A 57,671-nucleotide genomic window follows, 5' to 3' on the forward strand; every position below is an offset into this window, starting at 1 on the left:
CAAATATTGAACGTATCTTCATCTGAGTCCACAAAAACTGGGGTAGCTTTTGCAAAAGCAATGGTTTCGGCAGAAGCGAAAAAGGTAAAAGTTGGACAAAATACAGCATCCCCTTCTTTTATATCCAATACCATCAACGCAAGTGTCAGTGCATCTGTACCATTAGCACAAGTAATAGCGTGTTTAACACCTACGTAGTCAGCTAGTCGTTCTTCTAACTCTTGTACTTCTGGCCCCATGATGTATTTACCGTGTTCAAGTACGTTCGCTATTCTTGCATCGATTTTCTCTTTAAGAAAATGGTATTGGGATTTCAAATCAATAAATTCCATTTAAGGTGCCTCTTTAATTCATGTTAGTTAACACAAGACCGAATTCTTACATTTTTAAAACCTTTCTAGCAGGGTTACCAAAGTAAGAGCTACCATCAGGAACATTACTTACTACAACAGCACCTAAACCGATAACTGCATTATTACCAACTATTTTTCGTTGTAATATAGATGCATTTGGTGCAATTCTAGTGTTCGAACCAACTTTAACGTATCCGCAAAGAGCTACTGAAGCAGTAATAGTGCAACGTTCTCCTATCATACAATCATGTGCTATGTGATTTAAGGCATCTAGCTTACTACCCTTCCCAATAACAGTATTATTAAAATTCCCTTTAGAAATGTTGCAGCCGGAGCCTATTTCAACACCATCACCAATAATTACTCCACCTAATGATGGAATAGCGTAATATTCATTGTCATAGTAAAAAGAATAACCTTCGCTACCAATTGTAGCATTAGCTCTTATAATGCAGTCTGTGCCTATTTTAGTCCCTCCCCTAATTACAACTCCGCTCTCAACAATAGTCCTTTCGCCTATTATCACTCCATCATCGATAGTGCAGTTTTCTCCGATTAAAGCTGTGGGAGAAAGTAATGATCTGTTCTTTTTAAATTCAAGAGCTTTGATAAGTTTTACTAGGCATTTCTTGCTATTCTCCACTACAATGCAATTGTAACCATCTACTTTTTTTTGAGTTAGCAATACATAACCTTCTTGAGACTCAGGCAAATCACCTTTAGTATACTCACAGAGACTATGCTCTAATGGTTCAGATATATCTGAGATAGATGTAACTTCGAAGTCTTTACCGAAGTGTTCGCATTTATCTAAAAGCTTACAAATGTCACTCACAAGGAGTGGATGAGAGAATGTATTATTCATAACTGAATCCTATTTGCCTTCGAATTCTATAAACTATGCGGTGCTGCCTGCATCAACAGTAATAGTTGAACCCGTAATGCCTGCTGCATTCTCTGACAGTAAATATATTATCATACCAGTTGCATCGGATACATTTGCAAGCCTACCAAGGCAACTCCGTCTTTTGATTTTTTCCAACTTATCTCCCACTAAACCATCGGTCATATTGGTTTCCATATAGCCGGGAGCGAGAGTGTTAACTGTAATCTGCGCCTTACCTAACTCTCGGGCCAAAGATTTAGTAAAACCTCCTAGTGCAGATTTAGTTGCACCATATACGCTCAAACCATTAAAACCTGTAGAGCCGATTATCGAGCCTACATTTACAATTCTGCCCGTTTTGTTTAGCAACATAGAGCGTGATACATATTTTGTTAGAAGTATTGGAGCCTCAACATTGACTTTGATCACTTCTGAAATATCAGATTCGTGCATTGTAGCGAGAACACCATCATGGCCTAAGGCAGCATTATTAATCAAACCGTAGATACGGCCGTGATCTTTTGTAATTTGCTTCACTAGTAACGATATTTTCGCCGTGTTTGCAAAGTCAAACTGGTAGAAATATACACGCTCTGGGTATTCCGATTGGAGGCTGCTATATTCTTCTGTTTCTGTTCGGCTAATACCAATGACGTTGTAACCAGCATCAGCCAACTGTTTTGAGATCTCCAAACCTAATCCTTTAGCAGATCCCGTAACAATCACATTTCTCATTTCTTGTTCCTAATTTTCTTTCCAGTAGTATTTATTCCGATCACATCAACACGTTTCACTACTGCTGGTATTTCAAATAATTCAAGTTTATCTCTGCAGAACGCGATTAGTTCAGCCTTAAGCTCCTTTATTGGGAGCGCCTCACCTCGCTTTGTAACTACAACCTCAGCAGATACAAGAGCTCCCAAGACAGAGTTATTTTTAGCAAATACCTTCGCCATTGAGACAAAAGGGCTCGCCTCCAATGCTGACTCAACTTTTTCTGGCATGACCTTATTGCCACCAACGTTGATTGAGCCACTATCACGCCCGAGAAAAATAACCCGTTCACCTTTGACTTCAACCAAATCACCAGTGTTAATAAAGCCGTCACGATCAAGCTCTAGTTCACCTTTGACAAACTTAGAGCAACCGTGCTGACTTTTTATCCATAGCAAGCCATCTTCCACTTTAAGCTTACATAGTAAACTAGAGTTCTCGGCCAAAAGGTGAGTAGAGAAACCTTCTTGCTTATCTTTAACCGCGAAGCCAACACCAGCTTCTGTCGAAGCATAAATATGAATAATATTCGTATCAGGAAAACTCTTTGATAAAGCTGTTAAGATACTTTGATTACTAATCTCACCACCTAAAGTAATTCGCTTCAAAGGAATACTCCTATGTGAGGGAACCATAAGTGCTTTTCGCCAGAAGGATGGTGTGGCCGAGAGACAGTTAACATGTTTCTTTGCATACAGTTTGACCAATGAATGAATAGACTCATTTTTCGCTGGTATAACTAGAGTCGACCCCGCAACAGCCGCTTGCAAATAGACCTGAAGCCCTGCAAATCTATTAATGTCATATGAGAGTCCCCAAATGAATTCCTGACCACGTTCAATATTTTTTTGAGTCGTCGCTGTGAGCGCGCTTAATGAGTATGAAGCGAGTTTAGGAGTACCTGTTGTTCCAGACGTTGCCAATATATATTCATTAGCAGTTCTATTGGTCGCCCCTTGCAGACTTGTGATTTCTTCAACTGAGGTAACAACTCCATTGCCTAACCTTACAATAAATTCAATGCCAATTGATCTATAAAAATCCGCTTCATTACCATGAATATCATTCGGTTGCAGAAAAATACTACTACAAACACTGTCTATCGCAGGTAGGTATATCGCTAAGGATTCTCTATCTTCGGAAACAACAGTACAGTTTTTGTTTTTTAACTCAGGAAATTTGTTGTAAAACTCAGTACACAACTCCAGAATACGCCCAAATGTATAACATGAATTTTGGAAGTTTAGAAAAACCCTTTCGCTTGGTATCTGCCGTACGTAACTTATGATTTTGTTATGCATTTCGGTTTTCATAGATCGCTACGAACTCACCAAATGTTGTAGGGTATACTGCATCTTCCATTTCTTGAAACGGGTCAAAGTCCAATTCTTCTTCAAGTAAAGCAACCAAAATAGCAAACCCTAAAGAATCTAATCCACTTTCCAATAACACTTGTTCATCATCAATATTTGTATACTGAAGCTCAACACTTGTTTGCTCTAATGCTTCATTTAATTTTTCCACTATGATTTTTTTCATATCAGCTATCTCTTTTTTTCAATTTAAATGCGGGCATAAATACGTAATCAAAATTTATTACTAGCCTGTAAAATAAACCGTACTAGTACATGGTAATATATTATTTTGAGTTTATTTTAGTATTTTTTATCATACGCCTGCACACATTCCTCTACTTGACTAATTTTACTAGCAGGGGGTGATAATTCTCACTGTTTCTAACAGTCGTTTGGTCACGAATCTTCTCAACCGTTTCGATTGCAGCACGGTTTTCTTCTAACCCATAACCATTGCCATTTAATACATTCTGATAGCTTTGCGTGTGCAAGTCTGTAAAGCCGCCTGAGAACTCAAGCTCCTCATCACCAATCAAGATGCTGCGGTAGGTTTTCTTTTCACCTTGTACAGCGTTTTCTGGTAGATGATTGGCATCAATAGATAAGAACCATTTAACATGGGCACGGTCATATTCAAGGTAGCCAGCAACGGTCTGCTCATCTTTGTAGTGAACTTCATTTGTTTTGATATCACCAAAGATAAAGTGCAACATATCGAAAAAATGAACGCCCACATTTGTTGCCACACCGCCAGACTTTTCACCGAGCCCCTTCCAAGACTTTAGGTACCACTTCCCACGTGAAGTCATATAAGTCAATTCAACATCAAAGACTTTATCAGCTGGCGCATTTTGAACTTTTTCACGTAATGCTATAATGGATGGATGAAGTCGGAGTTGTAAGATGCTATTAACCTTTGCACCGTACTTCTCTTCATACACTTTTAGTGTGTTGAGTTCCTGGGAGTTAAGCACTAGTGGCTTTTCACAAATTACGTCGATACCGTTTTTAAGAGCAAACTTCATTTGCGGTGCATGTAGATAGTTAGGTGAACAAATCGAAATGTAATCTAACTTATTGCCTTTTAATGCTTCGTCTTCTACATAGGCAGCAAAATCTTCAAACTCAGTGAAGAACTCAGAATCAGGAAAATGCATATCCATGATCCCAACTGAATCGTTGATATCCATGGCAACTTCTAATGTATTACCAGTATCTTTAATGGCATTCAAATGACGAGGTGCTATGTAACCACCAATACCAATTAACGCAAACTTTTTCATTATTATTATCCTTTAAAGACGAATATCTGAAATACCAGGTTCGAATATGTATTTAACATCGTATACTACATGACTTTCTTTACCAAGCTTCCTTATCGCATCAATACCCATTTTCTTGGTTTCATCGTGGTCTACCGCTAGAATGATGCCCTCATAAGCACCCTCTTCTAGTTCCGTAATAAGCTGAATACCATATTCGTGTTCAACTTCTTGAGGGTCAGCCCAATTATCAAATACGTCTACTTGAACATTGAAGTCTTTTAGCTCTTTGATGATTTCAATGACCTTGGTATTACGTACATCAGGACAATCGCCTTTGAACGTAAAACCCATAATAAGGACTCGAGATTCATCAATGTGAATCTTCTCGCTTGATAGCTTTTTCACCATTTGAGTAGCAACATATTGACCCATACCATCGTTAATACGACGACCAGCCAAGATCACTTCTGGAGAGTAACCTACTTCCTTAGCTTTATGGGTTAAGTAATAAGGGTCGACACTGATGCAGTGTCCGCCAACTAGACCCGGCTTAAATGGTAGGAAGTTCCACTTAGTACCTGCCGCTTTTAATACTTCTTCAGTATCAATATCTAAACGGTTAAAGATTTTAGCGAATTCGTTAATAATGGCGATATTCAAATCACGCTGCGTATTTTCAATCACTTTTGCCGCTTCAGCGACTTTGATGCTTGAGGCTTTATGTGTACCTGCAGTGATGATGCTTTGATATACTTCATCAACAAAATCTGCCACTTCAGGCGTTGAGCCTGCCGTAATCTTCATGATAGTGGTTAACGTGTTAACCTTATCACCCGGATTAATACGCTCTGGTGAGTATCCCGCGAAGAAATCTTCGTTAAATTTCAAACCAGAATTTCTCTCTATGATTGGGATGCACACTTCTTCAGTAGCGCCTGGGTATACTGTTGATTCAAACACAACGATATCACCTTTAGATACCACTTTGGCTAGTGAACCTGACGCCCTTTCAAGAGGAGTTAAATCGGGTACATTTTCATCGGTAATTGGCGTTGGCACAGTAACAATATAAAAATTACAGTCCTTGATAGCAGAAAGTTCACACGTGTAGTTAGCGTATTTCGCTGCTGCCAACTGATCCGGAGAGCACTCTAAGGTCGAATCTTTTCCTTGCCTAAGCTCATCCACTCGCGCTTGATGAATATCAAAGCCAATAGTTGGCTGTTTTTTGCCAAACTCTACAGCCAAAGGAAGGCCAACGTACCCTAAGCCAATGATACCGACACGAGTATTTTCTAACGTTAAATTCATGTTTTTTATACCAATTAATCAAATATTGTTCATTTTCCATTCTCAGTCCAACTGACATTCTGAGACACTTTCATCCATTTTGAGACAGCCTAATTTCGCCCGCCTCTTATAAAGCCTAGATTTTACTTACTTACCTAAAACCGCCCAATAGGTCCATCACAACTATCGTTACTTCGAAGAATACTCATAGTTATAATAACCATACCCATAACTAGAAGACGCTTTCTTCTCTGTCGCATTAAAGATTACGCCTTTCACATCAATACCGGCTTGATCAAAACGGTTTTTTGCTACGTCTATCTCTTTAACGGTATTCTGACCAAAGCGCGTCACCATAAGTGTTGTACCCGCTAATGCGCCTACAATGCTCGGGTCTGTCACCGCTAGCACAGGTGGGGTATCTACAATTACTAGGTCGTAGTTTTCTGAAGCCCAGTCCACTAGCTCTTGCAAGCGTTTGTGCATCAACAATTCAGATGGATTGGGTGGTACTTGCCCGCGGGTAATAATATCTAGGTTTTCTATTTTAGAATCTTTAACTACGGCAGCTATGTCAACTTTGCCGCTTAACAAATCAGACAACCCGTTGTCCCAATTGAGGCCGAAAGTTTGTTGTAAATAGCCCTTACGCATATCAGCATCAATAAGCAATACTTTTTGGCCAGTTTTAGCAGCAACGGCTGCAAAGTTAGTCGATACAAAAGACTTACCCACACCTGGCGCTGGGCCAGAGATCATCAGCACATTATTTTTTGCTTCCATCATGGCAAAGTGCAAGCTTGTTCTTAGGCCGCGCAGTGCTTCAATAGAAAGGTCGGCTGGGTTGCTTTCTGCTAGCAATAGCATTTCGCCCGTAGCGTTATTTTTGCTCTTGTTTTTTGATTTGCGTTTAAAGCGATCAAACAGCTCTAATTGAAAAGCCGATTTAGGGATGCTGGCATACACACTTAGGCCTATTTCTTCAATTTGGTCTGGGTTTTCAACGCCACGGTGGAACGCCGCTTTCACCAACACAAAAGCAACACTTAACATGCCACCAAGTAATGTCGCTAACACCGCTATCAATGGTTTTTTCGGTTTAACGGCTCTTGCGTAGGCTTGTGCATCATCCAAAATGCGCACGTTACCCACAGTGCTGGCTTTAATGATGTTCAGTTCTTGCACTTTATTCAGCAGTTGGATGTAAATTTGTTGGTTTACCTCTACATCACGAGTCATGCGCAGTATTTCACGCTGTGTTTTAGGCAGCTGTTGCACTTGCTTGTTTAGGCGATCTTTTTCACCGAGTAGTGTGTTTCTTTTATCAATTAAAGATAGGTACGCAGGGTGGTCTTTAGTAAAGCGCTGGCTAATGTCGCTTTCTTTGAATGTTAGCTCGTTAAGTTGCGCTTCCAGCTCTACCATTACTTTTAAGGTAGACTGCGCTTCAAGCCCAAGATCTATCGACTCATTATCTTGGCGATATTGGTTTAGCTTATCTTCGGCTGCCATTAAGCTGGTTTTAATGTCTGGCAGGTGGCTGCTTAAAAACTGTAAGCTTTTTTGTGCTTCTTCTGACTGGCGCTCTACATTTTGTAAAAAGTAATTGTGGCTAATGTCGTTAAGTAACTCAGAAATTAGTGTTTTCTGTTCACCCTCTAATGACAGCGAAATAATGCCCGTTTGTTTGCCTCTTTCTGAAATAGACAAGCTTTGGCTTAGCCCTGCAATTGCTTCCAGTTTAGAACGTTTGCCAATGCTAAATACAAAACCATTGCTAGAATCTAGATGAGCAACAAATATCTTGTAGCTATCTTTTTGTGCAAGCTCGCCGGCTTTACCCTCAAGAATTACACGTTCGTCATCACGTACCAGTTGGTAGGTTTGCTTTTCTGCATCCAGCACCACAATTTGATGGCCTAACTCGAGTACATGATCGGGCATTTCGTAACGACTTACATCAATACGGTTAACATCACCCGTTAGCCGTGCCCAGCCTTTCCCTACGATAGGAAAGTAGCTTGGTGACACCAGGGTGGTTAAATTAAACTTGTCTACCGTGTCGCCCAAAATCATGCGAGATTTAATGATCTCGATTTCCGTCGTAGCCGAAGACTCTGAAGAGAACATGTCCCCCATGTCTCCTACCATGGCAGAAATGCCGCCTTTACTTTTTTCTTCAATTTGAATCAGCGCATCGGCTTTGTAAATCGGCGTAGAAAGCAGCGCAAAAGCCACACCGGCTACTGCAAACAAAAATGTAGTGGCAATGATCATCCATTTGGCATCCAGTAGAATGCCAAACAGTTTGCCTAGGTCGATTTCATCAGATGAAGAGTCGACTTGTTTTGAAGGTTGAGTCGTCATGTTTGTAATAATTCTTATGTTGAGGTGAAGTGCGAAGTTCTAAACTCTAAGTCCTAAGTAAGTTAAAGCTTTTTGAACCAGGCGTCTGCGGACTTTTCGATTAAGTCGTAGGCAAAGTCGAAGGCTTCTTTACTTTGTTTGTATGGATCTGGAATGTCTTTTTGGCCAATCCACTGGCCAAATAACATGGTTTTTCCGCGGGCTTCTGGGGCAATCTGTGTCAGGGCTTCCATGTGGCCTTTTTCCATGACTAGAATAAGGTCGTATCGGCTACACAACTCTGAAGTTAACTGTTGAGAGCCGTGCCCTTCTAGGCTTACACCGTGTTCGCTGGCGACTTCTGTTGCCATTGCATCGGCGGGTTTGCCTTCAAGACGGCTTTTTTTAGAAGCTATTCCTGCAGAGGCCACTTCTTTATTCGGTAATAACTTTTGTAAGTAGCGCTCACCAATTGGCGAGCGGCAAATATTGCCTACACAAACGACTAATATCTTATTAAACATTACCAGCCTCTCACTCGGTTGATACCTTCAGTCAGGTTGTTAAAGCCATTAATGGTTGGCATTAGCTGTGCCATTACGCGGTTCCAACGGGCAATTGGTGCTGCTGTAACATAAACGATGTCATAAGGTTTTAAATCAAACTCAGTGCCTACAACCAATGATGATGCTTGTTTAATATTTAGCTGGTAAACATCTGCCGCGGTTTGCTCATCTTGATTTGAGCGAATCACAAATACACCTGTAGCATCAGCAGAAAGCTCGTTAATACCGCCTACGCTGCTTAGCGCTTCGGTTAGGCTCATGCCTGCGCGGTCTATTTTAAGCAGTTGTGGATCTTTTACTTCGCCCATTACGAATACTTTTTGCGCGTCGTTACGTGGCACATGAATAATATCGCCAGACTGCAACAAGCGGTTTTGGGTTAAGTCACCACGTTGCATTAATGCGTGTAGGGAAACGCTTTGCTCTTCACCGTTGCGGGTTAAAGTTACGTTTCGCCAGTCAGCGTCTTTTTCAAGACCACCAGCGCGGTTAATTGCGTCTAATAAGGTCAGCGGAATATTAGTAATGGCATGTTGGCCCGGCTTATCGACCTCACCGGTTACATAGGCTTTTTTAGAACGAAACGCCGCAACGTTTACATCTACTTGTGGGCTTTCAATGTACTTAGCTAAACGCTTAGCCATGTAATCTCGAATTTCTGTAACCGTTTTACCTTCTACGTCCACTTTACCAATGTATGGGTAAAATATGGTGCCGTCGGCATGTACCCAGTTACCTGCTTCAGCAGAACTACGGTAAGAGCCTGCAGGAATGGTGAGTTCTGGATGATCCCAAATGGTGACATTTAGAATATCACCAGGCCCAACGCGGTATTCGTAGCGCAAAATAGCAGCATCTAGCTCAACGTTAGGTTTCGCGTTAATTTCTGGGGTTTTGTATTCGTTAACTCTATCAGCCGTTAGCGGATAAACGTTAAATTGAGGAGGCGTTTGTTCTTCTTGGGAAGTGTGTTCGTTAGCGTTTGCAGCATTCGAAGGGGAAAGATGGGAACCAGGAACTGCACAGCCCGCTAATAAAGTCGGGATCAGTGCTGCTAAAACCAGTTTTTTATTAAAGTCCATATTCTTGTTTAGCTCTTACTTTAGTTAGCCAATGTATGCAGTGGGGAAACCTGGGTAGTAAGTGGTAGCTAACCATAGCCGTTATCACAATGTCTCGCCCTTCCTAGGCTATTTAGACACGCTACCGCCCTTTGGTATACGCCTAACCACACTGCGTTTTTAATTATGTTTTTGCCAGTATTGCAATCAATTGGCAATTTAGTTTGCCACATTATCCATAATGCGGTGTAAATTACAAACGATTAGCGGTTTGATATTAGAGGTCAAACACTACTGACAAAAGCAACAGTTAGGTGATGACCTTTGTACTCGGGTTTTGCTTTACTAACAATTGTTTTAAGGTTTTTTTGGGTTCAACGTCACCATGTATCAGGTGAATTTCACTAACTTGCGAGCCAATCCCTGCTACAAACTTGGCTAAGTCGCTTTGATCGGCATGAGCAGAGTAGCCAGACATAGTATGTACCTGAGCTTTTAATGGAATACGCTCACCATTGATATCAACTGAGTTCATAACGTACTTAGTGGTATTTTGCAGGGTTCTGCCTAACGTCCCGTGTGCTTGGTAGCCTGCAAAAATCACATCGGTTCGTTTATCCGGTAATAGCGCTTTTAAATAATTCACCACCCGCCCACCTTGGCACATGCCAGATGCAGAAATGACAATGGCAGGCTCGCCAGATGTTGCCAGCCTGTTAACTAAACCCATGTGCTGCTTATGATCTTGGATAACAGTACATTGAGAAAACTTTAAAGGCTGTCTCGAATTTGAGACTTTATTCTTAGCTTCTGCATTCCACAGCTTTCGGTATCGGCGGTAAGAGCGGGTTATTTTGCTCGCTAACGGCGAATCCACAATAATAGGTAGGCGGTGTGATAGCTTTTGGTCATGCAGTAACTGTTCTATATCGAAGAGGAGCTCTTGGGTGCGCCCTACACTAAAAGCGGGAATGATAATGGTGCCACCGTTATTTAGTGAGTTTTGGATTATTTTGTTTAGACGGTTTCTTCTGGTAGCGATGTCTTGGTGGGTTTTGTCACCGTAGGTGGATTCTAGGTAGAGGTAGTCTGCTCGTTTTGGTGGTTTAGGGTCGGGTAATAATGGGGTATTGCTTGGGCCTAGGTCGCCGGAGAATACAATGACTTGGCTGTTGGGGAGTTTTATTTCGATGTAGGCAGAGCCTAGGATGTGGCCTGCGGGTTGGAAGCGGAAATAACAAGTACTAAAAGCTAAGTTCGAAGTGCTAGAAAGAGCGAGTCTCTCCCACCTGTTGTATGGGATGGGTTTTATTTGTTTTCTAATCAGTTCTAGTATTCTGGCTCGTTGGCCTTTTTCTAGGCCTAGTTGTAATTTTAGGGTGTCTTCTAGCATTAGGGGGGCTAATTCTGCCGTGGATGAAGTGCAATAGATTGGGGCTTTGAAGCCTGCGGCAAGTAACCAGGGTATGCGGCCTATGTGGTCGATGTGACTGTGGGTTAGGAATAAGGCTTTGATGTGTTTTATTGGGAAGTCTATGTCTAGGGCTTTGTTACCCCGGTTTGTTAAGTCGTTGCCTTGGAAAAGGCCGCAGTCGATGAGTAGGCCACTTTTTCCGAGTTGGAGTTCGTGGCACGAACCGGTTACTGTATTTTTGCCGCCGTGGTGGATTACTTTGTGGTGAATTGTTTTCATGTTTTGCCTCCTTACAAATACAAACTTATTAGCATATCGATTTGTAGGGAGGTGTTTTGCGAGGGGGTTGGAAAAAGGCGGAAGGCTATTAAAGCAAATTATTAAGTCTACTTTATTCCTCCAAATGTTTCTCTAGAGCTTCTAGTTGTTTAATACCCTCTTCTGTTGCTAGCGGCATAACGATGGAGATCATTTGTTGCATGCCTTGCTTGATGACTAACTCGGTCACTTGGGTATGAGTAGACATGACGATTTGGTAGCTTAGCCAATGCGTCGCCACCAAGTGAAGTGTGCTGACTAAAGGTTTCATCGCATCATCAGAGACATCAATCAGGCCGAGTACGCGAATTTCTTGCGTGATGGCGAGCAAGTTTGCTTGAAGCTTCTCTTGAACTTGCAGGTAATCTTGGTGCAAAGAGGGATCTCGGTTCAAAATTTCAGGTAAATTTGAATAGAAGAAACGGTACTTCCACATCTGTGAGAATATCGCTTCCATGTAGTGCTCTAAGAACAAAAGGTTTTCATCTGGACGAGACGATGGGGAAATTTTTTCCAATAACTCTTGAGCGTACAGCTCAAAGATACTACGAATAATCTCTTGTTTATTGCCAAAATGGTAATACAAGTTGCCTGGGCTAATATCGATGTGGGCCGCGATATGGTTAGTCGTGACGTTGCGTTCACCTTGTTCATTAAAAAGGGTTAACGCATTAAAAATGATTTTATCACGAGTTTTCATCTTCCTACCTATTGCTTGTCATTATCAGCCATTCGAACAAGGTGCTATGGTCTCATTATTTACTCTCTTATCGCAAGTTGATATATTTAGTTAGCTATTTGTTAATTAGATCCTATAAATAAAGCCGTTCATCATAAAGCCTATCAATGACTCCGCATTCACATTACTCGTTTACAATATGCTCAAGGTTACACTAGAATGGTAGGTGGAGTGCATTGAACGCACTTCATACATCGATGTATATAGTAAGGAATAAAAATGAAAAATATCGCTCTAGCAATGCTAGTTGCACTAGGTGCAATGGGTACTGCGCATGCAGCAGCAGAAGGTGCCGCGGCAACGACAACTTCGACAACTGCAACCTCTACAGCGGCCGCTGGCGCTGGCGGCACAGCGGCAGCTACTGGTACTGTTGTAGCTGGTACTGTAGGTGCTGTAGTAGGTACTGCTGTTATCGTATCTGTTGCTGACTCAGCAGGCACATCTACATCAGCCTCTGTATCTCAATAATTGTAATTGAGACCAATCGCCCTGATCTTTTTCAGGGCGTTTTTCGTTTGCTGTAGGAAGCACTTATGCGCATTCTTCAATACCTTATTTTTCGTTCGAATCTCATCAAATCTACCACTTTTTGTTTTATTACCCTTACTTTGCTTTCTGGCTGCAGCCAAAAAATGGCCGATGTGAACGCCAGTATAGAAGAGCTTTACACTAGCAGCCAAGATGTCGAGCTCACGCGTGAAGCAATACAAAACGTCCCCTACCCAAGTGCCTACATTAGTTTTAATGATGAAAGGCAAATATTCGTGGTGTTGGCTTTTGCTGATGAAAACCCGGCAACGGGTAATATTCAACTAAAATGGATATCTTCAGACAGTGTTCTCATTATTACTGAAAGTGGCCGCATTGTGAAAACCGTCGGTTTGCCACAAAACAACCTTATTGGTATCAATAGCAAACAGCTTTCGCAGCCAGTATCTGAACTATCTTCATGGCAAGCCAGTTATGATTGGATGCCAGATTATCGCTATCATTTCACCGCGACGGTAACACCAGAAAAGGTAGGCTCAGAAGTGATTGAATCTAGCCAATGGAAGCTCTCGACCCAACATTACCAAGAATTGGTTGAATTTGATGGCTTAGATGCCCAGTTTACTAACCAGTACTGGATTGCTGTCGACGGCCAAGTAATGAAAAGCATCCAGTACACGGGCCCAAGCATGGACAAAATTGAAATGCTTATCCTCAAGCCTTATGCACTACCTAAATCTCAATGATTTTTGTGAAGGATCACTTTAATATGCGTTCTACTTTATCTCGCCGATTTTCTCGAGCCTTCATTCTGTTTGCTGCCACTGCATCCACAGTCGTTTTCCCTTCTGCCGCTCAAGATATTACTCACAGTATTGCCACTGAATCTCACCCATTGACGATCACTCTCGTAAACCAGCACGTTGTATTAAGCTACCCTGCGGCAACGCGCCTAGACGTTATATTGCGAGACAGCCAAAAACAGCTTAGTGGCATCCCCTATTATTTGGGCGCAAAGCTGGTCAGTGCCAGTCAGCAAGCCAAGGTGCAATCAAAATACCAACATGTGATAAAGCAACTAGATGATCTTGCTACCCCACAAGCGAGAATGGTGAAGCAACAACTCGACCAATTTCAATTTGTAGGCCGTGAATTACTAGAGCTGGATTACGACAAAATACGCCTAAAAGAGCCAAAAAACCCACTATTACACGGTCAGTATCAATTGTACTTAACGGGTAAAAGCAACACGTTGCGGCATAAGGTTTGGTTACTAGGTTTAATCACCGAACCAAAACAAGTTGAACTACTGCCAAATCAAGATCTAGATATCTATTTAGATCAAATGAATACCTTTGATGAAGCGGAGACCAAACGCCCCTTTGTTATTCAGCCAGATGGCACAATAAAACAACCTAACATAAGTTATTACCAGCCAGGGCGTGTCTATTTGGCGCCACAAGCCATGGTATTTATTGGTTTTGAATCTCAAACGGCATTAAATCAAGATATTGCAAACCTACTGCGCTACGCCGTAGTTAAACCATCAACACCATCACAAACAGCAGGGGAAAAATAACATGAGCCGACCGTTTATTTTTTCTACCTTTGCTACTTTGGTAACCACAACGTTATCTGCTCAGGCAGTCGCAAACATCACCAGCGATACGCTATTTCAACCTGTCAACTACACACCATCCCAAATGGACTTTGGCGGTACAGGGTTAATAAAAATGCCAACAGGCCGCATTGCGCCTGAAGGTGAATTTAACTTAAGTGCCAACATTAACCATGAATATGAAATGTACAATGCAACTATTTCACTGTTCCCTTGGTTTGAAACCACACTACGTTATGCCATCGTCCCTAACATACCTATGGGATCAGAAAACTTCAGTAACGACAGCCCTTACTTAGACAAAGGCATCGACTTCAAAGTTCGGCTGCTAGAAGAAAGTGACTACTTGCCCGAAGTGGCCATCGGTGTACGCGACTTTGGTGGCACTGGCTTGTTTGATGGTGAATTTGTTGCTGGTTCTAAAAAGATATATACCGACCACTACGGCGTGTTCGACTTCACCCTTGGTATGGGGTGGGGTTATATGGGCATGCATGGCAACGTGACGAATCCATTTTGCAAAGCAAACGTCAAGTTCTGTGATCGCCCTTCTGATTATGGCGGCCAAGGCGGTGAAGTGGATTACCAACGTTGGTTCCGTGGCCCTTCTGCCATTTATGGCGGTATCGAATATCAAACGCCATACCAACCACTGCGCTTTAAAATTGAATACGACACCAATGACTACAGTGAAGATTTCCCTACAAAGTTTAGACCAAATAACTTTTACCAAGTAGACATGACGCAACACACCCCATGGAACGTGGGTATGATCTACCGAGTGCATGAGTATGTGGATTTGCGCTTAAGTTATGAACGTGGTGATACGCTTTCTGCTGGTGTTAGCTTACGCACTAACTATAACGAAGTGACCTCTTCATGGGTGGATGCACCGACACCTCGCCCAACCAAAGATCAACCAGAGAATATTGAACAAGTAGACTGGCAGCAACTTGAACAAGAGTTGGCCTTAGTTGCTGGCTATAAAGAAAGTAGAATTTACCACAATGAAGACACAGTCACAGTGGTGGGAGATCAGCTTAAATACCGAGACCGCGATAAAGCCCACGAGCGTGCAGCAGCAGTATTACACAACCGCTTACCAACCAGTATTCAAACTTATAAATTGGTTGAGACCAACAAACATGTTGCAACTAAGCAAACAGGTGTGTCTGCTCACGCTTTTGAGCAGGTTAGCAACGTAGCCTACATTAACCCTGATATAACCGCTGCTACTCGCAGCCAAGCGTTAACTAAGCCGCAAGGTGAGTTAATGCATGATGATATACAACGCTTTGATTATGGGCTGTCCCCGCACTTACGCCAGTCCGTTGCCGAGCCTGAATCGTTTTACATTTTTAACTTAGGTGTTAATGCTGAAGCAAGCTACTGGTTAACCAACAATGTGCAGGCCACTGGTTCGATCTTCTTTAATATATATGATAACTACCCTGAATTAAATTACATTGTGCCGCCAGATGGCACCAGTGTTCCGCCTCGTGTGCGATCTTTATCTCGTTTGTATTATCACGACAATCCAATTCGTTTGAACAATTTGCAGTTAACATGGTTTGATAGCTTCGGTGGCGATGTTTATCAGCAAACCTATGCAGGCTACTTAGAAACTATGTTCGCCGGTGTGGGTACAGAATGGCTTTATCGCCCGCAAGGAAAAAACTGGGCGGTTGGTTTTGATGTTAACTTAGTAACACAACGAGACCCTGAAAGCTGGTTTGCGACGTTCGATCAAGAGTGGCAATACAGCCCTGAAGACAATAGGCCTTATAAGGTTCTTGATAAAGGAGTGACTGGCTTTGTCACGGGATACTACATGCCTGAATGGCAAATGTTAGATGATACGTTATTTAAGCTAGATATTGGCCAGTTCCTCGGCCAAGACTACGGCTTTAGGGGCGATTTCTCTAAACAATTTGATAGTGGTGTGATTGTTGGCGCTTACGCCAGTATTACGAATCTTTCTGCAGAAGAGTTTGGTGAAGGTAGCTTTACTAAAGGTTTCTACATTTCAATTCCGTTTGATCTGATGACAGTGAAACCGAGTAAAAACCGCGCTAAGTTTGATTGGCAACCACTCACCCGTGATGGTGGCCAGAAACTAAACAAAGAGCATAATTTGTTTGATATAACAGATGCGGTTTCGCCTTGGTATTCTAGGGCGAATAAGAACTAAAGGCTAAAGGCTAAAGGCTAAAGGCGGAGGATGCTCTTCGCTTACTTAAATGAAAAAAAGGGCAAAGGAATGGGTTTCTTTTGCCCTTTATGTATTGTGAGAGGCGAGCTCGCTTCTTGGTTCTGTATGCTTTCTTGCTTGCGACATGTACAATACTTAATATTATTATCGTCATTTCATCTCTATTTAAAGGTATCTCGTGAAAATTCTCATTACTGGTGGTGCAGGTTTTATCGGCTCTGCTGTTGTTCGCCACATTATTGATAACACTCAAGATAGTGTCATTAATCTCGATAAGCTTACCTACGCAGGCAACTTAGAGTCCTTAGAGTCCGTGCAGGGCTCCGCTCGCTACCACTTTGAACAGGTGGATATTTGTAACCGAGCAGAATTAGACCGTGTATTTTCTGAATGTAAGCCTGATGCCGTCATGCACTTAGCGGCGGAATCTCATGTAGACCGTTCAATAGATGGCCCTGCCGATTTCATTGAAACCAACATCGTTGGCACTTATACCTTACTTGAAGCAACACGCAGTTACTGGAATACATTAACTGAATCAGCAAAATCTGATTTTCGTTTCCACCATATTTCTACCGATGAAGTGTATGGCGACTTAGAAGGCACCGATGACTTATTTACCGAAACCACTTCTTATGCGCCTAGCAGCCCTTATTCTGCCTCTAAAGCCTCTAGCGACCACTTAGTTCGCGCGTGGCAACGTACCTACGGGTTGCCAACATTGGTGACAAACTGCTCTAACAACTACGGCCCATTCCATTTCCCTGAAAAACTGATCCCTCTGATGATTCTGAATGCATTAGAAGGGAATCCACTACCGGTTTATGGTAATGGCATGCAAATTCGAGATTGGCTGTTTGTTGAAGATCATGCTCGTGCACTATACAAAGTGGTTACAGAGGGTCTAGTCGGTGAAACATACAACATCGGTGGCCATAACGAAAAAGCTAACATTGACGTAGTGAACACGATTTGTCGCTTGCTTGAAGAATTTGTTCCGAACAAACCAGCAGGCGTTGCAAACTATCAAGATTTGATTACCTATGTAACAGACCGCCCAGGTCACGATGTTCGGTATGCTATCGATGCAAGCAAGATTGCGGATGAGTTAAACTGGAAACCAACCGAAACGTTTGAATCGGGTATACGAAAAACCGTTCAATGGTATTTAGCCAATGAAAAATGGTGGAGCCGCGTGTTAGATGGCTCTTACTCTCGCGAACGCTTAGGTAATCAGGAGTAACTTATGAAAGGCATTGTTTTAGCTGGCGGTAGCGGCACACGCTTATATCCATTAACTCGTGGCGTATCTAAGCAACTGTTACCAATCTATGATAAACCTATGGTTTTCTACCCAATATCGACGCTGATGCTGGCAGGCATTAAAGATATTTTGATTATCACCACTCCTGAAGATAACGCCGGCTTTCAACGCCTGCTTGGGGATGGCAGCGACTTTGGTGTCAATATAGAATACGCCATTCAACCAAGCCCCGACGGTTTGGCCCAAGCATTTATCATCGGTGAAGAGTTCATTGGTGACGATTCTGTCTGCTTGGTGTTAGGCGACAATATCTTCTACGGTCAGTCTTTTAGTCAAACCCTTAAAAATGCAGCGAGTCGCGAAAATGGCGCCACGGTTTTTGGCTATCAAGTGAAAGACCCAGAGCGTTTTGGTGTGGTTGAATTTGATGAAAACATGAAAGCCATGTCCATCGAAGAGAAGCCTCTCGAGCCAAAATCAAATTATGCCGTTACTGGGCTCTACTTTTATGACAATCGAGTCATTGATTTTGCCAAAAACGTAGAACCTTCTGATCGCGGCGAATTGGAAATTACCTCCATTAACCAGATGTACCTTGAAGATGGTTCTCTTAGTGTCGAATTACTTGGGCGTGGTTTTGCATGGCTGGATACTGGTACCCATGAAAGCCTTCATGAAGCCTCTTCTTTTGTGCAAACCATTGAGAATGTGCAAGGCTTGAAAGTCGCTTGTCTTGAAGAAATTTCATGGCGTAATGGCTGGCTTAGTGACGAACAAGTACTTAACTTAGCTAAACCTATGATGAAAAACGATTATGGCCAATATTTGACTCGTTTGATCGCAGAAAAACAAAAAAAGGTGGGCTGTTAAATGTCTGAACCGCTTATGCGCATTTTGATCACAGGTTCACACGGTCAAGTCGGCCACTGTTTAACCCAACAGCTAACGAACAAAGCTGAAATTCTTGCCGTCGATAGGGCAGAATTAGATATCACCAACTCAACCGCGGTTAACCATACCGTGGAGGCGTTTCAGCCCCACATTATTATTAATGCTGCTGCGCACACCGCAGTGGATAAAGCCGAAACAGAAGTAGATTTGTCTTATGCGATAAACCGAGACGGCCCAATGTACTTGGCAAAGGCCGCTCAATCGGCTGGAGCTGCGTTATTACATATTTCCACCGATTACGTATTTGCGGGTGATAAGCAAGGCCTTTATCTTGAAACGGACGCCCCTGACCCACAAGGCATCTACGGTGACAGCAAACTTGCTGGTGAAATTGCGGTTGCCGACAATTGTTCCAAGCACATCATTTTACGTACCGCTTGGGTATTTGGCGAACAAGGGAATAACTTTGTAAAAACCATGCTTCGCTTAGGTAAAGACCGAGATTCACTTGGGGTTGTTAGCGACCAGTTTGGTGGCCCGACTTATGCGGGGGACATCGCTGCGGCACTTATCACCATTGCAGAAAAAATTCACAAAAACGAACAGGTCGATTTTGGTGTCTACCACTATTCTGGTTTCCCGCACGTTAGCTGGCATGAGTTTGCTCAAGAAATTTTCGAACAAGCTCATCAGCAAAGCGTGCTAGATCATAAACCAACGTTAAATGCGATTGGAACGGAAGATTACCCAACCCCCGCGAAGCGACCAGAAAACTCGAAACTTTGCACCGATAAAATAGAACAAAATTTTGCTATTGAAGCGAGTGATTGGCAAGCCGCACTCAAACAATTAAAAGACTACCAATAACGATAAGATATAAGCCAATGAATGTAATCCCAACTAATATTCCTGACGTTAAGATCATTGAACCTGCCGTTTTTGGCGACGACCGTGGTTTTTTTATGGAAACCTGGCAACAAAAGCAATTTGAAGAGCTGGTAACAGGCAAACCAACCCCTTTTGTGCAAGACAATCACTCCAAATCAAGCAAAGGGATCTTACGAGGGTTGCATTTTCAAACGGAAAACACCCAAGGTAAGCTAGTTCGTGTCATTTCAGGTGAAGTATTTGATGTTGCCGTCGACATACGTGAAAGTTCGCCAACATTTGGTCAATGGGTCGGTGTTTATTTATCTGCTGAAAACAAGCGTCAACTTTGGGTTCCTGAAGGTTTTGCCCATGGATTCTACGTGACCAGTGACGAAGCAGAGTTTGTCTACAAATGCACTGATTATTATAACCCCAGTGCTGAAGTGTCGATTGCTTGGAATGATCCCAAGTTAGCCGTTGATTGGCCGATTTCCACAGAACCAAACTTATCAAACAAAGACGAAAATGGTATTAGCTTCCTCGATATTACACCGTTCGAGTAGAGCTCACCAAATACGCTAAGTCTACGTGCAGCAAAGTCCATTCTGTATTCTACTTATGTTCTTTGCTAAACTCGCTACAATATTTTTTATAAGCTAGGTGAATAAAGATGATCATCGTTACTGGTGGTGCTGGCATGATTGGCAGCAATATTGTTAAGGCTCTAAACGAAAAAGGTTTTAACGACATTTTGGTGGTGGATAACCTAAAAAATGGTAAGAAATTTGCGAACCTAGTGGATCTAGACATCACAGATTACATGGATCGTGATGACTTTCTCACGCAAGTAATGGCCGGTGACGACTTCGGCCCTATTGAAGCTATTTTCCACCAAGGTGCTTGCTCTGCAACAACAGAGTGGGACGGCAAATACATGATGCTCAATAACTATGAGTATTCTAAAGAGTTGCTGCACTACTCCATTGAGCGCGAAATTCCATTCCTTTACGCATCTTCTGCTGCGACTTATGGCGGCCGCAATGAGAATTTCATTGAAGAGCAAGAATTTGAAGGCGCGTTAAATGTGTATGGCTATTCTAAACAGCAGTTCGATAACTACGTACGTCGCCTACAAGCAGACGCTGCTGCGCACGGTGAAACCCTGTCTCAAATTACCGGTTTCCGTTACTTCAACGTATACGGCCCTCGCGAGCAACACAAAGGCAGCATGGCTTCGGTAGCCTTCCACCTAAATAATCAAATTTTAGCGGGCGAAGATCCAAAACTATTCGAACGCAGCGATGAATTTAAACGCGACTTTGTTTACGTTGGCGACGTGTGCAAAGTGAATCTGTGGTTTATGGAAAATGGCGTATCTGGCATCTTTAACTGTGGCACTGGCCGAGCAGAACCATTTGCAGAGGTAGCAAAAGCAGTTGTTAAGCACCATGGCAAAGGCGAAGTTCAAACCATTCCTTTTCCAGAACATCTAAAAGGTGCTTACCAAGAATATACGCAAGCCGATTTAACCAAACTTCGCGCCGCGGGTTGCGATGTTGAATTTAAAACTGTTGCACAAGGTGTTGCAGAATACATGGCGATTATTAACTAGCCAAAGCGATAAGTTAGATAACCAAAAGTTATGCTGAGCCATCGGCATAACTTTTTAGTAATATGCTCTGTCTGTTATTTTTAGGTGAATAAGTGAAAATACTGGTAATCGGTCCATCTTGGGTTGGCGATATGGTGATGTCTCAAAGCCTGTATATGGCACTAAAGACGCAGCACCCACAGTGTGAAATCGACGTATTAGCACCAGCTTGGTGTAAGCCAATCTTAGAGCGAATGCCTGAAGTTAATCACTCTATTGAAATGCCAGTTGGCCATGGAGCGCTTGACCTAAAAAAGCGTTGGCAAATCGCACGCTCACTAAAGAAAAACCATTACACTCATGCCATTGTTCTGCCCAATTCAGCTAAATCTGCTCTGATTCCATTTTTTGCAGGGATCAAGCAAAGAACGGGTTGGAAAGGTGAGTTTCGTTATGGCCTGCTAACAGATTTAAGGCCCAACAAGCGTGTTTTCCAATACATGGTTGAACGTTATGTTGCTCTTTCTGCCCCTAAAGAGAAGATGTTAGATCAGGTATCTTTAAGTAACAGCCCTCACCCTAAGCTATCTATCAACAAAACTAGCCAAAATGCGGCAATGCAGCGCTTAAATTTAAATAACCAAAGAAAAGCATTTGGCCTTTGCCCAGGCGCTGAATATGGCCCGGCAAAACGCTGGCCTGATGAACATTATTCAAAAGTAGCACAACAAGTTATTAATGATGGTGGCCAAGTATGGCTTTTTGGCTCTGTAAAAGATAAAGAAGTGACTCAAAAAATAAAGCTGTCACTCCCACGACCATTACAACAACATTGCTTTGATCTTGCTGGTGACACGAGCTTAATTGAAGCCGTAGACTTACTGGCAGCGTGCCACACTGTTATATGTAATGACTCGGGCTTGATGCATGTTTCTGCGGCAGTGAATTGTAATATCGTCGCGATTTATGGCTCAAGTTCTCCCGAGTACACACCGCCACTAACTGCCAAGTTACATATGCTACATACCGATATAGTATGCCGCCCTTGTTTTAAAAAAGAATGCCCGCTAGGTCACCAAAAGTGCTTAACTGAACTAAGCCCTCAATTGATTATCGAGACTATAAAAAAATAATATGAATAAAATTAATCCTCAGTTTTTTAATATATTTCTTGTTGGCTTTTGCTTCTTGACCATCTACACATCAAAAGCGGGGATGAATATCGCGTTAGCTTTGCTGCTTATTGGTCACTTGATTGCTTTGAGAAACTTCAAAGCGTTTAAAGAACAGGTAAATCAACAACCTATTTTTATCATGATGTATGCGGCTTTTACTTTGGCTCTGATAGCAAAATCTATTAGTTTTAGTGATATAAATGAACTGGCCACTACATTTCGAAAAGGCGCATTTCTGCTATTAACACCGTTCATTTCTTTATTATTGCTTAAAAAAAACCACCTCGACTTAGCAAAAAAGGCCCTTATATTGGGGGCTTGCATAGCAATAATAAACAGTTACTATCAATTATATTTAATGGATGACTGGTCTCATTTCAGAGTGCAGAGCTTTTGGGATGTTGGTCGTTGGTCAGAATTACTTGGGTACTTATTTGTAGGTATAATCCCTTTCATTCTGGTAAAGAAAAATCGACCACATTTGTTTATCAGCGTTTTTTTTCTAATCGCCACCCTAGGTAGCTTATTAATTGCCAATAGTAGAGGTGCTATTTTAGTCACCGCCATTGTAACGTTTTTTTATCTACTTTTTCATCATCGAAAACTACTGCTATTCTGCACCACCGCATTGGTTGTTTTGATTGTCGCCTTTAGTCAAACGAAGCCCGTAAGTGAGTTTGTTGATCGTATAGCAAGTGTTGCATCAAGTAGTAATGCATCGAACAATGCTAGAAAGCTAATGTGGGGAAATGGCATATTACTTGCTCAACATCATATTGAAACAGATCCTGTGACTTTTTTGTTTGGTACCAGCACAAAAGAGCTGCCGATTAAAGTTGTAGCAATTATTAACACTATTAGCTCAGTTGAAGAAATGCAAGACAGTATTGGCACCAACATTTCAATACACGATTTTCATAATGCATACATTAACAATATCAATAAAAATGGTTTAGTCTATTTTCTCGCGTATATCACTTTACTGACCATGCTCGCTAAATTTTTCTGGTCATATAGATATATCTCCCCAAGTTACGCTTGGGCAGGCATTAACCTTCTATCTGCATATTTGATGCTTGGTGTTGTATATAGTAATGAAATGGAATTTCAAACAGCTTGCTTATTCTTTATTCTGTCGATCATGATTGCTGGTTGCCTAAAAACAAATAATGAGATAAAGCACAATGCTAGTTAGAGCTATTTATTCATTGTTCTTGTACTTACTTGCTCCTTTCTTTTTGTACGGCTTATACAAAAAAAAAAATGGGAAACCGCACATTGGCATGCGCTGGCTTGAGCACTTTGGAGTAACACCAAAGACATCAACTACCGAGCGGCCACTCTGGATTCATGCTGTCTCTGTTGGTGAAGCCATTGCTTCTATACCAATCATCAAAATGATAAAGGCGCGTCACCCACACGTACCCATTGTAGTAACTACAACAACCACTACTGGTGCGGAGCAAATTGAAAAGCTGGGAAGCATTGTTGAACATCGCTACATGCCACTGGATTTTGGTTTTGCTATTAAAGGATTCCTACAACAGATTAACCCAAAACAGTTACTCATTATTGAAACCGAATTATGGCCCAACACCCTTCATTATGTAAAAAAATCCAACGTTCCGGTAAGTATTGTTAACGCTCGATTATCTGAGCGATCTATGAACCGCTATAAAAAGGTATCCGCCCTATTTTCTATCATTGCTAGCAATGTTGACCAGTTCCTTTGCCAACATGAGGAGGATGCAGAGCGCTTTATTCAACTCGGAGTCCCGACTGCTAAAATATCAGTAACTGGGTCATTGAAATTTGATATTCAAATCTCGGCGACCACCTTAGATGCTGGGGATATATTAAGAAACCGCATTCGAAAATCTCGACCAGTTTGGATAGCCGCAAGCACTCACAAAGGTGAGGATGAGATCGTCATTTCAGCGCACAAACAAATTCTACTGTCACAGCCGAATGCCCTACTAATCTTAGTACCAAGACACCCCGAACGTTTTGATGACGTGTACTCTTACGCAGCTTCAAAAATGACGACAGCCCGACGCACGCACTCTGAAGCCATCAGCTCAGATACTCGAATCTACCTTGGTGATACGATGGGAGAAATGCTCACGCTGATCGCTGCTAGTGATGTGTGTTTTATGGGTGGAAGCTTACTTGGTGACAAAGTGGGGGGGCATAATATCCTAGAACCCGCAGCTCTTGGCGTCCCGACGATTATAGGCCCTAGCTACTTTAACTTTCTAGACATTACCAATACGTTAGTTAAGCAGCAAGGCGCTATCATTTGTGATCAATCTGATTTGGCGAGTGAGCTAACCTCACTATTAACTCAAGAATCAATACGTATCGAAATGGGAGTAAAGGCAAAGCAGTTTGTTTACAGTCAGCAAGGTAGCATTGAACGTACTTTGCATTTGTTAGATATGTAACCTGTTAATTATACGTAACGACCGTTAATATATGTGCTTGACCGACTCTTCGTATAATACTTTACATTAAATCATTTTTATCACTATGGTTCACTATGAAAATTTTATTTATCTGTCCTGACTGGGCAAATCTTGCATCACCTATTGTGCATGAAATGCGCAATCAAGGTCATAATGTCATCCACTTAGATCATAGTGATTTTACTGAGTTCCGTTACTACAACAAGACTCATCGACTTCTTTCAAAAGCTTTTGACCTCATCTCTGGTTCAAAATATAAGCATTTGCGTACCAAAGAACAGATATCTTTCTCATTGAAAGGTTTTTTCAATCACCGTCAGCGCTTTGATATGGTTTTAATGACCGAACCCAATTTTTTCGATGATGAACATTTTGATTTATTTGAAAAAAACACCGACAAACTGGTGCTTTCATTGTGGGATAGCCTAGAGCGTATGCCGAGAAACGGGACTCATTTAGAGCGATTCTCACCCATTTTCAGCTTTGAGCCGACAGACTGTGAAAAGCATGGCTTCATACGCTCTTACAACTACATTAATAAGTTTGATAATCAGCATAACAATCTGAAATATGACTTATTTTCTGTTATGAGTTTCACTAAGCAGCGCTATCAAGACGTTGTCTCTTTCTTAGATGCTAATCCACATATTAATGCTAATGTGAATTTTTACATTGATCACCCAAGAAAACGTAAATATATAACGCACCCTCGAGTCAATATTATTGATAAACTGATGCTGACAGATGAGCTGGAACAAAATATTCGCGAAGCTAAAGCCGTACTAGACATAGGGCAAGGACAACAGCTTCAAGCCGGCCTCTCCTTTAGAGTCTACGAAGCGCTCGGTTTCGAAAAAAAACTGATTACGACTAACTCATCAATTAGTAAATATGACTTCTTTAATAAAAAGAACATTCAAATTTTGGATGCTTCATTAAAAATTGAGGGTTCATTTTTCGCGGCACCTTATGAGAAGCCCGATAACAAAGTTTTGCAAAAATATACCCTCTCATCTTGGGTGAAGAATGTTATTGATTGCGTCAGTAAAGAACCAGAAACCAAGCATTAAACCGAGCATTAAAGAGTTAACTTACCGTCACGTAGTCAGGAGACAGATTTACATTCTGCCTTCTCAATTGCATAATCTTGCCCAGTAACGAACATATACAAGGTCAAAAATGAACTCTCCAACATTCTTCGAAAAACACTTTGGGCTGCTATTTTTTGCAGGGCTGTGTATCGGAACCATTTTTGCCTTCGTATACGGAGAGCATCAAATACTTCGAGGCGACCAAACACAAATGATAGCTAAAGGCTATTTGGGGGCGTATGACAATAACTGGCTAGCCTATGGAAGCTTTGCCAGCACTGTTGGAAACCTACCGGGTTACCTTTCAGCTTTAGTGGTTGGCTTACCTATCATGGTCTGGGATTCACCTTGGGCTCCGATGGCTTTTTTAATTGCCTTGCGCTTATGTGCATTTTTAATGATAGACGCCGTTATTAAACAAGCCTTTGATAAGCCGATCCGCTTAGTCTTTCTTGGGTTATTTTGGCTAAGCCCTTGGGTTCAATATGATAACTTGATGTATAACCCAGCTTATCTATGCTTTTTCGCAGCTCTGCACCTATGGACAGCGTCCAAGATGCGCGAGAAATCGTCGTTTCTATATTCGTTTTTGCACATTTTAGCTATTGGGATGGCTCTGCAGCTGCATTTTTCTTGGCCTATTTTAGCCGTCGTGAGCGTGTTCTTATTCTACAGAACCATGATAAAGGTATCCTGGCTTGGCGTTGCTGCAGGCCTCATCGTCACCACATTATCTCTCATTCCTTATTTTCATGAGCTAATGGTTAACGAAACCATTGTTGAAGAAAGTGATCGCTACATCGGTTACGGCTTAGTCCATGTTTATCCAGTTATTAAATCTGTTGTTTACTGGCTTCGATATGGCTCTTTCTTATTCTCTAACCGTGTCATTGCTAATAGTTCGTTTGATTGGGTCACTAGCATTGAATGGATGCAAATGGTTATCCAGTATTTATGGAAGGCTGTTACATTTGGTTTTGGTATCGCGTCTGTTCTTATTTCAGCTAAGTTTAACTGGCGTACCTGGAAATTTGTGATGCCAATTATTAAGCGAGATAACCCAATCGAGAATACTGAGTCTTGGCTGATTTTGTACTCGTTTGCAACCTTAACGGGCATTGTTATATGTGCTTGCTTGTCTCCGATTACGTTTAGTTACTGGCACCTCATTATCGCCTTTCCGTTTGCCTTGTTCCCTATCCTGCGTGAAATCAGAATTTGGAAAGAAAGTAATAACGCACGCTTTACAAAGATATTTCTTATTTCTCTTGCGTACCTTTTAACACTTAATTTGCTCGCTTCAAATGATAGCCAGAAGTTTTCCTATAAGGTTTCATACCAAGAGCAAGTCGAAAGCTATTTAGTTACTGAAGGGCTGTCTAAGTAATGACGCCTTTATTCAATGAGTCGCCATCAGCACTCTGTATTTTGCGATTATCAGCCATTGGCGATGTCTGCAATACTGTTGCCGCAGTACAAGCAATACAAAGACAGTGGCCAGAAACTAAAATAACGTGGATAACGGGCAAGCTAGAAGCCAAACTTATTGGGTCTCTACCAAACATTGAAGTCATTGTGTTTGATAAGAAGCAGGGACTAAAAGGCTATCAGGTTCTTTGGAAAACGCTAAAGAACCACCGTTTTGATGCCTTACTGCACATGCAATATGCATTTCGCGCTAGCATCGCAACCTTGGGCATTAACGCAAGATATAAGCTTGGATTTGACGCACAGCGCAGCCAAGATTTTCAGCATCTTTTCACTAATGTAAAGGTGCCCTCGCCCAAAGCTCCACATGTATTAGACGGCTTACTGGCTTTTGCAAAAACACTGGGGGTTCGAGACATTACGCTTAAGTGGGCAATTCCTTACTCTGACCAAGAGTCTCATTGGGCATTAGAGAATCTGCAGGCGCAATCAGCTAATTTGGTGATTGTTCCTGCGGCCAGTAAGGGTTATAAGAATTGGACTTGTGAAGGCTATGTTGCTCTGATTGAGCATGCTCAAGATGCTGGCTGGAACGTAATTTTGGCTGGCAGCCCAGCTAAGATTGAACTCGAATTGGCCGAAGCCATTCAATGCAAACTCGCAAAGCCTGTGAACAATTTGGTTGGTAAAAGTAGCTTACTTGAAATGCTCGCGTTACTAGATAAAGCCCATTTGGTTGTCGCTCCAGATACTGGCCCAGCTCACATGGCAAATGCTATGAATACTCCAGTAATCGGCCTTTACGCACACCATAATCCGGAACGAACTGGTCCTTATCAATATCAAAACTACGTGGTTTCTGCTTATGAAGAAGCAATCCAGGCTGCGACTGGCAAACCGTCTAACAAGCTAGCCTGGCGAACAAGAGTGAAAGATAAGTCAGCCATGCACCGTATCAGTGCCGACCGGGTTATTCGTATGTTTGATAAAGCGGTAGCTGATTTTTCTCTATAACCCCGTTACACTAGCTTACCCAACATGAGAGGCATTCCAGTGAGCAAACCAACTTTAGCGGTCGCATTAATTGTAAAAAACGAAGCCGCACACCTTAAAGCATGTTTAGAAACCGTACATGATTGGGTGGATGAAATTGTCGTTCTCGATTCTGGTAGCTCTGACGAAACGGAACAAGTTGCTCGAGAGTACACAAACAACTTCTTCGTGAATGCAGATTGGCCAGGCTTTGGGCCGCAGCGCAGAATCGCTCAAACTCATGTAACATCAGACTATGTTCTTTGGCTTGATGCCGATGAACGTATTACACCTGAATTAAAGACCAGCATACAACAAGCCGTTGCTAGCAATTCCCCTGATACCGTTTATCAATTTGCTCGACTAAGCTGGGTGTTTGGTCGCTATATCAAGCATTGCGGTTGGTACCCAGACCGTGTCTTAAGGCTTTACCCAACAAAACTAACCCAATATACCGATGCTTTAGTCCACGAACGTGTGGAAGTAACCAAAGAGATGAAAGTGGCAAACCTTAAGGGTGATGCCATTCACTATACTTACAACGATGTGCATCACTATTTGGTGAAGTCTGCTGGCTACGCTAAGGCTTGGGCTGACCAGCGTCAAAAGCGAGGAAAAAAAAGCAGCATCAGCCAAGGCATTGTGCATGCTTTAGCCTGCTTTATTAAGATGTATATCTTAAAGGTGGGCTTTCTCGACGGGAAGCAAGGGTTCTTACTTTCCCTGTTGTCTGCGCATTCTACTTTTGTGAAATACGCAGATTTATGGGTTAGAGGGGAAGAGTCAAGTGCTAAAAGCTAAGTACTAAAAGCTAAGTACTAAAAGCTAAGTGGTAAAAACTAGGTGCTAAAAGCTAAGGGCTAAGGGCTAAAAGCTAGGGGCTGCAAGTGAAGTGCTACCGCTGGGTAGAAGCAAGAGCGAATCAGTCATTACTTCGAACTTAGTATTTCGCTTTTAGCATTTCGTTTTTAGTACTTCGAACACCGTCCAGCTTTGTAGATCTTCAACTACTTTCTTCAGATCAATTCTCGCCATATCTTCTTGGCTTTGTTTATCACCCGCTTTCGGTGGGCAAAAGGCAATGTGATTACCCTCAGAGTTGATCGGCCGCCAGCGAAGTGGCGTCGCACTTCGCTTGCTTGGGAAAAAACCAACTGTTGGCACATCTAAGGTTGCAGCTATGTGTAGAGGCCCTGTAGAACCTGCTATAAACAGATCTGCACAGGCAATTGAGCGAGTGAAGTCTACTAAACCGTCGTTTTCATCATACACAACTGCGTTAATGCCTTTTTGCTTTAACAAAACCTGAAGCTCTCTCGCTTTCTCTTTTTCCCCAGGCCCTGCGGTTAGTATACACTCACTCTCAAGGTTTAGTTCTGAATAAAACTGTGTGTACTGTTCTAGAGAAAGGTTATTCGCAGAGCCACCACTACCTGCATGCAAGTAGATCCAAGGCCTGCTTACATCAATCTCTAACGACTCCGACAGCTTTTGCTTTTGCATAGAAAGCTCTGATGAAGAGAAGCTCAAGTATGGAGAGATAGGTTCCACAACACAGACACTCTGGTCGGTTAAGAAAGCTCGAATGAGATCAAGATTGTATTCATATTCAGGCTTGGCAGACTGAGAACGCTTTTGTTTAATTCGTTTGTTATAAAAAATTTGGGCGAATTTAGTCGCTGGAGCTAAGCGGTATTTAATACTCGCTTGCCACACTAACAGCGCATTATACGTTGTAGAAAACAGATTAATAGATGCATCAAATTGCTCTGACTTTATCTGCGCTATCAGTTGTTTTTGTTCTGTTTTACTGCCTTTTTTTGTTGGGTCAACCAGCACTTCGTCTATCCAAGGGCAAAGCTCTGCTAGCGCCTTAGTATAGTTAGGGACTAGAGCGGTAATATGACATTCTGGCATGGATTGTTTAAGCATCGCGAAGCTGGGCCACGCCAGCATGAAATCGCCAATTTTATCGTTTCGGATCACCAAAATCTTTTTCATATCACACTCTCTATTCAGTCTGCCTCCATCATACCGACATAGATAACGAATTTTGAGTTTTATTTGCTATGATGAGTTCAGATTAACAAATTAAAAGAGTAGCTTACCGTGACACAAAAACGCATCTCTCGGGTGATTTATCCTGGCACATTTGATCCCATGACTAATGGGCATCTAGATTTAATCGAACGTACTGCTAGCATGTTTGACGAGGTCATTATCGCGGTAGCAGCAAGCCCAAGTAAAAAAACCATGTTTACGTTAGACGAACGCGTAAACTTTGCCGAGCAAGTGACCGCTCACTTAGGCAATGTGAGTTCAAAAGGTTTTTCGGGTTTAATGGTCGACTTTGCCAAACAAGAACAAGCGAATGTGTTGATTCGAGGCTTACGCACCACGGTCGATTTTGAATATGAATTTGGTTTGACCAATATGTACCGACGTTTAATGCCAGGGCTTGAAAGTGTGTTTTTAACCCCTGCAGAAGAGCACGCTTTTATCTCGTCGACTATCGTACGTGAAGTGGCGATACATGGCGGTAACGTGGATCAGTTCGTACCTGAAGTGGTCGCAAAGGCGTTAGCGACTAAGGCTCATATTTAAGGCTCGAACCTAAAGATCACAGTGAAGAAGCTACCCTATAATTCTTCATCAAATGGCTGACATTTCGAACAATAAAACGTATTTCGTTGGCCAATTTTAAGTGCTTCAATCAAGGTTCCACAAATGGGGCATGGCTTGCCTACTCTGCCATACACTTGTAACTCTTGAGCAAAATAGCCTGGTTTTCCATCAACTTGGTTAAAATCTTTTAGGGTAGTTCCACCTTGCTTAATAGCCGTAGCAAGTACTGACTTAATGTCATTAACCAATTGTGAAAATTGATTTTTAGTTAATTTTCCAGCCGGTGTTTTAGGGTGAATATTTGAGTTGAATAACGCTTCGTTAGCGTAAATATTCCCCACCCCGACGACTACTTTGTTATCCATAACAAACTGCTTAATGACGACTTTCTTGCTGCTAGCTTTTGCACACAAGTATTCTGCATCGAATTCATCGGTCAGTGGTTCTGGGCCCATATTGTCTAACAGTTTATGCGATTCACCTTCCTCGATGAATAACCAAGAACCGAACCGACGTGGGTCGTTATAGCGAAGTACTTTGCCGTTTTTAAGGATCAAATCAACATGGTCATGTTTTCCAGCATCAATGAATGCATCTAATACTCGCAAGCTACCAGACATGCCTAAGTGGATCATCGCACTGCCTTTTTGAGTTTCAACCAGCAGATATTTAGCACGGCGAGAGATGTTAGTTATCTTTTCACCGACGAGGTCTTGCAACTCTTGCGGCACAGCCCAACGTAATTTTGGCTGCCGCACCACGATAGATTCAATAGTTTGCCCAACTAAATGAGGACTAATGCCCATTCGGCTCACTTCTACTTCAGGTAATTCTGGCATAAACAATCCTTTTAAAAACCAATTCCTATCCTATCCACTCTCTAACTCTTGATCTTCCATACTTCGCTTTTAGTACTTCGCTTTTAGCACTTTAAACTTATTCAAACGAAAACAAATACCCCTCATCCACCGAAACCGCCAACCATTGCTTGTCCCAATTCTGAAATAGCCAAAACTGTGGGGTTTTGTAGTAGGTTACGCGCTGGGGTTCTTCTTGCTCTTGATACCAGACTTCTATTGTGTGAGCAGCCGATAGGTTAGGTTTTAGTTGTTCGAAAGTTTTGTTATCAACAGGCGTCCCTTGCAAAGACTGCCAGCGATTAATGGCTTGCTCAGGAGAAAGAGTGAGTAAACGAGTGGACTGCCAATCACTGCCATCAAACTCTAGTGACCACTTAGGGAAGTGGAGCGCGGTAGGTTGCCATTTTGAATTGAGTATAAAAGGTAAGGTCACTTCAGACTCAGACCCCAAATTAAAGTGCTCTCGTAGGACGCTCGGTGCATTGATCAAAGCAATAAACACTAAGATCGAGATGATCATGACGTTGTTCCATCCGCGGCGACTTAATTTCATACCCTTCCTTTTTTTTGTCCCTAGCCTTTAGCCTATTATTTATCCGAACGGCTCATTTTTCAATAATCTTCAGACATAAAAAAACCCAGCTAAAAGCTGGGTTTTTAACACTTTACAAAGGTAGTTAGAATCAATTACTTGATTTTAGCTTCTTTGTACATAACGTGCTGGCGTACTACTGGATCAAATTTCTTGATCTCAAATTTGCCTGGCATGTTACGTTTGTTTTTGTCAGTTGTGTAGAAGTGACCTGTTCCAGCAGAAGATACTAGACGGATTTTCTCACGAATGCCTTTAGCCATTGTTCAATTCCTCTTATACGTTCTCGCCACGAGCACGGATATCAACAAGAACAGCTTCGATGCCTTTCTTATCAATAATACGCATGCCTTTAGCAGTTAGACGTAGTTTAACAAAGCGCTTTTCGCCTTCTACCCAGAAACGGTGAGTTTGTAGGTTCGGCAGAAAACGACGCTTAGTAGCATTTCGTGCGTGTGAACGGTTGTTACCCGTTACAGGACGCTTACCAGTTACTTGGCATACTCGGGACATGAATGTCTCTCCAAATCGTTTCAGCTCGATATCAACCTTGGTTGCCGAACCTCTCTATCTATCATAAATAAAAGACGTGAGGTCAAAAACCGTTATGGAATATCCATACAAGGCTATCAAAGGTCGCGCATTATACTAACTTGATACGCATTGCTCAAGACCCGAACAGATCCTTTTTAAGGATTTTCGTGATCTTTTTTGAACAGAGCTGATTTAGGTTCATAAATTAGTGCGGGGGATGATAGCAGATTTTGAAAAAAAGCTAAGCTTTTTTTCAAAATAAGTGCTAAATGCGAAACACTAAAAGCGAAGTAAAGAAATTTCACAGCAAAAAGGAATGTCAAACACTCCAACCTGACTCTTTTCGATACTTAATAAAACCACCTAACATTCTGCTCACTTCTTGCGCTTTGTTTTTTAGCCGAGTTGCGCTATCTCTATCGATATACTGCAGCTGCTGCGCAATCGCCAGTTGAGTATACAACTCTCCCGCGGAACCTTTAGCATAATAAAGAAACCGAATTACTTCTTTGTTTGTCTCTCGTTCAAGACCTTCAGAAATATTCGAAGGCACAGAAACCGCAGACCTCCTTACTTGATCACAAAAACCATAATCTCGAACCGAAGAAAAAGCCCTATACACTTCAACAGCCAAATCAAACGAATCTTGCCACACCTTCAATTGCTCAAACTTCAGTTCCCCCCCTCCCATAATAAATACCAATCCCTTCCCCCACACTGTTCTGTTCTATTCTTTTCTCTCCTCGCCTTCCGCTCTACCACTCCGCTTTATCTTTCATCTTTTAGAACTTCGCCTTTAGTACTTAGCTTTTAGCACTTCAGATCCACCCCCTCTCAGCAAACGACACTACTTCCCCGTCGCCGATGACAAAGTGGTCAAGAATTCGAACATCGATTAGCGCAGTTGCATCAGAAAGGCGCCGTGTAATGCGTCTGTCTGCTTGGCTGGGTTCTGCGACGCCTGATGGATGGTTGTGGGCAAGGATCAACGCGGCAGCATTATGGTGCAACGCACGTTTGACGACTTCTCGAGGGTAAACGCTGGCAGCATCGATTGTGCCTTCAAATAAAATCTCATCACTGACAACTCGATGTTGGTTATCAAGAAACAAAACGAAAAAGGCTTCTCGGTGACGATCTCGGAGTATAGAAGAGAGGTAAAGCTTGGTTTGTTCCGGGCTTGTCAGGGCATCTCCCCGTTTTAGCGTTTCAGCAAGGTAGCGCTGGGTCATTTCTAGTACGGCTTGCAATTGTACGTATGTGGCCTCCCCTAGACCTTTATGCCTGCAAAACTGATCTTGGGTAGCTGAAAACAAGGCTCTTAGTGAACCGCAATCTTTTAATAAAAAGTCGGCAAGCTCTAAGACGTTCATGCCTTTTGTGCCCGTTCTTAGAAAAATAGCCAGCAACTCTGCATCGGTCAGAGACTTAGGGCCACGGTTTAGTAGCTTTTCTCTTGGCATGGATTCGGTGGGAATGGATTTCACGCTCATCAGTTGGCTCCTCATTTTTCTTTTAAACAGCACGCTTAAAATTTGAGAGCAAATTTGATTTTACTTGTTAGGAGCAGGCTCATGCCTAGGTGTAATTGATAAGTTTAGGAAGTATGAGCATTGAGGGCTTATGTTTACTCCTCAAATTTCTCGGTTTTAAAGCCCTCGCCCTCTAGGAATAAATAGCGAATTCCAAAAAAAATCACGCTTATGCTAAAGTAGCGGCAGAAAATTTGGAGAGTTAAACATGCAAACACTTGCTGGAAAGAAAATTCTTGTTGGTATCAGTGGTGGTATCGCGGCTTATAAATGTGCCGAGTTAACACGCAGGTTAATCGAGCGAGGCGCAGAAGTCCGTATCGTAATGACCAAGGCGGCAAAAGAATTCATTACGCCACTCACGCTACAAGCGGTTTCGGGTCACCCGGTCTCTGATAGCTTATTTGATCCTGCTGCAGAGGCTTCTATGGGTCATATTGAGCTAGCAAAGTGGGCTGACTTAGTGCTTTTAACACCAGCAACGGCTGATCTTATTGCTCGTGTTGCGGCCGGTATGGGTAATGACTTATTGTCGACGTTAGTACTTGCAACTGACTCTCCGGTTGCTGTTTCACCTGCAATGAATCAGCAAATGTATGCCAATGTGGCCACTCAAGAAAACATAGCCACCTTAACTCGCCGTGGATTTTATATATGGGGCCCCGCTTCTGGCGAGCAAGCCTGTGGTGATGTTGGACAAGGTAGAATGTTGGAGCCAATGCAGTTAGTTCATCACTGTGAAGCGTTCTTTCAACCTAAAGTGCTGTTAGGGAAATCTGTCCTGATTACCGCAGGCCCTACACGCGAAGCGATTGACCCTGTGCGCTACATCAGCAACCACAGTTCAGGAAAAATGGGCTTTGCCATCGCTAAAGCCGCTGCCGAGCAAGGTGCGCACGTTACATTGATCAGTGGCCCGGTATCATTGCCAACACCTGAAAATGTTACCCGTATTAATGTCGATAGCGCCGAACAAATGCATACCGCTGCAATGGAGCACGCGCCAAAGCACGATATTTTTGTGGGCTGCGCTGCCGTTGCTGATTACCGACCAGCAAATATCGCCGAGCAAAAAATTAAGAAAACTGACGACAGCGATGAAATGACCATCACCATGGTTAAGAACCCAGACATTATCGCCTCTGTTGCCGCACTCACCGAAAACCGCCCTTTTACCATCGGTTTTGCCGCTGAAACTCAAGATGTAGAAAGCTACGCTCGCGGTAAGCTCGCACGAAAAAACCTCGATCTTATCTGTGCCAACGATGTCTCTGTGGCTGGCCTAGGTTTTAACTCAGAAGACAACGCACTGCATCTTTATTGGCAAGGAGGGGATAAAGCACTTCCTCTAGCAAGTAAGGCGTTGTTGGGGCAGGTGCTTATGAGTGAGATTGGGGAGAGGCTGAAGAGCTAGAGGCTAGAGGTCAAGGGCTAAGGGCAACTAATGCCTTTTGCCTTCCGCCTTCTGCCTTCTGCCTTCTGCCTGCCCACAAGCGAAGCGAACCCTCATTTCACTCTTTTACAAATAAAATCAGGCACTCATCACTGGCTACTATGTCAGGCTAAGGTTAAAATGCCGTTTGGTTATTAGCGCCGTAGATAAGGAACAAATTACATGGCCGGTACAAAACGCTCTAATCGTCGTGAAGAGATTCTGCAAGCTCTTGCTCAAATGCTGGAATCCACAGACGGCGCTTCCCGTATCACGACGGCAAAACTGGCTAAACATGTAGGTGTTTCTGAAGCGGCTTTATACCGTCATTTCCCTAGCAAAGCTCGTATGTTTGAAGGGCTGATTGAATTTATCGAAGAAGCGTTGATGTCTCGGATCAATCGCATTTTAGATGAAGAAAAGGACACGCTAGAGCGTATTCGTTTGGTTCTCCAACTGATATTGGTCTTTTCTGAGCGTAACCCTGGGCTTACACGCATTCTTTCTGGTCATGCATTGATGTTTGAAAATGAACGCCTGCGCGAACGCATCAACCAATTATTTGAACGTATTGAAACGCAACTGCGCCAGATCTTGCGTGAGAGAAAAATACGTGAAGGTAAATCTTTCCCTGTTGATGAAAAAATCTTAGCGACACAACTACTAGGCCAGGTAGAAGGCAGCCTCAATCGCTTTGTACGCTCAGACTTTAAATACCAACCTACCGCCAATTTTGAGGAATACTGGGCGCTATTAAGCGCGCAGATTCAATAGAGCTTATGAAGAATAATAAACCACAAGTAACGCTGATAATCGCGTTTTATAACAATATCACTGCACTAGAGCTGATCTTTCAGTCACTCTCGGCTCAATCTATACAGTGCTTTGAGGTGATTATTGCTGATGATGGTTCTAAGCCCGACGCTGTAGATTTTATTCGTGCCGCTATGGAAAGCCAGCCATTTACCATCAAACATGTTTGGCATGAAGACAGCGGCTTTCGTAAGAATCGAATTCTAAACCATGCCGTCTTGGCGTCAGAAAGTGATTATTTGATCTTTATCGATGGTGATTGCATTCCTCAACAGCACTTCATTGAAGATCATTTTTTATCCAGAAAACCAAACTCTGTCATGTGCGGACGAAGAGTGGATTTATCCGAAATTGCAACTCAAAAATTTATGCAGTCGTCATCCCCGGAGAACTTTTTCCATGACAACCGGTGGGCATTAATGCGGAACTATATTTTTGGGAGAGGCTCTCAGAAAGAAAAAGGAAAGAACCTTGAAAAAGGGTTTCGCGTAACTTCCAAGTTGATGAGAAAATTGTTGGTGACATCTAAGCCTAAAGGCATTGTTGGCTGTAATTTTTCTTTATATAAGTCTGACCTTGTTAAAGTTAACGGCTTCGACATGCGATATGAGGCAGCTGCGGTAGGTGAGGATACCGACGTAGACTACCGCTTATCTCTTATTGGGCTTAAAAACGTGCCACTTTTTTATAAAGCAGTCCAACTCCACCTTTATCACCGGATCCTTGAGAGAGAGACTATCAACGACGAGATTTTTGCAGACACAATCAAGGCCAAAAGAGTGCAAGCCCAACTTGGGCTTAAAGAAATAGAACGAGAAATCTATGACAAAAAATAAAACCTCTCATATTAGCCACCCTAAATACTGGGGCGTTTGGATTGGGTTTGGCTTGTTAGCCCTGACTGTTACTATTTTCCCGTACTCAATTCTCAAAGTCATTGGACGAGGGCTTGGTAAGGCTGTCACTCCGTTAATAAAAAAACGATCGCATATTATCCAACGCAACCTTGAGTTGGCATTCCCAGAGATGCCAGATATAGAAAAACAGCGGATATCCGATGAAGTACACAAGAATACTGGATTAGCCTTAATAGAAACTGGCATCGCTTGGTTTTGGCCAACCTGGCGCTTTAAGCGACTAATTACCTTTAAAAATGCACACCATCTAGCGGACCTTGAACAACAAAAAAAAGGTGTTCTTGTTGTTTGTACTCATATGCTTAACCTTGAAATAACCAGCCGTGCATTCACACTTGTCGGTGCATCTGGTTTTGGTGTTTACCGCCCCCATGAAAACCCGGCCATTGAATTCATTCAATGCTGGAGAAGAACCGCTTTTGGTAATGGTTTGATTGATCGAGAAGACATTCGTGGCATGGTTCGCTTGCTAAGAAAAGGCGGACGATTGTGGTATCTACCCGATCAAGACTACGGCAGCAACAATTCTGTTTATGTTCCATTTTTTGCGTTTGAGAAAGCTTGCTCTCCTGCTGGAACAGGGTTTCTAGTCGACAAAGGTAAGTGTGCCGTGATTACTGGATCAAGCGTAAGAACAGGAAACAAATACTGTTTGGAGATAGATAACGACCTAAGCAGTGAGTTCCCAACAAAAGACCCAGAAGGTGCCGCTATCGTTATGAACCGTGCGATAGAAAAAGTGATTCTTCGCGGTATTGACCAATATATGTGGATGCACCGTCGTTTCAAAACCATGCACGATGGCAGTGATCGCGGCAGGCTTTATGATAGCGAAGTACTAAAAGCGAAGTGCTAAAAGCGAAGTGCTAAAAGCGAAGTGCTAAAAGCGAAGTGCTAAAAGCGAAGTGCTAAAAGCGAAGTGCTAAAAGCGAAGTGCTAAAAGCGAAGTGCTAAAAGCGAAATATACCGAGACTAAAAAAGACAGCAAATGCTGTCTTTTTATTTGATACTTAGAGTTTAGTACTTAGCACTTCTAAGCGAAGCGGCCTCAACTAAATCCCATATTCTGCACGGTATGCTTTCACGGCTTCTAAATGTTCAGTGCTGTCGCCTTTCTCTTCAAGGTAAGAGATAAGGTCTGTTAGGCTTACGATTGAAATAACGGCACAGCCAAAGTCGCGCTCGACTTCTTGAATCGCAGACAATTCACCTTTGCCTTTTTCTTGGCGGTCGATAGCGACTAATACACCCGCTAAGTCAGCGCCATTTGCTTTAATGATTTCCATAGACTCACGAATAGCAGTACCCGCCGTGATCACGTCATCAACAAGCATGATGCGACCTTCAAGTTCGCTGCCGACCAAACTGCCACCTTCACCGTGCGTTTTCGCTTCTTTACGATTAAAGCAGTAAGGCGTATCGATATCATAGTGGTCAGCCAAGGCTACCGCTGTTGTCGTTGCAATTGGAATGCCTTTGTATGCCGGGCCAAACAAAACATCAAACTGGATAGCAGAGTCTGATAATGCTGCTGCGTAAAAACGGCCAAGCTTCGCAAGGTCAGAACCGGTATTAAACAATCCAGCGTTAAAAAAGTAAGGGCTAGTACGGCCTGATTTCAAAGTAAATGAACCAAACTTCAGTACTTCTTTTTCTAATGCAAATTCAATAAACTCACGCTGGTATGTTTTCATTTCGTTCCTCAATGGATAAGTTCTAAGCACTAAGTCCTAAAAGCTAAGTTCAGATCTTAAGAGCTTGGGTTACAAATATATCTTAATACGGGGAAGAGCGAAGTACTAAAAGCTAAGTGCTTAGTGCTTAGTACCTCGCTTTTAGTACCTCGCCTTTAGCACTTCACTCTTCACATCTAAAAAAATAGCCCCTTCAAAAGGAGCTATTTATCAAATCAATTTTCTAACGCTTTCTTCTGCGTTGTTACGATAGAGTCGATCCCCGATTTCGCCAGGGCCAACAATTCAAGTAACTCATCGTGGGTAAACGGTTCGCCTTCTGCTGTGCCTTGCACTTCAATCATGCGACCATCTTCTGTCATTACCACGTTCATGTCTGTGCCTGCCGCTGAGTCTTCAACGTATTCAAGGTCACATAATGCTTCACCGTCAACAATACCAACAGAAACAGCAGCAACGTGCCCTTTCATTGGGTTCTTTTTCATTTTACCTTGATCAATCAGGTGTTGGAATGCGTCTGCCATTGCAACGCTTGCACCAGAGATCGAAGCAGTACGAGTACCGCCGTCTGCTTGGATTACATCACAGTCTACCGTTACCATGAATTCACCCATGGCTTCCAAATCCACCACTGCACGTAAGCTACGAGCAATAAGACGTTGGATTTCCATAGTACGACCGCCTTGCTTGCCACTCGCCGCTTCACGACGGTTACGAGTGTGCGTTGCACGTGGCAGCATGCCGTATTCAGCAGTGACCCAGCCTTGGCCTTTACCTTTCAACCAACGCGGTACGTTCTCTTCTACCGTTGCGTTACAAAGTACTTTGGTGTTACCAAATTCAACCAATACTGAACCTTCAGCATACGCAGTGTAATTGCGGGTCATTTTAATCGGACGAACTTGTTCGGCACTTCTTTCGCTTGGGCGCATTGGCTTTACCTATGGTAGCTGGATTGGGTGTTTCAGATTGGAGCAAGATTATAACGGAAGAATAAAGGAAAGCGAAGTACTAAGGGCGAAGTACTAAAAGCTAATAGCGAAGTGGAGTGTCGAGCGAATTCTGTATTCTCCCCTTCCCGCGTGCTAACATATCGCCAGTCAAATTTTCACCAAATGTGAACCAAGGATATATTAAATGATCTACAGCATGACTGCTTATGCACGTAAAGAAATCAAAGGCGACTGGGGTAGCGCGGTATGGGAAATTCGCTCAGTAAACCAACGTTACCTAGAAACGTATTTTCGCCTACCAGAGCAGTTTCGTGGTTTAGAACCCATCCTTCGTGATCGTTTCCGTAAGCGCCTAGCTCGCGGTAAGGTGGAATGTCACCTGCGCTTTGAAGCGAACCCTGCAGCAAAAGGCGAGCTTAACATTAATCAAGATTTAGCAAAGCAAGTGATCAACGCCGCTAACCAAGTAATGAGTTTAACGGGTGAAGAAAGCCGTCTTAATCCATTCCAAGTAATGAACTGGCCGGGCGTGATGGAAACCCCAGAGCAAGATATGGACGCGATAAACAAAGCGCTGCTTGAAGGTTTCAACGAAGGTTTGGCTGATTTTATTGAAGCCCGTGGTCGCGAAGGCGAGAACATGAAAGATCTTATCGTGACTCGCTTAGATGCCATTACAGAACAAGTTGTTAAAGTTCGTGCGCGTATGCCGGAAATCCTCGTTTGGCAACGTGAGCGCTTAATGACTAAGTTTGAAGACGCAAAAGTTGAATTAGAAGCGACTCGCGTAGAACAAGAACTGATTCTGCTTGCTCAAAAATCGGATGTTGCTGAAGAGCTAGACCGATTAGATTCACACGTAAAAGAAGCGAACAACATTTTGAAGAAAGGCGGCGCTTGTGGCCGTAAACTTGACTTCATGATGCAAGAATTCAACCGTGAATCAAACACGCTGGCTTCTAAGTCTATCAGCACCGATATCACCGCATCAGGCGTTGAGCTTAAAGTGCTCATCGAACAAATGCGTGAGCAGATCCAGAATATTGAATAACACTGCACCTCCAGCAGGGAACGTATAAAGTACCCCCTGCTACATTCACCATCGGAATGTAGACACCCACAATGAGTAAAAGTATTTTTAGAAAAACTATCGACAGAGTTCGGTTATCTCGAGATCTAATTCGCCGTAAGTTTGGTATTTTCCTTTTTGATCGTAATGCCATCAAATCTGATAAAAAAACCAGTGCGGATAATATTGTCGTCGTTCGTTGGGATGCAAAAATAGGTGATTCGATCGTTTCCTCTTTTTTCTTTAGAGAATTAAAGAGAGCCTATCCTGAATCAAAAATTCAAGTAATCACCACTCAAGATCTTTCCGAACTCTACAAAAGCTATTTTGCTGTTGATGCTGTTCATATCAGTAAAAAAAGACCTTCTTATAGCGACCTTAGCAAGCTAGCAAAACAATTTGAAAGCGCTGATATCGTTATTCATCTTTCTAAAATTTTGAAAATGAAAGATCTCTATTTCTTGAATAGAGTAAGGGCAAAAAATATTGTTGGTCTTGATGACGGCGTAAAGCTAGTAAACATAAATCTAAATCAGGCTACACTTGGGCAGCATTTCTCTTCAAAATATCGTGCGATTCTTGAGCTACTCAAGGTTGACAATATTAAAACTGATTACGTCATTCCTAGCTGCCCACAGATATCCCAGCGAATTTCTAGTCAAATCAATTTACAAGATAAACTGGTTGTTGCTATTAATCCTTTTGGTAGTTCTCGTAATCGAAAACTACCAATTGAACAAGTCGCAGAGCTAATTCGCATACTGAAAAATCAATATCAATCTTTAACTATATTGCTAATATGCCCACCATCCGAGCAAGGTTCATTAGCACCATTGCTTAAAGAATTTGGTGATTTTTGCTTTATCGATACAGACGGCTCAACAATTTACGATGCGATAGAGCTACTACGCTTTGCCACTGTCGTTGTCTCTGTCGATACCTCGATTATTCACATCGCAAACGGATTAAACAAAAAAATTGTCGGCTTATATAACCCTGATCCCGTCAACTATCAGGAGTGGTCACCGAATAGAGACGATTCAATTACCATCTTTTCTGAAAAAGATGAGATTAGAGGAATTTCTATCAAAAGCATCGCTGCCGCTACTTCCAAACAATTAACTAGATAACGAATTATGATCGCGAACATCTTCCTAATATTCATCACTCTTTTCTTTAGTTCATTTGTCAGTAAGGTAATTTTTCTTACGATGGGCTATTCAACCCCTTTGTCTTTAATCAGTGCAGAAGGCCTCTGGGCGCTGTTTTATGGTACCCGTTTTGATACCACTATAACCGCTGTAATCGCAGCCCCAGCAATTCTAACTTGTGTTATTTTTCATTATTTTAAAATCGAATTGCAAAAATTTATCAAGGTTTGGCTCGCTGGAGGGGCATATTGGATTATTGGCACTACTGCGGCTGATGTGATCTATTCAAATGAATCGGGCAAACACGTAACCTATGAAGTATTCACCGCCTCAGGTTCAGAATCAGAGCTTCTTCTTACGGCTATACAAGGTCACCCACTAATCACACTTACTGCTTTCTTGTTGTGCTCTGTGGCAACCGTGGTGATTATGCGATTACCTCTAAGCACAGTTAGAACAAAAAGCCTTTCTGTTGTTAGTTTTATATTAACAACTCTGGTATGGCTATCAGTTACAATTCTAGTAGTGCGAGGAGGCTGGCATGACCACCCTCAATCCCCTATGAGTGCCTATAAAATCGGAAAAAATGATCATGCTTACGTAACTTGGAATGCACCATATAGCATTACTTATTACCTTTTTATAGGAAACTCAGAAGCAGCCCATAAACTCACAAAATCAGCCAACCCAGCTATTTTTTCTGAACTATACCAAGAGCAATTGCATTCACAAAAGGTTGACTTAGATAACCTAAAGCAAGCCAATATAATCTTTGTCTTAATGGAGAGCTGGACATCTATTGATATGGCAAGTTACACGGGTCATACAGATGCGGCTCCGTATTTCGATGAACTGAGGAAATCATCTTTAACAACAAAAGCAATGTACGCTAACGGGTATAGAACAGTTCAAGGCATGTTTTCCGGGCTATGCTCATACGTCAACCCCATATCAGGTGTCATTGCAAACACCCAGCTACAAAATGAGCAATATAGCTGTTTGCCTCATATGTTGACAGAAAAAGGCTGGAGCACTCATTTCATTCAAGGTAGTGGGATGGGGGTTGTTGGTTCATACGCTCAATCGATTGGTTTTACACACTCGTACGGAAAAACTGACTATTCTTTCGATTCTGATATGAACCGCTGGGGATATTTTGATGACAGTATATTCAAGTTTACTTTAGATAAAATTGATAGCTTACAAAACTCCGAACCAGAAAAGCCTTTCATGATTGCGATAAACACCAATACACAACATGGTGTATTAGTACCGGGGTGGGCAGAATATAAATATGGTAATGACACTCTAGCCAATATTCGACGTAGTGTTTTGAAGCACTCTGATGATGAATTATCCAGATTCATCCCTAAATTAAATGCACTACTTAAAGCTCCAACATTGGTTGTTCTTATGTCTGACCATACATCGAAGATCACCATTGAAGGTGGGCTATCTGTAATATCCATTCCATTTTTAATGTACGCAACTGACGGTAGTATTCCTGCTAAAAACTTAGATGAGTCTGCATCACAACGAGATGTAACACCTACAATCTTAGAATGGTTAGGCGGGAGTGCTCCTTGGTTCAGTGGTGAGTCTATGCTTTCAGGTGACTATAAGGGCTTTGCCAGTTTCTCTGTTGGTAGCCGCTTTAACTGGGTACATAAAAACAAAAGAATCCAACTAGAATCATCCACTGGTGAACTAATTGATTGCAGCATTATTGAAGATGATACTATCACGCTGCAATCAAGTAGCTGTGACCAAGACTGGGTACAACCGCTCTACCAGCAAGGCCGTGACTTCAATGAACTCACTCAAGAGCTATTGTTTAATGGAAAAACCATGGATTACCGAAAACTTGAATCCATTTTCCCAGAACAATAGTGACTAGAAATCAAAGTTTAAAAGGGGCATTACGCCCCTTTTCTTTATTTGATTGTAGAAAAGCTGCAAAAAATGCTATCCTTTTGCCCCATTTTTTAAGCATTAGTTTTGCTGTTGAATAACTCATTCAGCACCGAAACAGTCAAACCACGAGTGGAAATACCATGGGCAAAGGTACTTTATACATCGTCTCTGCACCTAGCGGTGCAGGTAAATCGAGCTTAATTTCATCGCTGTTGGAAAAAAACCCAACGTACGCAATGAAAGTATCGGTGTCGCATACTACTCGCGGCATGCGTCCAGGTGAAGAAGATGGCGTTCATTACCATTTTGTCAGCAAAGACAAATTTGAAGAACACATCGAATTAGGAGCTTTCCTTGAGTACGCAGAAGTATTCGGAAATTACTACGGCACTTCACGCCCTTGGATTGAAGAAAACCTAGATAAAGGCATTGATGTCTTTTTAGACATCGACTGGCAAGGCGCACGCCAAATTCGTGAGCAAATGCCACTCGCAAAAAGTATTTTCATCCTGCCTCCTTCGAAAGAAGAACTTGAACGTCGTTTAAATGCACGCGGTCAAGATAGCGAGACAGTGATTGCAAAACGAATGAACGAAGCACAATCTGAAATCTCCCATTACAATGAATATGACTATGTCATCATTAATGACGATTTCGATACAGCAGTCATCGATTTTAAAGCGATTCTGCGTGCCGAGCGATTAAAGCAAGACAAACAGGCGACAAAATACAACAGCATGCTAACTGCGCTATTGGCAGAATAGCCATTTAAGCTGTATAATTTCTCGTCATATCAAATTTTATTACAATATTGGAGTTCTCATGGCACGCGTAACTGTTCAAGACGCTGTTGAAAAAGTTGGCAACCGTTTCGACCTAGTTCTAATTTCGGCTCGTCGCGCTCGTCAAATGCAAACTGGCGGCAAAGATTCACTAGTGCCTGAAGAGAACGATAAGCCTACCGTTATCGCTTTACGCGAAATCGAAGAAGGCCTTATCACTAAAGAAGTACTGGATGCTCGTGCACGTCAAGAGCAACAAGAACAAGATGCGGCAGAGCTTGCAGCAGTAAGCAGCATTGCTCACACCCGTTAATCGTTAAATAGCGTTAAAGCTGGGCCTATAATTTGTATCTTTTTGAAAGCCTTAAAGACGTTGCCCAAGAATACCTAACAGAGCCTCAACTTGAGGCTCTGCGTCAATCTTATGTGGTAGCAAGAGACGCCCATGAAGGGCAAACCCGTTCCACCGGCGAACCGTATATTATCCACCCTGTCGCTGTTGCACGTATCCTCGCAGAAATGCGACTTGATAACGAAACCCTAATGGCAGCCCTGCTGCATGACGTTATTGAAGATACCGAGACAACCAAAGAAGAATTGGAAGCGCAGTTTGGAACCACGGTAGCAGAGCTGGTCGATGGTGTATCAAAGCTGGATAAGCTTAAATTCCGCGATCGCAAAGAAGCTCAAGCCGAAAACTTCCGCAAAATGGTGCTTGCTATGGTGCAAGACATCCGCGTAATTCTGATCAAACTGGCCGACCGAACGCACAATATGCGAACGCTTGGCGCACTTCGTCCAGATAAAAAACGTCGTATTGCGAGAGAAACGCTTGAGATCTATGCACCCTTGGCGCATCGCCTCGGTATTCACAACATCAAGGTTGAATTAGAAGAGCTTGGTTTTGAAGCCCTCTATCCAAATCGTTATCGCGTATTGAAAGAAGTCGTGAGAACGGCGCGCGGTAATCGTAAAGAAATCATCCAACGTATCCATTCCGAGATTTCGGGTCGCTTAGAAGAAGTCGATCTAGAAGCTCGTGTTTTCGGTCGTGAAAAAAACCTGTTCTCTATCTATAACAAGATGAAAACCAAAGAACAGCGTTTCCACACCATTATGGATATTTACGCGTTCCGTGTTGTGGTCGCCAGTGCCGACATGTGTTATCGCGTTCTAGGGCAAGTTCATAGCTTGTATAAACCACGCCCTGGTAAGATGAAAGATTACATCGCGGTACCGAAAGCCAATGGCTATCAGTCTTTGCATACGTCAATGGTAGGCCCTCACGGTGTACCCGTTGAAGTTCAGATCCGTACTGAAGACATGGATCAGATGGCGGACAAAGGTGTCGCGGCGCATTGGTCTTATAAAACCAATGGCGAACGCTCTGGCACAACCGCGCAAGTCAAAGCGCAGCGTTGGATGCAAAGCTTACTTGAATTACAGCAAAGCGCTGGCAACTCATTTGAGTTTATCGAGAACGTAAAATCCGATCTGTTCCCTGATGAAATTTTCGTGTTTACACCAAAAGGTCGTATCGTCGAACTCCCCGTAGGCGCAACCGCGGTTGATTTCGCTTATGCGGTACATACCGATGTGGGCAACATGTGTGTGGGTGCTCGTGTAGACCGTAATCCTTACCCGCTAAGTAAAGCGCTTAAGAATGGTCAAACGATTGAGATCATCAGTGCTCCTGGAGCAAGGCCTAATGCAGCATGGTTAAACTATGTTGTGACTTCTCGTGCTCGTACCAAGATCCGTCAGGTTCTAAAAACCATGCGCCGTGAAGAATCGGTCACATTAGGACGTCGCTTACTCAATCATGCATTAGGTGAGCAATCTATTGCTGATATTGAACAAAGCAATATCGACCACGTGGTTGCTGAACTTCGTATCCAAACCTTAGATGATTTGCTGGCATCCATTGGCCTTGGCGAATTGATGAGTATCGTGATAGCACGCCGACTGCTTGGCGATGTCGATGAGCTCACCGAGCTTGCCGGTTCTGAAAATGACAGTTCGAAGAAAAAACTGCCGATTCGTGGCGCTGAAGGCATTTTACTGACCTTTGCTAAATGTTGTCACCCTATTCCGGATGACCACATCATTGCTCACGTTTCACCGGGCCGTGGTTTAGTCGTTCACCGTGAAACTTGTCCGAATGTACGTGGTTACCAACGTGAACCAGACAAGTACATGGCCGTCGAATGGTCGAAAGATTACGATCAAGAGTTCATCAGTGAGCTGCAAATAGACATGCAGAATCACCAAGGTGCTCTCGCAGCGTTAACCAACGTCATTTCTCAAACCGGTTCCAATATCCATGGGATCACGACAGAAGAAAAAGACGGACGTTTATATATGATTACAGTGCTGCTTACCGCGAAAGATCGCGTGCATTTAGCCAGTATCATGAAGCGCATTCGTGTCATGCCACAAGCAACGAAAGTTCGCCGTCGTAGGCACTAGTGACACATTTACGTTATAAAAGGCTCTGAGTTCAGGGCCTTTTTTCTGCTCATTTTTTGTTATTTATTATATTAAAACCATTATGAATATTGAACGTTATCAACGTATCCAAACGGTTCTAAAAGCACGTCAAACAGACCTTACCCTTTGCTTGGAAGAAGTGCACAAACCAAACAATGTATCAGCGATTATTCGAACGGCTGACGCTGCTGGGGTTCATAAAGTGCATGCAGTATGGCCAAGCGAGCAAATGCGCACACTCAGCCATACGTCTGCAGGAGCCCGGAACTGGGTTGAAGTCGACACCCATAAAAACATTGATTCTGCTGTTACGGAATTCAAGAACCAAGGCATGCAGATACTGGCTACCAACCTGTCGGACACTGCCGTTGACTTTCGCGATATTGATTACACCAAACCGACCGCAATTATCTTGGGCGGAGAAAAACACGGGATCTCAAAACATGCGCTTGCTCAAGCCGATCAAGACATCATCATCCCGATGGTTGGCATGGTACAGTCCCTTAATGTTTCCGTCGCCAGCGCTTTGATCTTATTTGAAGCCCAGCGCCAACGCCAAAACGCAGGCATGTACGATAAAGAAGAAACCTCTTTACCTGAAGAATACGTTCATCGCTTACTGTTTGAACGCGGTCACCCTGTACTTGCGCGCGTGGCTAAACGCAAAAAACTGCCTTACCCACGTATTGATGAGCAAGGCCAAGTGGTTGCTGATGAAAGTTGGTGGGCAGAGATGCAGAGGAAGTGATTTGTGGGAAGTACTAAGGGCGAAGTGCTAAAAGCTAAGTAGAAGTGCTAAGTACTAAACCCTAAAAGCTAAGTAATAAGATCAACCTCCCTCTTGCTCTTAATACTTAGCTTTTAGCACTTCGCCTTGAGAACTTCGCCCTTAGTACTTAGCTTTTAGTACTTCCCCCCCCTTGCACTTCAACATTTTTCCTTTCAAACTAGGTCTTTAAATCTCGCTAATATTTTAAGGCCTCTGCCATGTCCCAGCTTCTATCTGCTATTCCCCTCACCGAGCTTTCTGGCGTGGGGGCTAAAGTCGCAGAGAAGTTATCTAAAGTTGGGCTTAATAGCGTTCAAGACTTGTTATTCCATTTGCCCTCTCGATACGAAGATCGGACTCGTGTTTATCCGGTCGCACAATTGCATCCAGGCCTTTGGGCTGCGGTGCAGGGTCAAGTAATGAGCGCGGAAACGCTGTTTGGTAAGCGCAAAATGCTAGCGGTCAAAATTAGCGATGGTAACGGCACCATTACTCTGCGGTTTTTCAACTTTACCGCAGGGATGAAAAACAACTTTGCCACAGGTAAAACCGTTCATGCTTATGGCGAGATTAAACGGGGTGGTTATGGATTAGAGATAGTTCACCCAGATTACAAATTCAACTCCCCGAATAAAAATGCCGATGCCGAACCTAGCTTAACGCCGGTCTACCCCACAACGGATGGACTAAGGCAATTAACGCTACGTAACCTAACCGACCAAGCGCTTGGTTTACTAGATAAAATGGCCGTTAGCGAGCTATTGCCCTCTGGTTTGTACAATCATCAAATTACCATGGCAGAAGCGCTGCATACCATCCACAGGCCACCACCGACGGTGAACTTAGAAGCATTCGATGCAGGTCAACATCCGGCTCAGCGACGACTGATCATTGAAGAACTGCTCGCTCAAAACTTGTCTATGTTAGCCGTTCGAGGTCAAGGCCAAAAAGAGGCCGCTTTATCGCTGACTCCTGTCGATAAACTGAAACCCCAGCTTCTAAGCCAATTACCCTTTAGCCCAACAGGCGCTCAATCAAGAGTGGTGAATGAAATTGAAACAGACCTAGCGAAACCTCACCCTATGATGCGATTGGTGCAAGGTGATGTAGGCTCGGGGAAAACCTTGGTTGCTGCACTCGCCGCCCTTCGGGCTTTAGAGCACGGCCACCAAGTGGCGTTAATGGCGCCAACGGAATTATTAGCAGAGCAACATGCGATTAATTTTTCCAACTGGCTGGGTAATGTTGAACTGAACGGCCAACCAATCAAGGTAGGTTGGCTCGCAGGTAAATTAAAAGGCAAAGCCAAAGAAACGGAGCTCGCCAACATCGCCAATGGTGAAGCACAAATGGTGGTGGGCACTCACGCATTGTTTCAAGAGCATGTTGAATTTCATAATCTTGCCCTAGTGATTATTGATGAACAGCATCGATTTGGCGTCCACCAGCGCTTGGAACTTCGTGAGAAAGGCGTGAAACAAGGCTTCTTCCCTCACCAATTGATCATGACCGCAACGCCTATTCCAAGAACCTTGGCCATGACGGCCTACGCCGATTTAGAAACATCCGTCATTGATGAGCTGCCACCGGGACGAACGCCGATTCAAACCGTCGCGATTCCTGACACTCGCCGAAAGGACATCATCGAGCGCGTTCGCAACGCCTGTCTTGACGGTAAACAAGCGTATTGGGTGTGTACGTTAATTGATGAGTCCGAAGTCTTGGAAGCGCAAGCGGCAGCAGACACCGCAGAAGAGCTAAAACTGCAACTACCAGAACTAAAGATTGGTTTAGTGCACGGCCGAATGAAGCCTGCAGAGAAGCAAGCTATCATGGCGCAGTTTAAAGCCAATGAATTGCACTTATTGGTTGCTACAACGGTTATCGAAGTTGGCGTAGATGTGCCCAATGCCAGCTTAATGATCATTGAAAACCCAGAGCGATTAGGTTTGGCTCAACTCCACCAACTTCGCGGCCGAGTGGGTCGAGGAAAAGTGGCAAGCCATTGTGTATTGCTGTACCACGCTCCATTATCTAAAACTGCGCAAAAGCGCTTAGGTGTGTTAAGAGAAAGTAACGATGGGTTCGTCATCGCCCAGCGAGATTTGGAAATCCGAGGCCCCGGCGAGTTACTCGGCACTAAACAAACTGGCCTAGCTGATTTTAAAATTGCCGATTTGGTTCGCGATCAACGCTTAATACCCGAAATTCAACGTATGGCACGCCATATTCACGAGCAACATCCAAAAAGTGCGCAAGCCATTATCGACCGATGGTTGGGGGATAGGAATGTGTATGCGAGTGCGTGATGGGTTACGGGTTACGGGTTACCTGTAGGACATAGTCCGTCCTGCAACCCTCTGCCTTTAACTTCCTTTTCTCTTTATCTCAGTCGGAAAGCTGATCTGCACTTTCAATCCACCTTCGCTGCGGTTATTCACCACCAACGAGCCGTTATGCTGGCTGACGATCCGTTTAACAATCGCAAGGCCAAGCCCTGTTCCTTCAGAGCCACGAGCCGTATCACCCCGAGTAAATGGTTCGAATAACTTACTCAGTTGAGACTTATCAATGCCTGGGCCGTTGTCTTCTACGCATACCCAAGCCAGTTTGTTGTCTACCGTAGCCCCTGTACTGATTTTCAACCAGCCGTTGCCATAGCGAATGGCATTGACCACCAAATTGCTCACTGCACGTTTAATCGCGATTGGGTTACCTAATACTGGGTGTTTTAAGTTAGCCAACAACTCTTCAATCTGAATTTCGTAGCCACCCTCTGCACTGGCAACATCGCTGGCGATATCATTGAGACATACCGATTCAAAGCTATTGGCATCGACAGGCTTCAAATAATCCATAAACTGGCTGATGATTTCATTGCACTCTTCGGTATCTTTAATGATGCCTTCAGCCAAATAACCATCTTCTGGCGACATCATTTCCGTCGCTAAGCGAATGCGAGTTAGAGGGGTTCGTAAATCGTGGCTGATGCCAGCCATCAAAAGTGCTCTGTCTTCTTCTAGCTCTTGTATACCACGTGACATTTGATTGAATGCTTGGCTTACTGCCCGTATTTCACTCGCCCCACGCTCAGGAAGTGCATCGGGAATTTCTCCTCGGCCCACTTTACGAGCAGCACTTTCTAAGTCCATCAAAGGTCGGTTTTGGATTCGAATGAATAGCCAGCCACCTAGCACGATCAACAAGGCACCAATAAGGCTATTACGAAACAGCGGAGCAAAATCTTCTTCTTGCAGTTCAGATAACGGCACACGAATTAACGAGCTCGGCATTGCTTCTATGTCCATCCACAACACATAGCTTTCTGCTGCCAATGCGAGCCGCACTTCTGTTGTTGAGCCCAGCGCATCGCTCATTTGCTCACTCATTAAGTCAATGCTGGTGGCTTTGTCATACTCAGCAATGATGGGTTCATCGCGAGTATGAACACTCACTCCGAGCTGCTCAAGCAGTTTACGTCTTAATGGGGCGTCAATGGCCACTTCATCTTCAAGCCGCATACTTTCATCCAGTACCACATTCATTTCATAAGCCAAAATGCGGTTAAATTGCTGCAAACTGGGCAACAACGCATAGTTAAATACGGCGTAATAGGAAAAAACTTGGCTGGATAATAAGAGGGTAAGAAATAGAAAGATACTTTGAGTGCGAGAGCTTCGAATACGTAAGCGCATGGGGGTACCGGTTGAGGTTACAGGTTACAGGTTACAGGTTACAGGTTACAGGTTACAGGTTACAGGTTACAGGTTACAGGTTACAGGTTACAGGTTACAGGTTACAGGTTACAGGTTACAGGTTACAGGTTAATCAAGGCGACGGCTGAGTCAACTCAGTCGTCCTGTTTTATGACCTATTCCTGTAACCAGTAGAACGAAGTTCGTCCTGCAGCCCTTAATCGATTCTACGCCTCTTTCCCATCAGGAACAAACACGTAACCTAAACCCCACACTGTTTGAATATAACGAGGGCGGCTTGGATCTTCTTCTAGCATGCGACGCAAACGAGAGATTTGGACATCAATCGAGCGTTCCATTGCGGAATATTCACGACCACGAGCCATGTTCATCAACTTATCGCGAGACATAGGCTCACGCGCATTAGTAACCAGCGCTTTCAATACCGCAAATTCACCAGAAGTCAGTGGCATTGGCTCCTCATTACGGAACATCTCACGCGTACCAAGATTTAAGCTAAATTCGCCAAATTCAATCACCGTGTCTTCAGCACTTGGAGCACCTGGCGCTTCAATCGTTTGGCGACGCAGAACCGCTTTAATACGAGCAAGCAATTCACGTGGGTTAAATGGTTTTGGCAAGTAATCATCTGCACCCACTTCTAAGCCTACGATACGATCAACTTCATCGCCTTTCGCCGTCAGCATCAAAATTGGCAGTGTATTATTAGCACTACGCAAGCGGCGGCAAATCGATAAGCCATCTTCGCCCGGTAGCATTAAATCTAATACCATTAGGTGGAAATTTTCACGTGTTAGCAGGCGGTCCATTTGCTCACTATTTGCAACACTTCGAACTTGGAATCCCTGTTCCGATAAATAACGCTCCAACAACGAACGAAGACGTGCGTCGTCATCAACTACTAGAATTTTAAAGTTCTCTTGCATGTACCATTACCTGCTAAAACTATTATGAGGGTTAAAATGTAACATTAGTTGCATGGAAGTCATGCAATTAATTGTTAGCGTTTATTTCTTTTTAGTCGATTATATTCACTATCTCAATTATCACACGACCAGAACGAGATAACAGAGGTGTTTTTTGTGGCACTTATTGGTATAACAAGCCCAGTATTCTTTTATTTTGGCGTAGCCACTTTTGTATGAAAACCAATATCATCACCCGTGAAGGCTATGAGCGCCTGACCAAAGAACTTAACTTCCTATGGCGTGAAGACAGACCAGAAGTCACCAAAAAAGTGACCTGGGCAGCAAGCCTAGGAGATCGCTCAGAAAACGCTGATTATCAATATAATAAGAAGCGCTTGCGTGAAATCGACCGCCGTGTTCGCTACCTAAGAAAACGAATAGAACAAGTCAAAGTGGTGGATTACTCGCCCCAACAAGAAGGCAAAGTCTTCTTCGGTGCTTGGGTTGAAATTGAAAATGAGCAAGGTGATGTGAAAAAATTCCGCATCGTCGGCCCTGATGAAATCTATGGTGGAGTCAAAGACTATGTGTCTATCGACTCCCCCATGGCCCGAGCCTTGCTCAAAAAACAGGTAGATGACGAATTCATGGTTCGCACACCCGATGGTGATAAAGAGTGGTTTGTGAATAGTATTAAATACTAGATTAAGGCGGCTCTAGGCTTTTGGCACAGTAACCGCCTCTAGCGGGCGAAGTAGATCCGTATTGCTCTTTTCTATCTCTATTCCCCTCTACTCTCCCAACAGGAATTTCTCATCACTGCTAACGACTGCACCATGCTTAAGGAAGTTCTTACCTAAAATCATGCTGTAGTGGAAACGAGAGCGATCTTGCAGGTTCACTCGTACCGTTTGCTCTAAGTCACCTATTTTCACACTCATTTCAACCACAGGTCTTGGCATGGCTTTTTCGCCTTTTCGTGCTCGAACTCGCATTTCGTCAACCACTTCTCTCGTCATCTGTTTATTCTGACCAAGATCATTTTGATAGGTAAACGACACCATGGGTTTACCGTCTTTTTCAAAACGCTTGATGTTGAGAGCATTCATTGAGCTAACATCGGCGCCTGTGTCTAGTTTTACCGGAAAAGTAAGCCCGGCTACGGTGGCGTTTTCAATATAGCCCGCTCTAAATAATGGTTCGGCATCCAGTAAATGATCGGCACGTGTATTGATTAACACATTGTCTTCTAGCATGGCTCTGCCAATCACAAACTCGACTTCATTGCCGTCGTTGTCATCCAACACTTCTAAGCCGAACTCAATGGTTTGTGATTTACCAGCCAGTTCCACTTTCCCCTCAACCACAGGGCGAACATCGTCACCTACTGTTAGCGTTTTCACCAATGGCTTGGTCACTTCATGATCTTCACCTTGGTTATCGGTAAAGGTATACGTCACATCATCTCGACCTTTTTGCTCCGTCACTTTAAAGCTAGAGACTTTTAATAACGGGGTATTAATCACCAATGAAGGCTCAGCCACAACACGAACGCCATCAATAGCTAAATGTTCCTTAGGAGACAGAATCAACGGTGGATTCTTCTTCATTCGTTGTTCGACGCTTTGCGTGCTGTTTTTTCCACTGTTGCTAGCATCAAGCATAAAGAACTGGCTCAAGCTCTCTTGCCCTACTCGAAGTTGGCTGTTGCTATCTGAACGATCATTCAAATAGACTAACAAGTAGCGTTCTTCATCTTGATTAAACGTTACAGGCACATAAACCAATGGCCGCTCTTCACCACTGACTTTTAGCATCCTAATTAGTGGTAACTCTAGTGATTTTTCTGCGCCATCACTGCCGACTAAATCAAATGATACCAACTTACTTTTCCCATCAATTTTGATGTGTTCCGCATGCAAATTACTGTAGCGGTTAGCTAGAGAAAAGCTGGCACCCATGTTTAGCCCTTCAATCGTGACGTTTTCATCTCGGCCTATAATTTGTGCGGTCGGCTGCTCTTGTAAATAGTCGTATCCTGCAAACACCCATGCTTGCTGCTTGAGCAAACTCTTTCCAACTAAAATAGGTGATGAGAAGTGACTTCTGTCGGTAAGGTTTACATCGGTTTCAATGGTTCTGCCTGCAATAGTCAATGGCATTGATACAACCGGGCGGTACATAGGCTCACTGCTGCTACGGCTACGGATCACACTCATACGAGTTAAAGGGCGGCTTACCTTTATTAGCTCATCAGTATAAGGATGATGAAGCGTGAAGTGCACCATGCCTCGAATGTCACGATCTGGGTCATCATCAAATGGGAGCTTCCATTGATTACTTTCTTTAACACCGCCGAGATCTTCTACAATCGCTTTCATCAACGCCAGATCTTTTAACCCTGCATATTTCGGGTGCGCACTTTCAACATGAATGTTATCCGCATGAATAGACGTGGTATCTGCTCCGGTATCAATCTTGCCCATAAACGGCACGGTTGATACCCCCTCTATACCAGAAAAGTACACATTCTCTAACCGGCCCAGCACCAGTTTATTATCCAGTGAATAGGCCGGAGATTGCGTAGTAAATGGGCCACTTGCCAAAGACAAAGGAGAGTAGAAATTGGTAGCTGCAATAATAGCCAAAAGAACAGACGTTTTTTTCATTCTATTTCCTAATCACGAATAGTCGGTATGCATGAGTATGAGTTTGTTGCATCAATTAAGTTTCGCTTACCTTGGCGATTTTTACAGAACTTTTACGTGCAAATGTTAACTTAAACCTAAGATAAGTAAGCGTTAGGTAATAATCCACCAATTGAAATTGACCGACACGCCCCCATATTTAACAACAAATAGCCGATGTTTAGTGACTGACAACTACCTCGGCCAATACTGAATTATAGAGAAGACACGGATGAGCCAAGCGATTTGCCAACTGATTGCTCAAGAACTCAATGTTCGCCCTGAGCAAGTTAACGCTGCTGTAACCCTTATTGATGACGGAAACACCGTTCCATTTATCGCCCGTTACCGAAAAGAAGTAACTGGCGGCCTTGATGATACACAACTGCGTACGTTAGACAGTCGCCTAGCCTATTTACGTGAGCTAAGCGATCGCCGCCAAACCATCATTAAATCAATTCAAGAACAAGGTAAGCTCACCTCAGAACTTGAAGTCAAGATAAACAGTGCCGACAGTAAAACTCGCCTTGAAGATTTGTATTTGCCTTATAAGCCTAAACGCCGAACTAAAGGCCAAATTGCCATTGAAGCCGGTTTAGAATCTCTAGCAGATACACTTTGGAATACACCTCAAACGGTCCCTGAAAGTGAAGCCAACAAATACATTAATGCAGACAAAGGCATTGCCGATACCAAAGCCGCATTAGATGGCGCTCGCGTTATCATCATGGAACGCATTGCAGAAGATGCGAACTTATTAGAAAAAGTGCGTACTTATCTCAATAGGAATGCCTTTTTGAGCTCTCGGGTTGTGGCAGGCCAAGAGCAACAAGGCGAGAAATTTAAAGACTACTTTGAGCATGATGAAGCCATCAACCGAGTACCATCGCACCGTGCTCTTGCCATGCTACGCGGCCGCAATGAAGGTTTTTTACAACTTGCGATGAACGCCGACCCTAGCCAAGAACCCGGAACGCGTGGTTCATACTGTGAAGAAATTATCGCGCAGCACTACGGTATTCACTTGAGCCAAGCACCTGCTGACACATGGCGTAAGTTGGTGATCAGTTGGGCATGGCGCATTAAAGTTTCTATGCACATGGAAACTGAATTAATGGGCGCACTAAAAGAGCGATCTGAAATAGAAGCTATTGAAGTGTTCGCAACCAACTTAAAAGACCTGTTGATGGCGGCTCCTGCCGGCCCTCGCGCCACGCTTGGCCTAGATCCCGGTTTACGCACGGGCTCTAAAATAGCCGTGGTCGATTCAACCGGTAAAGTACTGGCAACCGAAACCATTTACCCGCATCCGCCACAAAAGCAATACGACAAATCGGCTCATGTTCTAGAGCAAATGATTAAAAAGTACAACGTGGATTTGGTGGCGATTGGTAATGGTACAGCTTCACGTGAAACCGACACCTTTGTTGCTGATGTCATCACGCGTGCCAGTCTCAACACTCAAAAAATCATTGTGAGCGAAGCCGGAGCATCGGTTTACTCTGCTTCTGAACTAGCCGCCAATGAATTTCCTAATATGGATGTATCGCTGCGGGGCGCAGTATCTATTGCTCGCAGGCTACAAGACCCACTGGCAGAACTGGTGAAAATTGACCCGAAATCCATCGGTGTGGGCCAATACCAACACGATGTTAGCCAGAGCATGCTAGCAAAAAGACTCGATGCGGTTGTCGAAGACTGTGTAAACGCCGTTGGGGTTGATGTGAATACCGCCTC

At 43.2% G+C, this 57,671-nt stretch carries 55 protein-coding genes (2 of these 55 cut by a window edge); 31 read left to right on the top strand and 24 right to left on the bottom strand.

What is annotated here, in order from left to right; all coding sequences use genetic code 11:
* The 12 genes from QWZ04_RS03970 to QWZ04_RS04025 form a co-directional block, all read right to left on the bottom strand.
* Positions 1 to 332, bottom strand: partial view of a DegT/DnrJ/EryC1/StrS family aminotransferase gene (locus tag QWZ04_RS03970; RefSeq protein ID WP_290325168.1) — the 5' portion only. 790 nt of this gene lie to the left of the window's left edge; 332 of the gene's 1,122 nt are visible here — the first part of the coding sequence; it begins with the start codon at positions 330 to 332; its stop codon lies off the left edge, out of view.
* Between the two features lie 46 nt (positions 333 to 378).
* Positions 379 to 1,218 (bottom strand): UDP-3-O-(3-hydroxymyristoyl)glucosamine N-acyltransferase, encoded by an 840-nt coding sequence (locus tag QWZ04_RS03975; RefSeq protein WP_290325170.1) that lies wholly within the window; start codon positions 1,216 to 1,218, stop codon positions 379 to 381.
* 33 nt (positions 1,219 to 1,251) lie between these two features.
* The gene (locus tag QWZ04_RS03980) at positions 1,252 to 1,974 is read right to left on the bottom strand and encodes an SDR family NAD(P)-dependent oxidoreductase (RefSeq protein ID WP_290325173.1); all 723 of its coding nucleotides are present in this window, start codon (positions 1,972 to 1,974) and stop codon (positions 1,252 to 1,254) included.
* Entirely contained in the window at positions 1,971 to 3,326 is a 1,356-nt protein-coding gene (locus tag QWZ04_RS03985) for an AMP-binding protein (RefSeq protein WP_290325175.1), read from the bottom strand. The genes QWZ04_RS03980 and QWZ04_RS03985 overlap by 4 nt, the downstream gene beginning before the upstream one ends.
* A complete protein-coding gene (locus tag QWZ04_RS03990; RefSeq protein ID WP_290325178.1) occupies positions 3,307 to 3,552 on the bottom strand; it encodes a phosphopantetheine-binding protein in 246 nt (81 codons plus the stop codon). Before QWZ04_RS03990 ends, QWZ04_RS03985 begins: the two co-directional genes overlap by 20 nt.
* A 151-nt stretch (positions 3,553 to 3,703) precedes the next feature.
* Positions 3,704 to 4,651, bottom strand: coding sequence for a Gfo/Idh/MocA family protein (locus QWZ04_RS03995; protein ID WP_290325180.1), 948 nt, complete (start codon positions 4,649 to 4,651; stop codon positions 3,704 to 3,706).
* 12 nt (positions 4,652 to 4,663) lie between these two features.
* Positions 4,664 to 5,944: a Vi polysaccharide biosynthesis UDP-N-acetylglucosamine C-6 dehydrogenase TviB gene (gene tviB, locus QWZ04_RS04000; protein ID WP_290325182.1), complete on the bottom strand. Its 1,281-nt coding sequence runs from the start codon at positions 5,942 to 5,944 to the stop codon at positions 4,664 to 4,666.
* Positions 5,945 to 6,112: 168 nt separating this feature from the next.
* Positions 6,113 to 8,290 carry a polysaccharide biosynthesis tyrosine autokinase gene (locus QWZ04_RS04005; RefSeq protein ID WP_290325184.1) on the bottom strand — a complete coding sequence of 726 codons (2,178 nt, stop codon included), beginning with the start codon at positions 8,288 to 8,290 and terminating at the stop codon, positions 6,113 to 6,115.
* Positions 8,291 to 8,352: 62 nt separating this feature from the next.
* Positions 8,353 to 8,793 carry an arsenate reductase/protein-tyrosine-phosphatase family protein gene (locus tag QWZ04_RS04010; protein WP_290325186.1) on the bottom strand — a complete coding sequence of 147 codons (441 nt, stop codon included), beginning with the start codon at positions 8,791 to 8,793 and terminating at the stop codon, positions 8,353 to 8,355.
* Positions 8,793 to 9,917 (bottom strand): polysaccharide export protein, encoded by a 1,125-nt coding sequence (locus tag QWZ04_RS04015; protein ID WP_290325188.1) that lies wholly within the window; start codon positions 9,915 to 9,917, stop codon positions 8,793 to 8,795. Before QWZ04_RS04015 ends, QWZ04_RS04010 begins: the two co-directional genes overlap by 1 nt.
* 289 nt (positions 9,918 to 10,206) lie before the next feature.
* Complete coding sequence (locus QWZ04_RS04020; protein ID WP_290325191.1) at positions 10,207 to 11,589, bottom strand: MBL fold metallo-hydrolase; 1,383 nt, start codon at positions 11,587 to 11,589, stop codon at positions 10,207 to 10,209.
* 112 nt (positions 11,590 to 11,701) lie between these two features.
* On the bottom strand, positions 11,702 to 12,328 hold the full coding sequence (locus tag QWZ04_RS04025; protein WP_290325193.1) for a TetR/AcrR family transcriptional regulator: 627 nt from the start codon (positions 12,326 to 12,328) through the stop codon (positions 11,702 to 11,704).
* Positions 12,329 to 12,586: 258 nt separating this feature from the next.
* On the opposite strand from QWZ04_RS04025, the gene QWZ04_RS04030 reads away from it, so the two are divergent.
* The 16 genes from QWZ04_RS04030 to QWZ04_RS04105 all read left to right on the top strand — a co-directional run bounded on the left by QWZ04_RS04030 (position 12,587) and on the right by QWZ04_RS04105 (position 29,297).
* Positions 12,587 to 12,838 carry a hypothetical protein gene (locus tag QWZ04_RS04030; RefSeq protein WP_290325195.1) on the top strand — a complete coding sequence of 84 codons (252 nt, stop codon included), beginning with the start codon at positions 12,587 to 12,589 and terminating at the stop codon, positions 12,836 to 12,838.
* 65 nt (positions 12,839 to 12,903) lie between these two features.
* Positions 12,904 to 13,605 carry a YjbF family lipoprotein gene (locus QWZ04_RS04035; protein WP_290325197.1) on the top strand — a complete coding sequence of 234 codons (702 nt, stop codon included), beginning with the start codon at positions 12,904 to 12,906 and terminating at the stop codon, positions 13,603 to 13,605.
* A 23-nt stretch (positions 13,606 to 13,628) separates the two neighbouring features.
* Entirely contained in the window at positions 13,629 to 14,438 is an 810-nt protein-coding gene (locus tag QWZ04_RS04040; protein WP_290325200.1) for a capsule biosynthesis GfcC D2 domain-containing protein, read from the top strand.
* Between the two features lies 1 nt (position 14,439).
* Entirely contained in the window at positions 14,440 to 16,668 is a 2,229-nt protein-coding gene (locus QWZ04_RS04045) for a YjbH domain-containing protein (RefSeq protein ID WP_290325202.1), read from the top strand.
* Between the two features lie 199 nt (positions 16,669 to 16,867).
* Positions 16,868 to 17,932, top strand: a complete 1,065-nt coding sequence (gene rfbB / locus QWZ04_RS04050) for a dTDP-glucose 4,6-dehydratase (protein WP_290325204.1) — start codon at positions 16,868 to 16,870, stop codon at positions 17,930 to 17,932.
* A gap of 3 nt (positions 17,933 to 17,935) precedes the next feature.
* Positions 17,936 to 18,823, top strand: a complete 888-nt coding sequence (rfbA, locus tag QWZ04_RS04055) for a glucose-1-phosphate thymidylyltransferase RfbA (RefSeq protein ID WP_290325207.1) — start codon at positions 17,936 to 17,938, stop codon at positions 18,821 to 18,823.
* Positions 18,824 to 18,838: 15 nt separating this feature from the next.
* Positions 18,839 to 19,711, top strand: a complete 873-nt coding sequence (gene rfbD / locus QWZ04_RS04060; RefSeq protein WP_290325523.1) for a dTDP-4-dehydrorhamnose reductase — start codon at positions 18,839 to 18,841, stop codon at positions 19,709 to 19,711.
* Positions 19,712 to 19,728: 17 nt separating this feature from the next.
* Positions 19,729 to 20,277: a dTDP-4-dehydrorhamnose 3,5-epimerase gene (rfbC, locus tag QWZ04_RS04065; RefSeq protein ID WP_290325209.1), complete on the top strand. Its 549-nt coding sequence runs from the start codon at positions 19,729 to 19,731 to the stop codon at positions 20,275 to 20,277.
* 107 nt (positions 20,278 to 20,384) lie between these two features.
* Positions 20,385 to 21,326, top strand: coding sequence for an ADP-glyceromanno-heptose 6-epimerase (gene rfaD, locus QWZ04_RS04070; protein ID WP_290325211.1), 942 nt, complete (start codon positions 20,385 to 20,387; stop codon positions 21,324 to 21,326).
* A gap of 92 nt (positions 21,327 to 21,418) precedes the next feature.
* A complete protein-coding gene (waaF, locus tag QWZ04_RS04075) occupies positions 21,419 to 22,438 on the top strand; it encodes a lipopolysaccharide heptosyltransferase II (RefSeq protein WP_290325214.1) in 1,020 nt (339 codons plus the stop codon).
* 1 nt (position 22,439) lies between these two features.
* On the top strand, positions 22,440 to 23,675 hold the full coding sequence (locus QWZ04_RS04080; RefSeq protein ID WP_290325216.1) for an O-antigen ligase family protein: 1,236 nt from the start codon (positions 22,440 to 22,442) through the stop codon (positions 23,673 to 23,675).
* Entirely contained in the window at positions 23,665 to 24,924 is a 1,260-nt protein-coding gene (gene waaA, locus QWZ04_RS04085; protein ID WP_290325218.1) for a lipid IV(A) 3-deoxy-D-manno-octulosonic acid transferase, read from the top strand. Before QWZ04_RS04080 ends, waaA begins: the two co-directional genes overlap by 11 nt.
* Before the next feature lie 95 nt (positions 24,925 to 25,019).
* Positions 25,020 to 26,015: a WaaS/CpsH family glycosyltransferase gene (locus QWZ04_RS04090; RefSeq protein WP_290325220.1), complete on the top strand. Its 996-nt coding sequence runs from the start codon at positions 25,020 to 25,022 to the stop codon at positions 26,013 to 26,015.
* Positions 26,016 to 26,124: 109 nt separating this feature from the next.
* A complete protein-coding gene (locus tag QWZ04_RS04095; RefSeq protein WP_290325222.1) occupies positions 26,125 to 27,423 on the top strand; it encodes a 3-deoxy-D-manno-octulosonic acid transferase in 1,299 nt (432 codons plus the stop codon).
* Positions 27,423 to 28,478 carry a glycosyltransferase family 9 protein gene (locus tag QWZ04_RS04100; RefSeq protein ID WP_290325225.1) on the top strand — a complete coding sequence of 352 codons (1,056 nt, stop codon included), beginning with the start codon at positions 27,423 to 27,425 and terminating at the stop codon, positions 28,476 to 28,478. Before QWZ04_RS04095 ends, QWZ04_RS04100 begins: the two co-directional genes overlap by 1 nt.
* A 39-nt stretch (positions 28,479 to 28,517) precedes the next feature.
* Positions 28,518 to 29,297, top strand: coding sequence for a glycosyltransferase family 2 protein (locus QWZ04_RS04105; RefSeq protein WP_290325228.1), 780 nt, complete (start codon positions 28,518 to 28,520; stop codon positions 29,295 to 29,297).
* 153 nt (positions 29,298 to 29,450) lie between these two features.
* Here QWZ04_RS04105 and QWZ04_RS04110 read toward each other — a convergent pair whose 3' ends face one another.
* Complete coding sequence (locus QWZ04_RS04110; RefSeq protein ID WP_290325230.1) at positions 29,451 to 30,497, bottom strand: glycosyltransferase family 9 protein; 1,047 nt, start codon at positions 30,495 to 30,497, stop codon at positions 29,451 to 29,453.
* 108 nt (positions 30,498 to 30,605) lie between these two features.
* On the opposite strand from QWZ04_RS04110, the gene coaD reads away from it, so the two are divergent.
* Positions 30,606 to 31,100: a pantetheine-phosphate adenylyltransferase gene (gene coaD, locus QWZ04_RS04115; protein ID WP_290325232.1), complete on the top strand. Its 495-nt coding sequence runs from the start codon at positions 30,606 to 30,608 to the stop codon at positions 31,098 to 31,100.
* A 35-nt stretch (positions 31,101 to 31,135) separates the two neighbouring features.
* On the opposite strand, the gene mutM is transcribed toward coaD, so the two are convergent.
* The 6 genes from mutM to radC form a co-directional block, all read right to left on the bottom strand.
* Positions 31,136 to 31,960 carry a bifunctional DNA-formamidopyrimidine glycosylase/DNA-(apurinic or apyrimidinic site) lyase gene (gene mutM / locus QWZ04_RS04120; protein WP_290325233.1) on the bottom strand — a complete coding sequence of 275 codons (825 nt, stop codon included), beginning with the start codon at positions 31,958 to 31,960 and terminating at the stop codon, positions 31,136 to 31,138.
* Positions 31,961 to 32,057: 97 nt separating this feature from the next.
* A complete protein-coding gene (locus tag QWZ04_RS04125) occupies positions 32,058 to 32,534 on the bottom strand; it encodes a hypothetical protein (protein WP_290325236.1) in 477 nt (158 codons plus the stop codon).
* A gap of 134 nt (positions 32,535 to 32,668) precedes the next feature.
* Entirely contained in the window at positions 32,669 to 32,836 is a 168-nt protein-coding gene (gene rpmG / locus QWZ04_RS04130; RefSeq protein ID WP_002535344.1) for a 50S ribosomal protein L33, read from the bottom strand.
* 13 nt (positions 32,837 to 32,849) lie between these two features.
* On the bottom strand, positions 32,850 to 33,086 hold the full coding sequence (gene rpmB / locus QWZ04_RS04135) for a 50S ribosomal protein L28 (protein ID WP_102523431.1): 237 nt from the start codon (positions 33,084 to 33,086) through the stop codon (positions 32,850 to 32,852).
* A 340-nt stretch (positions 33,087 to 33,426) separates the two neighbouring features.
* On the bottom strand, positions 33,427 to 33,810 hold the full coding sequence (locus tag QWZ04_RS04140; RefSeq protein WP_290325238.1) for a four helix bundle protein: 384 nt from the start codon (positions 33,808 to 33,810) through the stop codon (positions 33,427 to 33,429).
* Between the two features lie 115 nt (positions 33,811 to 33,925).
* Complete coding sequence (radC, locus tag QWZ04_RS04145) at positions 33,926 to 34,600, bottom strand: RadC family protein (protein ID WP_290325240.1); 675 nt, start codon at positions 34,598 to 34,600, stop codon at positions 33,926 to 33,928.
* A gap of 247 nt (positions 34,601 to 34,847) precedes the next feature.
* Between radC and coaBC the strand changes: the two genes are divergently transcribed.
* From coaBC to lpxL, 4 genes are all read left to right on the top strand, one after another.
* Complete coding sequence (gene coaBC / locus QWZ04_RS04150) at positions 34,848 to 36,053, top strand: bifunctional phosphopantothenoylcysteine decarboxylase/phosphopantothenate--cysteine ligase CoaBC (protein ID WP_290325243.1); 1,206 nt, start codon at positions 34,848 to 34,850, stop codon at positions 36,051 to 36,053.
* Between the two features lie 201 nt (positions 36,054 to 36,254).
* Positions 36,255 to 36,845 carry a nucleoid occlusion factor SlmA gene (gene slmA, locus QWZ04_RS04155; protein WP_102523434.1) on the top strand — a complete coding sequence of 197 codons (591 nt, stop codon included), beginning with the start codon at positions 36,255 to 36,257 and terminating at the stop codon, positions 36,843 to 36,845.
* 5 nt (positions 36,846 to 36,850) lie between these two features.
* Positions 36,851 to 37,720, top strand: coding sequence for a glycosyltransferase (locus tag QWZ04_RS04160; protein ID WP_290325251.1), 870 nt, complete (start codon positions 36,851 to 36,853; stop codon positions 37,718 to 37,720).
* The gene (lpxL, locus tag QWZ04_RS04165) at positions 37,707 to 38,657 is read left to right on the top strand and encodes an LpxL/LpxP family Kdo(2)-lipid IV(A) lauroyl/palmitoleoyl acyltransferase (RefSeq protein WP_290325253.1); all 951 of its coding nucleotides are present in this window, start codon (positions 37,707 to 37,709) and stop codon (positions 38,655 to 38,657) included. The genes QWZ04_RS04160 and lpxL overlap by 14 nt, the downstream gene beginning before the upstream one ends.
* Positions 38,658 to 38,853: 196 nt before the next feature.
* Here the strand turns inward: lpxL and pyrE are convergent, their stop codons facing one another.
* Both pyrE and rph read right to left on the bottom strand, forming a co-directional pair.
* Positions 38,854 to 39,495, bottom strand: coding sequence for an orotate phosphoribosyltransferase (pyrE, locus tag QWZ04_RS04170; protein ID WP_290325255.1), 642 nt, complete (start codon positions 39,493 to 39,495; stop codon positions 38,854 to 38,856).
* Between the two features lie 215 nt (positions 39,496 to 39,710).
* Positions 39,711 to 40,427: a ribonuclease PH gene (rph, locus tag QWZ04_RS04175; RefSeq protein ID WP_290325257.1), complete on the bottom strand. Its 717-nt coding sequence runs from the start codon at positions 40,425 to 40,427 to the stop codon at positions 39,711 to 39,713.
* A 205-nt stretch (positions 40,428 to 40,632) separates the two neighbouring features.
* On the opposite strand from rph, the gene QWZ04_RS04180 reads away from it, so the two are divergent.
* The 8 genes from QWZ04_RS04180 (at position 40,633) to recG (ending at position 50,932) form a co-directional block, all read left to right on the top strand.
* On the top strand, positions 40,633 to 41,499 hold the full coding sequence (locus QWZ04_RS04180) for a YicC/YloC family endoribonuclease (protein ID WP_102523439.1): 867 nt from the start codon (positions 40,633 to 40,635) through the stop codon (positions 41,497 to 41,499).
* A gap of 71 nt (positions 41,500 to 41,570) precedes the next feature.
* A complete protein-coding gene (locus QWZ04_RS04185) occupies positions 41,571 to 42,647 on the top strand; it encodes a glycosyltransferase family 9 protein (protein ID WP_290325260.1) in 1,077 nt (358 codons plus the stop codon).
* Positions 42,648 to 42,728: 81 nt separating this feature from the next.
* Entirely contained in the window at positions 42,729 to 44,558 is a 1,830-nt protein-coding gene (locus QWZ04_RS04190; RefSeq protein WP_290325263.1) for an LTA synthase family protein, read from the top strand.
* 164 nt (positions 44,559 to 44,722) lie between these two features.
* Positions 44,723 to 45,346, top strand: coding sequence for a guanylate kinase (gene gmk, locus QWZ04_RS04195; RefSeq protein ID WP_102524008.1), 624 nt, complete (start codon positions 44,723 to 44,725; stop codon positions 45,344 to 45,346).
* A 58-nt stretch (positions 45,347 to 45,404) separates the two neighbouring features.
* Positions 45,405 to 45,677, top strand: a complete 273-nt coding sequence (gene rpoZ / locus QWZ04_RS04200; protein WP_102523442.1) for a DNA-directed RNA polymerase subunit omega — start codon at positions 45,405 to 45,407, stop codon at positions 45,675 to 45,677.
* A 32-nt stretch (positions 45,678 to 45,709) separates the two neighbouring features.
* A complete protein-coding gene (spoT, locus tag QWZ04_RS04205) occupies positions 45,710 to 47,833 on the top strand; it encodes a bifunctional GTP diphosphokinase/guanosine-3',5'-bis pyrophosphate 3'-pyrophosphohydrolase (protein ID WP_290325268.1) in 2,124 nt (707 codons plus the stop codon).
* Positions 47,834 to 47,915: 82 nt separating this feature from the next.
* The gene (gene trmH, locus QWZ04_RS04210; protein WP_290325270.1) at positions 47,916 to 48,602 is read left to right on the top strand and encodes a tRNA (guanosine(18)-2'-O)-methyltransferase TrmH; all 687 of its coding nucleotides are present in this window, start codon (positions 47,916 to 47,918) and stop codon (positions 48,600 to 48,602) included.
* 239 nt (positions 48,603 to 48,841) lie between these two features.
* The gene (gene recG, locus QWZ04_RS04215; protein WP_290325272.1) at positions 48,842 to 50,932 is read left to right on the top strand and encodes an ATP-dependent DNA helicase RecG; all 2,091 of its coding nucleotides are present in this window, start codon (positions 48,842 to 48,844) and stop codon (positions 50,930 to 50,932) included.
* 57 nt (positions 50,933 to 50,989) lie between these two features.
* Here recG and envZ read toward each other — a convergent pair whose 3' ends face one another.
* Positions 50,990 to 52,318, bottom strand: a complete 1,329-nt coding sequence (gene envZ, locus QWZ04_RS04220) for a two-component system sensor histidine kinase EnvZ (protein ID WP_290325274.1) — start codon at positions 52,316 to 52,318, stop codon at positions 50,990 to 50,992.
* Between the two features lie 227 nt (positions 52,319 to 52,545).
* Positions 52,546 to 53,265, bottom strand: coding sequence for an osmolarity response regulator transcription factor OmpR (gene ompR / locus QWZ04_RS04225; RefSeq protein WP_102523447.1), 720 nt, complete (start codon positions 53,263 to 53,265; stop codon positions 52,546 to 52,548).
* A 215-nt stretch (positions 53,266 to 53,480) separates the two neighbouring features.
* On the opposite strand from ompR, the gene greB reads away from it, so the two are divergent.
* Positions 53,481 to 53,951 (top strand): transcription elongation factor GreB, encoded by a 471-nt coding sequence (gene greB, locus QWZ04_RS04230; protein ID WP_290325278.1) that lies wholly within the window; start codon positions 53,481 to 53,483, stop codon positions 53,949 to 53,951.
* A gap of 87 nt (positions 53,952 to 54,038) precedes the next feature.
* Here greB and QWZ04_RS04235 read toward each other — a convergent pair whose 3' ends face one another.
* The gene (locus QWZ04_RS04235) at positions 54,039 to 55,916 is read right to left on the bottom strand and encodes a putative ATP-dependent zinc protease (protein WP_290325280.1); all 1,878 of its coding nucleotides are present in this window, start codon (positions 55,914 to 55,916) and stop codon (positions 54,039 to 54,041) included.
* A 250-nt stretch (positions 55,917 to 56,166) separates the two neighbouring features.
* Between QWZ04_RS04235 and QWZ04_RS04240 the strand changes: the two genes are divergently transcribed.
* Positions 56,167 to 57,671 carry the 5' portion of a Tex family protein gene (locus QWZ04_RS04240; RefSeq protein WP_290325282.1) on the top strand. It continues 841 nt past the right edge of the window, so 1,505 of the gene's 2,346 nt are visible here — the first part of the coding sequence; the start codon lies at positions 56,167 to 56,169; the stop codon falls past the right edge of the window.

The sequence above is a fragment of the Vibrio tapetis subsp. quintayensis genome (genome assembly GCF_030409945.1).
Classification (GTDB): domain Bacteria; phylum Pseudomonadota; class Gammaproteobacteria; order Enterobacterales; family Vibrionaceae; genus Vibrio; species Vibrio quintayensis.

Bases quoted from the DNA above. Each gene is read 5' to 3' on its own strand.
- QWZ04_RS04095 (WP_290325222.1), top strand. From the start codon at position 26,125: ATGAACTCTCCAACATTCTTCGAAAAACACTTTGGGCTGCTATTTTTT.
- QWZ04_RS04180 (WP_102523439.1), top strand. From the start codon at position 40,633: ATGATCTACAGCATGACTGCTTATGCACGTAAAGAAATCAAAGGCGAC.
- QWZ04_RS04160 (WP_290325251.1), top strand. From the start codon at position 36,851: ATGAAGAATAATAAACCACAAGTAACGCTGATAATCGCGTTTTATAAC.
- rpmG (WP_002535344.1), bottom strand. From the start codon at position 32,836: ATGGCTAAAGGCATTCGTGAGAAAATCCGTCTAGTATCTTCTGCTGGA.
- QWZ04_RS04125 (WP_290325236.1), bottom strand. From the start codon at position 32,534: ATGAAATTAAGTCGCCGCGGATGGAACAACGTCATGATCATCTCGATC.
- waaA (WP_290325218.1), top strand. From the start codon at position 23,665: ATGCTAGTTAGAGCTATTTATTCATTGTTCTTGTACTTACTTGCTCCT.
- coaBC (WP_290325243.1), top strand. From the start codon at position 34,848: ATGCAAACACTTGCTGGAAAGAAAATTCTTGTTGGTATCAGTGGTGGT.
- slmA (WP_102523434.1), top strand. From the start codon at position 36,255: ATGGCCGGTACAAAACGCTCTAATCGTCGTGAAGAGATTCTGCAAGCT.
- QWZ04_RS04040 (WP_290325200.1), top strand. From the start codon at position 13,629: ATGCGTTCTACTTTATCTCGCCGATTTTCTCGAGCCTTCATTCTGTTT.
- QWZ04_RS04190 (WP_290325263.1), top strand. From the start codon at position 42,729: ATGGGCTATTCAACCCCTTTGTCTTTAATCAGTGCAGAAGGCCTCTGG.
- rfbD (WP_290325523.1), top strand. From the start codon at position 18,839: ATGCGCATTTTGATCACAGGTTCACACGGTCAAGTCGGCCACTGTTTA.
- radC (WP_290325240.1), bottom strand. From the start codon at position 34,600: ATGAGCGTGAAATCCATTCCCACCGAATCCATGCCAAGAGAAAAGCTA.
- QWZ04_RS04030 (WP_290325195.1), top strand. From the start codon at position 12,587: ATGAAAAATATCGCTCTAGCAATGCTAGTTGCACTAGGTGCAATGGGT.
- QWZ04_RS04235 (WP_290325280.1), bottom strand. From the start codon at position 55,916: ATGAAAAAAACGTCTGTTCTTTTGGCTATTATTGCAGCTACCAATTTC.
- QWZ04_RS04080 (WP_290325216.1), top strand. From the start codon at position 22,440: ATGAATAAAATTAATCCTCAGTTTTTTAATATATTTCTTGTTGGCTTT.
- QWZ04_RS04015 (WP_290325188.1), bottom strand. From the start codon at position 9,917: ATGGACTTTAATAAAAAACTGGTTTTAGCAGCACTGATCCCGACTTTA.
- recG (WP_290325272.1), top strand. From the start codon at position 48,842: ATGTCCCAGCTTCTATCTGCTATTCCCCTCACCGAGCTTTCTGGCGTG.
- QWZ04_RS04185 (WP_290325260.1), top strand. From the start codon at position 41,571: ATGAGTAAAAGTATTTTTAGAAAAACTATCGACAGAGTTCGGTTATCT.
- gmk (WP_102524008.1), top strand. From the start codon at position 44,723: ATGGGCAAAGGTACTTTATACATCGTCTCTGCACCTAGCGGTGCAGGT.
- QWZ04_RS04110 (WP_290325230.1), bottom strand. From the start codon at position 30,497: ATGAAAAAGATTTTGGTGATCCGAAACGATAAAATTGGCGATTTCATG.
- QWZ04_RS04005 (WP_290325184.1), bottom strand. From the start codon at position 8,290: ATGACGACTCAACCTTCAAAACAAGTCGACTCTTCATCTGATGAAATC.
- QWZ04_RS04020 (WP_290325191.1), bottom strand. From the start codon at position 11,589: ATGAAAACAATTCACCACAAAGTAATCCACCACGGCGGCAAAAATACA.
- QWZ04_RS04010 (WP_290325186.1), bottom strand. From the start codon at position 8,793: ATGTTTAATAAGATATTAGTCGTTTGTGTAGGCAATATTTGCCGCTCG.
- envZ (WP_290325274.1), bottom strand. From the start codon at position 52,318: ATGCGCTTACGTATTCGAAGCTCTCGCACTCAAAGTATCTTTCTATTT.
- trmH (WP_290325270.1), top strand. From the start codon at position 47,916: ATGAATATTGAACGTTATCAACGTATCCAAACGGTTCTAAAAGCACGT.
- QWZ04_RS04035 (WP_290325197.1), top strand. From the start codon at position 12,904: ATGCGCATTCTTCAATACCTTATTTTTCGTTCGAATCTCATCAAATCT.
- QWZ04_RS03975 (WP_290325170.1), bottom strand. From the start codon at position 1,218: ATGAATAATACATTCTCTCATCCACTCCTTGTGAGTGACATTTGTAAG.
- greB (WP_290325278.1), top strand. From the start codon at position 53,481: ATGAAAACCAATATCATCACCCGTGAAGGCTATGAGCGCCTGACCAAA.
- QWZ04_RS03980 (WP_290325173.1), bottom strand. From the start codon at position 1,974: ATGAGAAATGTGATTGTTACGGGATCTGCTAAAGGATTAGGTTTGGAG.
- QWZ04_RS03990 (WP_290325178.1), bottom strand. From the start codon at position 3,552: ATGAAAAAAATCATAGTGGAAAAATTAAATGAAGCATTAGAGCAAACA.
- rph (WP_290325257.1), bottom strand. From the start codon at position 40,427: ATGCGCCCAAGCGAAAGAAGTGCCGAACAAGTTCGTCCGATTAAAATG.
- QWZ04_RS04025 (WP_290325193.1), bottom strand. From the start codon at position 12,328: ATGAAAACTCGTGATAAAATCATTTTTAATGCGTTAACCCTTTTTAAT.
- ompR (WP_102523447.1), bottom strand. From the start codon at position 53,265: ATGCAAGAGAACTTTAAAATTCTAGTAGTTGATGACGACGCACGTCTT.
- rfaD (WP_290325211.1), top strand. From the start codon at position 20,385: ATGATCATCGTTACTGGTGGTGCTGGCATGATTGGCAGCAATATTGTT.
- QWZ04_RS04045 (WP_290325202.1), top strand. From the start codon at position 14,440: ATGAGCCGACCGTTTATTTTTTCTACCTTTGCTACTTTGGTAACCACA.
- pyrE (WP_290325255.1), bottom strand. From the start codon at position 39,495: ATGAAAACATACCAGCGTGAGTTTATTGAATTTGCATTAGAAAAAGAA.
- QWZ04_RS03985 (WP_290325175.1), bottom strand. From the start codon at position 3,326: ATGAAAACCGAAATGCATAACAAAATCATAAGTTACGTACGGCAGATA.
- lpxL (WP_290325253.1), top strand. From the start codon at position 37,707: ATGACAAAAAATAAAACCTCTCATATTAGCCACCCTAAATACTGGGGC.
- rfbC (WP_290325209.1), top strand. From the start codon at position 19,729: ATGAATGTAATCCCAACTAATATTCCTGACGTTAAGATCATTGAACCT.
- QWZ04_RS04100 (WP_290325225.1), top strand. From the start codon at position 27,423: ATGACGCCTTTATTCAATGAGTCGCCATCAGCACTCTGTATTTTGCGA.
- QWZ04_RS04090 (WP_290325220.1), top strand. From the start codon at position 25,020: ATGAAAATTTTATTTATCTGTCCTGACTGGGCAAATCTTGCATCACCT.
- rpmB (WP_102523431.1), bottom strand. From the start codon at position 33,086: ATGTCCCGAGTATGCCAAGTAACTGGTAAGCGTCCTGTAACGGGTAAC.
- mutM (WP_290325233.1), bottom strand. From the start codon at position 31,960: ATGCCAGAATTACCTGAAGTAGAAGTGAGCCGAATGGGCATTAGTCCT.
- tviB (WP_290325182.1), bottom strand. From the start codon at position 5,944: ATGAATTTAACGTTAGAAAATACTCGTGTCGGTATCATTGGCTTAGGG.
- QWZ04_RS03995 (WP_290325180.1), bottom strand. From the start codon at position 4,651: ATGAAAAAGTTTGCGTTAATTGGTATTGGTGGTTACATAGCACCTCGT.
- rfbA (WP_290325207.1), top strand. From the start codon at position 17,936: ATGAAAGGCATTGTTTTAGCTGGCGGTAGCGGCACACGCTTATATCCA.
- rpoZ (WP_102523442.1), top strand. From the start codon at position 45,405: ATGGCACGCGTAACTGTTCAAGACGCTGTTGAAAAAGTTGGCAACCGT.